The organism is Saccharopolyspora sp. NPDC003752 (assembly GCF_053605825.1).
On the sequence record NZ_JBSGJZ010000050.1, the window covers coordinates 1 to 56,514 of the forward strand.

Genomic DNA, 56,514 nt, shown 5'->3' on the forward strand with positions numbered 1-56,514 from the left:
GCACATCCTCGACCGCGTCCGCGCCTGCCCCCACCGCGTCGGCACCCTCGCCAAAGCCATCCTCACCCTCGAACACGCAGGATGAAAAACGCTCAATGGAAATTGCGGACCACCGGTGTATCGCACCCCCGACACGCCGAAGGGTGTGGACAACCCCGGGCGCCTGTGGACAACTTCCGCAATTTCAATGGAAATTGGACCTTCGATTTCCATTGAAATTGCGGCAACATGCGGCGGGGGGCGGGGGGTCAGGTGCGGTCGGCTGCCGGGCGCAGGAGCGGCGCGCCGGGGCCGAATTCGGCGAGCTTGTCGTCGGCGTTGTGCAGCGCGCAGAGGCGCAGCGACAGGCAGCCGCAGCCGATACAGCCGGTGAGGCGGTCGCGCAGCCGTTGCAGGCCGTCGATGCGCGCGTCCAGCTCGTCGCGCCACCGGCGCGACAGCCGCGCCCAGTCCGCCTTTGTCGGAGCGTGGTCGTCCGGCAGCGTCGCCAGCGCCTCGGAGATCTGCTCCAGGCTCAGGCCGACGCGCTGCGCGGAGCGGACGAACGCTAGCCGGCGCAGCACGGAACGGTCGTAGCGGCGCTGGTTCCCGGAGGTCCGGGTGGTGGCGATCAGCCCTTTCTGCTCGTAGAAGCGCAATGCGGTCTGGGCGACACCGCTGCGGTGGGCCACCTCTCCGATGGTCAGTAGTTTCGGTAGCTTCGACACGTCCGCCAGGTTACCGAAAACCTAGACCAAAGTGCAGGTATTTCCGCTTGACTTCGAGTGCGCTCGAAGTCCCACCCTGGTCGCATGACGATCACCGCACCGAGGGCCGGGTTCGGATACGCCGATCTCCGCCCGCTGATGAGCGAAATGACCGGCGACGAGAAGCATTCCGCCGCCGCCACCTCGACGTTGGACGTGCTGTGGGTGCTCTACGACCAGATCCTGTCGGTCGACCCGCGACGTCCCGACGACCCGGACCGCGACCGCTTCCTGCTCTCCAAGGGCCACGGCCCGATGGCCTTCTACGCCGTGCTGACGGCCAAGGGCTTCCTCGACCCGGCGGAACTCGCCCGCTTCGGCGAGTTCGACTCCCGGCTCGGCTTCCACCCGGACCGCGTCCTGGCACCCGGCGTCGAGATCGGCAGCGGCTCGCTCGGTCACGGCCTGCCGCTCGGGCTCGGCGTAGCGCTCGGCCTGCGCGCCCAGGGTCGCACCGGGCCGCGCGTCGTGGTCCTCGTCGGCGACGCCGAACTCGACGAAGGCAGCAACCACGAGGCGATCCAGGTCGGCGGCCGCTGGGGGCTCGGGCAGCTGACCACCGTCGTGGTGGACAACAGCTCCTCCAGCACCGGCTGGCCGGGCGGCATCGCCGACCGCTTCGCCCGCGAGGGCTGGGCCGCGCACACCGTCAACGGCCGCGACCACGCCGAACTCCGCGCGGCGCTGGCCGACACCCACCCGGACCGCCCGCTCGCGGTGGTCGCCCAGGTCGAACCCAAGGAGCTGTGATGACCGCACCGACCACCGAAACGGCCGCCCCGACGATGCGGGAAGCGTTCGTCGACACCGTCACCGAAGCGCTCGACACCGACCCGCGGGTCGCCCTGGTGCTGGCCGAGATCTCCGCCGACCGCTTCGTGGACGCCGCCGCCCGCCACCCGCGGCGGGTGCTCAACGTCGGCATCCGGGAGCAGGCGCTGGTGAGCGTGGCCGGCGGGCTGGCGCTGACCGGGCTGCGGCCGGTGCTGCACTCGATCACGCCGTTCCTGGTGGAGCGGCCGTTCGAGCAGCTCAAGCTCGACCTCAACCACCAGGGCGTCGGCGCCGTCGTGGTCAGCACCGGCGCCTCCTACGACTACCCGACCGCGGGCCGCACGCACATGGCGCCCGGCGACGTCGCGCTGATCGACACGCTGCCCGGCTGGACCGTGCACGTGCCCGGCCACCCGGCCGAGGTCTCGGCGCTGCTGCGGTCGGCGATGCACACCGACGACCTCGTCTACCTGCGGCTCTCCGAGCAGGTCAACGCCGAGCCGCTGGTGACGGGGCCGGGCTGGCACACCGTCCGGCGCGGCAGCCGGGGCGTCGTGCTCGCCGTCGGCCCGACGCTCGGGCCGGTCCTCGCGGCGACGGCGACGCTCGACGTGACGGTGCTCTACACCGCCACCATCCGGCCGTTCGACGCCGGCGGACTGCGGGAGGCGGTGCGGGCGGCGACCGCCGACGTGGTGCTGGTGGAGCCCTACCTGCGCGGCACGTCGACGCACGAGGTCAACGACGCGCTGGCCGACACCCCGCACCGGGTGCTCGCGCTGGGCGTTCGCCGCGACCTGGAACTGCGGGCCTACGGCACCGCCGAGGAGCACGATGCGGCGCACGGCCTCGGCCCGACCGGTATCGGCGCGGCAGTGCGGTCGTTCCTGGCCGGATGACCTGCGCGGCTGCCGCCCGCGACGTGGGCCGATGCGTCCGGGCGGTAGCCTGGGCGCGTGGCACGAGTCGTCATCTTGGACTACGGATCAGGCAACCTCCGCTCCGCCGAACGCGCGCTCGAGCGCGCCGGCGCCGACGTCGAGGTCACCGCCGACCATCGTGCCGCGACCGAAGCCGACGGCCTGGTCGTGCCCGGCGTCGGGGCCTTCGCCGCGTGCATGGAGGGCCTGCTCCACGTCGGCGGCGACAAGATCATCGACCACCGGCTGGCCGGCGACCGCCCGGTCCTCGGGATCTGCGTGGGCATGCAGGTGCTCTTCGACGAGGGCGTCGAGCACGGCATGCAGGCCAACGGCTGCGGCCAGTGGCCGGGCACCGTCGAGCGGCTGCACGCCGACGTCCTCCCGCACATGGGCTGGAACGACGTGCGGTCGCCGGAGGGCAGCACCCTGTTCGCCGGTATCGAGCCGGGCACCCGGTTCTACTTCGTGCACTCCTACGGCGTCCGCAAGTGGCAGCTGCCGGCGTCGGAGACGATCGCGCCGCCGCTGGTGACCTGGGCCGAACACGGCGAACCGTTCGTCGCCGCGGTGGAGAACGGGCCGCTGACGGCCACGCAGTTCCACCCGGAGAAGTCCGGGGAGGCGGGCGCACGGCTGCTGCGGAACTGGCTGGGCAGCCTGTGACCCGCCGGGGCGGCCTGCTGGGGCCGACGGCGGTGCGGGTGATCGCGCTGGTGCTGGCGCTCGGGATGATCACCGGGATCGGCGCGCCCTACCTGCTGCAGGCCGGGGTGCCGCTGTGGGCGGTCCTGATGCTCGTGCTGATCGTCCTCGCGGTGCCCGTCGTCGCCGTCGTCCGCTCCGAGCGCAGCCGCCGGTGAAGGGGCCGAAGCGCTGGCAGTAGGGTTGGGGCGTGACTTTCACGCTGCTTCCCGCTGTTGATGTCGCCGACGGTCAGGCGGTCCGCCTGGTGCAGGGCGCCGCCGGTACCGAGACCTCCTACGGTGACCCGTTGGAGGCCGCGCTGGCCTGGCAGCGCGCGGGAGCCGAGTGGATCCACCTGGTCGACCTGGACGCCGCGTTCGGTCGCGGCTCGAACCGGGCGCTGCTTGCCGAGGTGACCGGCAAGCTCGACGTGCAGGTGGAGCTCTCCGGCGGCATCCGCGACGACGCTTCGCTGGAGGCCGCGCTGGCCACCGGCTGCACGCGGGTCAACCTGGGCACCGCCGCGCTGGAGAACCCGGAGTGGGCGGACCGGGTGGTCGCCGAGTACGGCGAGCGGGTCGCGGTCGGCCTGGACGTTCGGATCACCGAGCAGGGCCACCGGCTGGCCGCGCGAGGCTGGACCAAGGACGGTGGCGACCTGTGGGAGGTGCTGGCCCGGCTCGACGCCGCCGGCTGCCGCCGCTACGTGGTCACCGACGTCAGCAAGGACGGCACCCTGCAGGGGCCGAACATCGCGCTGCTGCGCGAGGTCTGCGCCCGCACCGAGGCGCCGGTGATCGCCTCCGGCGGAGTATCCAGTGTGGACGATCTGGTGGAGCTGTCGAAGCTCGCGCCGGTCGGCCTGGAGGGCTCGATCGTCGGGAAGGCCCTCTACGCCCAGAACTTCACCCTCGAAGAGGCCCTCGCCGCGGTGCGCTGACGCCCGCTGGAGTGCGGGTGCGCTCAGGATTGAACGCCCCATCCACCGCGCCGCGCGGCCGTGTCTCTACCCTGGGGACATGGCCGTTGCGGTGCGTGTGATCCCCTGCCTGGACGTCGATCAGGGGCGGGTCGTCAAGGGTGTCAACTTCACCAACCTCCGGGATGCCGGCGACCCCGTGGAGCTCGCCCGCGCCTACGACGCGGAGGGCGCCGACGAGCTGACCTTCCTCGACGTCACGGCGTCCTCGTCGGACCGCGAGACCACCTTCGACGTGGTGCGGCGCACCGCTGAGCAGGTCTTCATCCCGCTGACCGTCGGCGGCGGCGTGCGCAGCACCGACGACATCAACCGGCTCCTGCGCGCCGGGGCGGACAAGGTCAGCCTGAACACCGCCGCCATCGCCCGGCCCGAGCTGCTCAGCGAGGCGTCGCAGCGCTTCGGCGCGCAGTGCGTGGTGCTGTCCGTGGATGCTCGGCGCGTGCCGGAAGGCGGTCAGCCGACGGCGTCCGGCTTCGAGGTCACGACGCACGGCGGCCGGCGCGGCACCGGCATCTGCGCCGTGGAGTGGGCCGCGAAGGGCCAGCAGCTCGGCGTCGGCGAGATCCTGCTGAACTCGATGGACGCCGACGGCACCAAGTCCGGCTTCGACCTGGAGATGATCCGCGCGGTCCGCGAGGTCGTCGACGTGCCGCTGATCGCCAGCGGCGGCGCCGGCGCGGTCGAGCACTTCGCGCCCGCGGTGCGCGCCGGGGCCGACGCGGTGCTGGCGGCCAGCGTGTTCCACTTCGGACAGTTGAAGATCGGCGAGGTCAAGGACGCCATGCGGGCGGAAGGGATCACTGTTCGATGAGCGGTCTGGACCCGGCGATCGCGGCCCGGCTCAAGCGCAACGCGGAGGGCCTCGTCGCGGCGATCGCGCAGCAGCGCGGCACCGGCGAGGTGCTGATGATGGCGTGGATGGACGACGAGGCGCTGCACCGCACCCTCACCACCCGCCGCGGCACCTACTACTCCCGCAGCCGACGGCAGTACTGGGTCAAGGGCGAAACCTCCGGCCACACCCAGCAGGTGCACGAGGTCCGCCTGGACTGCGACGGCGACACGATCCTGCTGGTGGTCGACCAGGAAGGCGCGGCCTGCCACACCGGCGACCGCACCTGCTTCGACGCCGACGTCCTGCTCAAGTAACCGCAGTTTCAATTGAAACTGTTCACCGGGACCGCCTCGGTGGGTGCCAGTTTCAATTGAAACCGGCATCCGGTGGTCAGGGGCCGGTGGTTCCGGAGATGTCGCCGGTCAGGTAGCGCTGGAGGTTCGGCGCGATCGCGGCCACCACGGTGTCGTGGTCGGCCGACGCCAGCGGTTCCAGGTGGATCACGTAGCGGGCCATCCCCAGCCCGACGATCTGCGACCCGCACAGCGCCGTGCGCAGCTCGGCCCGGTCCATGCCCAGCGTCTTGACCAGCCGTTTGAACAGCACGTTCTGGATGAACTCCCGCAGCATCCCCACCGCGTTCTCGTTGGCCGCGACGCTGCGGACCAGGGCCGCGAACTGGCCGCCCTCCGCGTTGTCCCACGCCGTCAGGAACCGCCGCAGCAACCGCTCGGCGAGCTGCTCCCGATCGCCCACCAGCAGCTGCGGCACCACCTCGGCCGGGTTGATCGGGATGTGCACCGCCGCGGTGAACAGCCCCTCCTTGCCCCCGAACCAGTGGTTGACCATCGCCGGATCGACCCCGGCCCGGCCCGCGATGGCGCGCACCGTGGCCGCGTCGTAGCCCTGCTCGGTGAACACCTCGCGCGCCGCGGCCAGCAACGCCGCCTTGGTGTCGGCTCCGCTGCGCCGCCGCCCGCGGCGCTTCGGCTCTGTTCCGCTCTGGTCGATGCCACTGCTCACCCACCCATCCTCGCCGCCCCGGCGGCCCGAGGGCAAAGCGGTGCGGAGGTCCCGCGCAGCCGGGATCGGGTGGACGGCACAATGACGACATGGTCGGCGACGGTGATATCGGCACTATCAGCCCAGGACGCGAGGAGTTCCGCAGCCTGGCGGCGGACCGCCGGGTGATCCCGGTGGTGCGGCGGTTGCTCGCGGACGACGAAACCCCGCTCGGGGTGTACCGCAAGCTCGCCGGGGATCGCCCCGGAACGTTCCTCTTCGAGTCCGCCGAGAACGGTCGCTCCTGGTCGCGATGGTCCTTCGTGGGCGCCCGCAGCGCCGCCGCGCTGACCGTCCGCGACGGCCAGGCGCACTGGACGGGCAAGCCGCCGGTGGGGCTGCCGGACAGCGGGGACCCGTTGCAGGCGCTGCGCGAGACGGTCCGGCTGCTGCAGACCGACCCGCTCCCCGGGCTGCCGCCGCTGACCGGCGGCATGGTCGGCTACCTCGGCTACGACGCGGTCCGCAGGCTGGAGCGGCTGCCGAACCTGACCGAGGACGACCTGCAGATCCCCGAGATGGTGATGCTGCTGGCCACCGACCTCGCCGCGCTGGACCACCACGAGGGCACCATCACGCTCATCGCCAACGCGGTGAACTGGGACGACAGCCCCGAGCGCGTCGACGCGGCCTACGACGACGCGGTGCGCCGCCTGGACGAGATGACCGAGGCGCTGTGCACCCCGGCCGCGCCTACGGTCGCCGCGTTCTCCCGGCCCGCCCCGCAGTTCGTCCGGCGCCGCCAGCCCGACGAGCACTACGCGGCGGTCGAGAAGGCCAAGGAGGCGATCCGGGCCGGCGAGGCTTTCCAGGTCGTGGTGTCGCAGCGGTTCGAGATCGAGACCAGCGCGGACGCCCTGGACATCTACCGGGTCCTGCGCACCACCAACCCGAGCCCGTACATGTACCTGCTGCGGCTGGACGCGCCGGACGGCGGCACGCCCTTCGACATCGTCGGTTCCAGCCCCGAATCGCTGGTCACGGTGCGCGACGGGCAGGCGACCACGCACCCGATCGCCGGGACCCGCTGGCGGGGCGCCGACGAGGACGAGGACGCGCTGCTGGAGAAGGAGCTCATCAACGACGACAAGGAGCGCGCCGAGCACCTGATGCTCGTCGACCTCGGCCGCAACGACCTGGGGCGGGTCTGCAAGCCGGGTTCGGTGCACGTCGTCGACTTCTTCCGCATCGAGCGCTACAGCCACGTCATGCACATCGTGTCCACGGTGACCGGTCAGCTGGCGGAAGGCCGGACGGCGTTCGACGCGATCGCCGCCTGCTTCCCCGCCGGCACGCTCTCCGGAGCGCCGAAGCCGCGCGCGCTGGAGCTGATCGAGGAGCTGGAGCCGACCCGGCGCGCCCAGTACGGCGGCGTGGTGGGCTACCTGGACTTCGCCGGCGACGCGGACACGGCGATCGCGATCCGCACCGCGCTGGTGCGCGACGGCACCGCGTACGTGCAGGCCGGCGGCGGCATCGTGGCCGACTCCGACCCGGTCGCCGAGGACCAGGAATGCCTGAACAAGGCGCGCGCGGTGCTCAACGCGGTGGCGACGGCCGAGACGCTGTCGCGGCCGGCGACCGAACGGGCGACGGGAGAGCGGGTTGACCACCGAGCCGGGATCTGAGCCGAGCCCCCGGCCCGCGCGGTCGAAGGGCCTGCTGTGGTCGGTGGTGCTGCTGATGCTGGTCGCCGCCGGCGTGCTCTGGGGCGCGAGCGCGCTCGTCTGGTTGGAGCAGCGGTTCCGCACGCCCTTCGGCACCGAGGTCTCCGCCGGGATCACCGGCGGGGACATCCGCCCGGAGCTGGTGCCGATGGCGCTGGCGGCGCTGGCCGCCGTCGCCGCGGTGCTGGCCACCGGCGGGTGGTTGCGGCGCGTGGTCGGCGCCCTCATCGCGGTCGCGGGTGCCGTGCTGGGCTGGCGGGTGTTCCAGCAGTTCAGCTTCGGCTGGTTCGCGACCGGGACGGCCGGTGATGTGCCGCCGGGCAGCACGCCGATCGGCGAGATGGCCAGCCGGCCGTACGGGCTGCTGCTGATGACTGCGGGCGCTCTGCTGCTGTTCGTCGCCGGTGCTCTGGTGGCCTTCCGGGCCGGTCGGATGCCCGCGATGGGCGCGAAATATTCGGCCCCGGGTGCCGCGAAGCAGAAATCCCACGATCCGGACCGGCAGATGTGGAACGACTTGGACGCCGGACGCGATCCAACGGATGAGCAGGATCGCTGAAAATATTTCAAATTCACCGAAGGGTGGAAAACCCAGTTCGGCGCGGCCCCGAGCCGGTGACCGGGCGCGTCGCCAGGGCCGAAGGTCCTTGTTGCGCAGGGACGTTGGGCTACCCCTTGGTGGGACCGGTGGCCGGTGAGGTTTAGCATCGGCCATGCGACGGCACGGCGGGAAGGGGAGTGTCGTGATCGAGCGCAATGAGTTCATCTGCGCATCTGGTTACTTGCGGACCGACCTGAAGGCGAGTGTGCGGGACACGGCCGGCGAGGTGTTCGCGTGACCGTTCTGGAATCAATCATCGAAGGCGTTCGCGAAGATCTGGCGGTTCGCGAATCCGCGATTCCCTTCGACGAGATCAAACAACTGTCCGCCGCGGCGGCACCCCCGCGCGACGTGCTCGCCGCGCTGCGGGCGCCGGGCGTGGGCGTCATCGCGGAGGTCAAGCGGCGCAGCCCGTCCAAGGGCGAGCTGGCCGAGATCGGCGAGCCGGCCGACCTCGCCGCCGACTACGCCTCCGCCGGGGCGCGGGTCATCAGCGTGCTCACCGAGCAGCGCCGCTTCGGCGGCTCGCTGGCCGACTTCGACGCGGTCCGCGCCAGGGTCAACACGCCCCTGCTGCGCAAGGACTTCATCATCAGCCCGTATCAGGTGCACGAAGCCCGGGCGCACGGCGCGGACATGGTGCTGCTCATCGTCGCGGCCCTGGAGCAGAACGCGCTGGAAGCGCTCCTGGACCGGGTCGAATCGCTGGGCATGACCGCTCTCATCGAGGTGCACACCGCCGAAGAGGCCGACCGCGCGTTGGAGGCCGGAGCGAAAGTGATTGGCATCAACGCGCGCAACCTGCATACGCTCGAGGTGGACCGCGACGTGTTCGGGCGGATCGCGCCGGGGTTGCCGCAGGAGGTCCTCAAGATCGCCGAGTCGGGGGTCCGCGGTCCGAGTGACCTGATGGCCTACGCGGGATCCGGTGCGGACGCCGTGCTGGTCGGTGAGGGCCTGGTGACCAGCGACAATCCCAAGACCGCGGTCACCCAGCTGGTGACCGCCGGGTCGCACCCCGCGTGCCCGCGACCGAGCCGGTAGCCGGACCGGTTCCGCGAGTTCCAGGGTTCGGCGCAAGGCACAGGAGGTAAGGCAATGACCGCAGGTGCAGAGACCGCGCGCGCCCACCGACCGGGCAAGCCCGTGCCGGAGGGACATGACCCGGACGAGCGCGGGCACTTCGGGGTCTACGGCGGCCGGTTCATGCCGGAGGCGCTGATCGCCGCCCAGGACGAGCTCGCCGCCGAGTACGCCAAGGCGCAGAGCGACCCGCAGTACATCGCCGAGCTCGACGACCTGCTGCGCAACTACGCCGGGCGGCCGTCGCTGCTGACCGAGGCGAAGCGGTTCGCCGAGCACGCCGGCGGCGCCCGGATCCTGCTCAAGCGGGAGGACCTCAACCACACCGGCTCCCACAAGATCAACAACGTGCTGGGGCAGGCACTGCTGGTCAAGCGGATGGGCAAGCGCCGGGTCATCGCCGAGACCGGGGCCGGGCAGCACGGCGTCGCCACCGCGACGGCCTGCGCGCTGCTGGGCCTCGAATGCGTGATCTACATGGGCAAGGTGGACACCGAGCGGCAAGCGCTCAACGTCGCCCGGATGCGGCTGCTCGGTGCCGAGGTCATCCCGGTCAGCAGCGGCTCGGCGACCCTCAAGGACGCCATCAACGAGGCGCTGCGCGACTGGGTCGCCAACGTCGACCACACCCACTACCTGCTGGGCACCGCGGCCGGGTCGCACCCGTTCCCGATGATGGTGCGTAACTTCCACAAGGTCATCGGCGACGAGGCTCGTCGGCAGGTGCTCGAGATGACCGGCCGGCTGCCCGACGTGGTCGCGGCCTGCGTCGGCGGTGGCTCCAACGCCATCGGCATCTTCCACGGCTTCATCGATGACCCGGACGTGCGGCTGGTCGGCTTCGAACCGGGCGGGCACGGCATCGCCTCCGGCGAGCACGGCGCCACACTCTGCGAGGGCACGCCCGGCACGCTGCACGGGGCCCGCTCGTACCTGCTGCAGGACGACGACGGCCAGGTCATCGAGGCCTACTCGATCTCCGCCGGGCTCGACTACCCGGGCGTGGGGCCCGAGCACTCGTACCTGAAGGACATCGGGCGCGCCGAGTACCGCTCGGTCACCGACGACGAGGCTATGCACGCCTTCCGGCTGCTGTCCCGCACCGAGGGCATCATCCCGGCCATCGAGTCGGCGCACGCGCTGGCCGGCGCGATCAAGCTCGGCCAGGAGCTCGGCCCGGAGGCGATCATCCTGGTGAACCTCTCCGGCCGGGGTGACAAGGACATGGACACCGCGGCGAAGTACTTCGGGCTCGTCGACGAGAACAACGACGGAAACACGGAGGCGTCATGAGCGACACTTGCACGCTCTCCGCTCATGTAAGCCGACCGGGTGCGGGTGTCCCGCAAAACACTGAGGAGTCGCGGTGAACCTGCGCGAGGTCTTCCAGAACTGCCGGGAAGAGCAGCGGGCCGCCCTGATCGGCTACCTGCCCGCCGGGTTCCCGACCGTCGAGGAGTCCAAGGAGCTGTTCAGCGCGATGCTGACCGGCACCGACGGCTCGACCGGCTGCGACATCGTCGAGGTCGGCATCCCGTTCTCCGACCCGGTGATGGACGGCCCCACCATCCAGGCCGCCAGCGACAAGGCGCTGCGCGCCGGGTTCCGGCTGCGCGACGTCTTCGACGTGGTGTCCTCGATCGCCGACGCCGGTGGCCACGCCGTGGTGATGACCTACTGGAACCCGGTGCACCACTACGGCCCGGACGCGTTCGCCCGCGACCTCAAGGCGGCCGGCGGGCTCGGCGTGATCACCCCGGACCTGATCCCGGACGAGGGCGAGGACTGGATCGCCGCGACCGACGCGCACGGCCTGGACCGGATCTTCCTGGTCGCCCCGTCGTCGACGGAGGAGCGGCTGGCGCTGACCGCCAAGGCCACCAGCGGCTTCGTCTACGCAACCTCGGTGATGGGCGTGACCGGGGCGCGCGAGAGCGTCGGTTCGGCCGCGGCCGGGCTCGTGCAGCGCACCCGTGCGCACACCGACCTGCCGATCGGCGTCGGCCTGGGCGTGCGCAACGGCGAGCAGGCCGCCGAGGTGGCCGGCTTCGCCGACGGCGTCATCGTCGGCTCCGCCTTCGTCACCCGCGCCGAGCAGGACGGCCCCGCCGGCGTCCGCGAGCTCACCGCGGAGCTCGCCCGGGGCGTCCGGTCCCGCTGATCCGCTGCGAACGGCCCGTTCGCTCCTCCTAGCGAGGCGAACGGGCCGTTCCGTTCCGCCAGTGACCGGGTGGTGCTCACCATTCGTGGAGCGACCGATACGGTTAGCGGCGTGAGTGCCCCGGTTGCCGCCTTGGCGAGTCCGTTCCTGGCCACCATCCCCAGCCCGCCGCAAGGGGTTTGGTTCATCGGCCCGATCCCGCTGCGCGCCTACGCGCTGTGCATCATCGCCGGCATCATCGCGGCGGTCTGGATCGGCAGCCGCCGCTGGGTGGCGCGCGGCGGACGCGAGGGCACGGTCATCGACATCGCGGTGTTCGCGGTGCCGTTCGGGCTGGTCGGCGGTCGGCTCTACCACGTCGCCACCGACTGGTACAAGTACTTCGGGCCGGACCGCAACCCGCTGGACGCCCTCAAGGTGTGGGAAGGCGGCCTGGGCATCTGGGGCGCTGTGGCGCTCGGCGCGGTCGGCGCCTGGATCGGCTGCCGCCGCCGGGGCGTGCCGCTGGCCGCATTCGCCGACGCGGTCGCGCCCGGCATCATCCTCGCCCAGGCCATCGGCCGCCTCGGCAACTGGTTCAACCAGGAGCTCTACGGCGCGCCGACGGATCTGCCCTGGGGCCTGGAGATCTACCGGCGCATCGACCCGGCGACCGGGCTCGCCGACCCCATCACCGGCGTCGCGATGGACAGCGTGCCGGACAAGATCGTGCACCCGACGTTCCTGTACGAGCTGCTGTGGAATCTCGGTGTCTTCCTCCTGATCATCTGGGCGGACCGCAAGTTCCGGATGGGCCACGGCCGGGTGTTCGCGCTCTACGTCGCCGGCTACACGGCCGGGCGGGTGTGGATCGAGATGATGCGCACCGACGACGCCACGCACGTCCTCGGCATCCGCATCAACGTCTTCACCTCCCTGATCGTCTTCGCCGGCGCGGTCCTGTACCTGCTGTACGTGCGGGGCAAGCGCGAGGACCCCGAGCTGCTGCGCGGCAAGCCGATGCCCGGCGACGACGACACGGCCGCGACGCCGGAGCGGCCCGCCGAGGAGCCGAAGGCGACGACCGACGACCCGGACCCGGACGAGGGCAAGGACGAGCCGAAGGGCTCGGACACCCCAGGAGACGAACGTGCGGAGGCGCGCAGCGCCGACGGCAACGGCAAGGACGCGAAGGACTGACCTTCCGCGCCCGGTATGTGCCTACCGGGCGCCGAAGGCCACCGCGCCGCTCGGCGAGTCCTTGGAACCGGTGGGGTCGTGCTGCGATGCCACCAGCTCCAGCCGGACACCGACGGCCTGCCCGAGCCGGTCGAGCAGGTCGATGGTCGGCAGGCTGCCGCCGCTCTCCCAGCGCGCGACCGAGGACTGCGTGGTGCTCATCCGCTTCGCGAGCTCGGTCTGGGTCAGCCCCGCGTCCGTGCGCAGCCCGTACACCAGCCGCGCCAGCTCGAATGCCAGCGAGGCTTCCGCGTACGACTCGTCGTACTCCTCCTGGTCGATGATCGGGTTCTCGCGGCGGATCTGATCGAGCTTCTTCCAGGTCATCTCATGGCCTCCGGTCGTGCCGCATGGCTGTGCGGGCGCGAGAGACCTCGCACCGTTCGTTCGATCGTTGCTTCCGGAACGTGGTCAGGGTGATCGCGAGGCATGCCGGGTCGAGTACGTAGTTCACCCGGCGCTCGACTCCTTCGCAATGAAATCCGAGTTCGCGCAGACCACCGCCGAGATCCTTGCTGTGCGGCATGCCCAGGAGCGGTCCGGATTCCGAGAGCAGGTCGAACATCCGGTCCGCGATGGCGCGGTCCCGATTCTTGAGGCTGCAGTACCAGCACTCGACTTCGTGCGACACAACGATGTTCCATCGTCCACCTCCGGTTTCGCGGGACATGCTCCGAACATAGCGCGCACGCGATAACGCGTCGACGCTATATCCCGAACATGATCAGTTCGGGTGACGCGTGAGGCGGGCGAGGAGCGGCGGGTCAGCCCCGGATGGGGGCGATGACCGGGGTGCCGTCGGGGGTGTGCAGGACCGTGACGCGGGCCGTGTAGCGCTTCGCCAGCACCTCCGGGGTCAGGACCTCCGCCGGGGTTCCTTCGGCCGCGACGCGGCCTTCGTCGAGGAGGAGCAGGCGTTCGGCGTACTGGGCGGCGAGGGTCAGGTCGTGCAGCGTCATGACCACCGTGGTGCCCAGTTCCCGGCGCAGTTCGTCGACCAGGTCGAGCAGGGCTTGGGCGTGCCCGACGTCCAGGCCGGTGGTCGGCTCGTCGAGCAGCAACACGCCCGCTCGCTGGGCGAGGGCGCGGGCCAGCACGGCGCGTTGGCGTTCGCCGCCGGACAGCGTCGAAAGGGCCCGGTCCGCGAGTCGCGTCAGGTCCAGCCGCTCCAGCAGGGCGCGGACCACGTCCAGGTCGGTGGGGCCCTCCCGGCCCAGCACGCCGAGGTGCGGGGTGCGGCCGAGCAGCACGTAGTCGGTGACCGTGAGGCCGATCGGCAGCTGCGGGATCTGCGGCGCGTAGCCGATCGCCCGGGCCCGTTCGCGGCGGCGCAGCGCCGTCAGCGGCCGGCCGTCGACCAGCACCCGGCCGTCGTGCCGCACCAGTCCTGCGACGGCCTTCAGCAGCGTCGACTTGCCCGACCCGTTCGGTCCGATGACGCCCAGCCAGCCGCCGGTGTCCACAGTGGTCGAGACGTCGGAAATCACCGTGCTGCGCCGATATCCGGCCGACAGGCCGTGCACTTCGAGCGTGCTCATGCGCGCCTCCGGTGCAGCAGGACCGCGAAGAACGGCGCGCCGGTGAACGCGGTGATCACGCCGATCGGGATCTCGGCGGGCGCCAGCAGGGTGCGGGCGAGCATGTCGGCGAGCACCAGGAAGACCCCGCCGAACAGCAGGGAGAGCGGCACGATGATCCGGAAGCTGCCGCCGATCGCCAGCCGCACCAGGTGCGGCACCACGAGGCCGACGAAACCGATCAGCCCGGCCACCGACACCGCCGCGGCGGTGGCCAGCGAGGCCGCGATGAGCACCAGCAGCCGCACCCGTCCCGGGTGCACGCCGAGCGCCGCGGCCTCCTCGTCGCCGGTGCCCAGCAGGTCCAGCAGGCGGGCGCAGGTGCAGAGCACGACCGCGGCGATCGCCAGGTACGGCAGCACGATCAGCACTTCCCGCCAGCCGGTGGTGGTCAGCCGCCCCAGGATCCACATGTAGACCTGCTGCAACGACTCCACGCGGAGCTGCTGCACGAACGTCTGCCCGGCCGTGAGGAACGCGCCGACCGCGACGCCGGCCAGCACCAGCGTCGCCGTGTCCCGGCCTGCCGAGCGGCCGACCAGCCAGGTCAGGCCCACCCCGCCGAGCGCGCCGACGAACGCCGCGAGCTGCACCGGGACCGACGGCCCGCCCACCGGGGCCGCGGTGATCACCAGCGTGGCGGCCAGGCCGGCGCCGGCCGCCGCGCCCAGCAGGTAGGGGTCGGCCAGCGGGTTGCGGAACACGCCCTGGAACGCGGCGCCGGACACCGCCAGCGCCGCCCCGACCAGCACGCCGAGCACGACCCGGGGCACCCGCAGCTGCCAGAGGATCGCCGCCTCCCGCTCGGACAGCGGCGAGACGCCGCCGGTCAGCTGCGCGCCGATCTCGGCGAGCACCCGCTGCCAGCCGAGCTCGGCGGCCCCGAGCAGCACCGACAGCAGGACGCTCGCCAGCAGCACCGCCACCCCGACGAGCAGGTGGTGCGGGCGGAGCTTGGTCTGCTTCAGGGCCCCGCCGAGCGCCTTCGTCACCCGTTCTGGGCCTTGGCGATGCCGCCGCCGATCGCGCGCACCAGGTCGACCACCCGCGGGCCCCACCGGCTCGCGATGTCGTCGTCGAGTTCGACGACGCGGCCGTGCTGCACGGCGTCCAGGGTGTTCCAGCCCGGCCGGGCCGCGACCGCCGCCGCGTTGACCTGGCAGCACTTGACGTCGGACAGGAAGATCAGGTTCGGGTTGGCCTGCACGATGTGCTCCTCGGACAGCTGCGGGAAGTTCCCGCCCGCCGGGTCCGCGATGTTGTGCAGGCCGAACAGGTTGTAGACGTTGCCGACGAAGCTCTGCGAGGTCGCCGTGTAGTAGTCCGGGCTGACCTCGTGGAAGTAGTTCAGCGGCTGCGCCGGGCGCGGGGTGGTGCGGACGATCTCGTCGATCTCCGAGCGCATCCGGTCGACCAGCTCGGCGGCCTGCTTGGTGTGCCCGGTGGCCTGCCCGAGCACCTCGATCTGCTTGTAGGCGTCGTCCAGCGTGGCCGGCGACGGCGTGAGCAGCGTCGGCACGTTGACCACCTTCAGGCCGTCCGCCAGCTTCGCGCCGCTGTCCGGCGCGATGACCAGGTCCGGGGTGTGCGCGCCGACGGCGGCGGCGTCCGCGGTGAAGCCGGAGAGGTCGGTGCGCGGCGCCTCCGCCGGGAAGTTGGAGTACTGGTCCACCGCGATGACCTGGTCGCCGGCGCCGATCGCGTACAGCGTCTCGGTGGCGGTGGGGGACAGCGAGATGATCCGCTTCGGCTGCTGCGCGACCGTCACGGGCGGCTGACCGGGCAGCTCGACCTTGACCGGGAACGCCGAGGCCGGGTCGTCGGCCGGCGCGGGGGCCTCGGAATGGGGGCGGGTGGCGCACGCGGTGACCCCGACTAGCAGGGCGAGCATCGCGAGCAGCAGGGCGGCGAGTCGGCGGAACCCGATCATGTCTTCCCAACGGTTCGGCCGGTGCGTGGCGGGCGCGGCTCGGGGAAGCCGGGCTTCCGGGGGCGAGCCGCACCCCTGCACCGGGGGTGGCGGACATCGACGCCACGCGCAAGGCGACCTGGCTCGTGCCCGCCCGGGGCGGGCCATCGCAGTTGCGGCACAGCACCGGATTCGCACCGGTTTCGCTTGGCGCTGGCGTCCCGCGAGCACCCGCGTCGCGGGCACTCTGAGCTGGAAAGATATCAGGAGAAGATCGGCCGTCCGCGCCGTGCGGGAGTGTCCTGCGGCACGGGGGCTACCCGGGGCGCGACCCAGCGGTTAGATTTGACGACGGACCGTGTTCGGAGGTGTTCGATCACGAGCGCGGTAACCCAAACGAGTGCGTTACTACAAGATGGTCAGCATCACGCCCAGGGTGCTGCTTCCGGGTATCGTGGCTGTTAAAGTTCCCTAAACGCTCCGGTCACGAGCGGGCTTTCGAAAGCCCGAAAACTTCTGTCGTGCCACCGGGAGTCATCTGCGGGCCAGCGTCGTCCCGTGCCCAGAAGTCATGAAGTCAGGTCAGGAATTGACCGGGGGCTTCCAGCACGAGAAATGACGAGGGAGGTCTGCGCAGTGGTCTTCTCCGCCGTCCCAGCAGCCCAGGGGTTGTACGACCCGGCTGCGGAACAGGATTCCTGCGGTGTCGCCATGGTCGCCGACATCCGCGGCCGCCGTTCCCACGGCATCGTCGCCGATGCGCTGACCGCGCTCGCGAACCTGGAGCACCGCGGTGCCGCCGGCGCCGAGCCGACCAGCGGTGACGGTGCGGGCATCCTCCTCCAGCTGCCGGACGAGCTGCTGCGCGCCGAGGCCGGCGTCGAGCTGCCGGAGCCGGACGAGGCGGGGCGGCACCGCTACGCGGCCGGCATGGCATTCCTGCCCACCGACCCCGAGCAGCGCGCGCGTGTGGTGGAGCTGGTGGCGCGGGTCGCCGCCGAGGAGAACATGCGCGTCCTGGGCTGGCGCGACGTGCCGATCACCCCGGAGCGGGCAGGCGTGGGCAGCACCGCTCTGAAGTGCATGCCGCACTTCGCGATCCTGCTGGTCGCCGGGCACCACGGCGAGGCGGGCGTCGAGCTGGACCGGCTGGCGTTCTGCCTGCGCAAGCGCGCCGAGCGGGTGGCCGAGCAGGACGGGCTGGAGCTGTACTTCCCGTCGCTGTCCAGCCGCACCCTGGTCTACAAGGGCATGCTGACCACCGGGCAGCTGCCCGCCTTCTTCCCGGACCTCGGCGACGAGCGGCTGGTCAGCGCGATCGCGCTGGTGCACAGCCGGTTCTCCACGAACACCTTCCCGTCGTGGCCGCTGGCGCACCCCTTCCGCTACGTCGCGCACAACGGCGAGATCAACACGATCCGCGGCAACCGCAACCGGATGCGGGCCCGCGAGGCGCTGCTGGAATCCGACCTGATCCCCGGCGACCTCTCCCGGCTCTACCCGATCTGCGCCGGCGACGGCTCGGACTCCGCCTCCTTCGACGAGGTGCTGGAGCTGCTGCACCTGGGCGGCCGCAGCCTGCCGCACGCGGTGCTGATGATGGTGCCCGAGGCGTGGGAGAACCACGCCGAGATGGACCCCGAGCGCAAGGCGTTCTACCAGTTCCACGCCAGCCTGATGGAGCCGTGGGACGGCCCGGCGTGCGTCACGTTCACCGACGGCACGCTGGTCGGCGCGGTGCTGGACCGCAACGGGCTGCGCCCGGCCCGCTGGTGGCGGACCGCCGACGACAGGGTGGTGCTCGCCAGCGAGACCGGCGTGCTCAGCCTCAAGCCCGAAGAGGTGGTCGCCAAGGGCCGCCTGCAGCCGGGCCGGATGTTCCTGATCGACACCGAGCAGGGCCGCATCGTCGACGACGAGGAGATCAAGTCCGCCCTCGCCGGGGAGCACGCCTACGGCGAGTGGCTGCACTCCGGACTGCTCAACGTCGACGAGCTGCCGGACCGCGAGCACGTGGTGCACACCCACGAGTCGGTGGTGCGGCGCCAGCTGTCCTTCGGCTACACCGAGGAGGAGCTCAGCCTGCTGCTCGCGCCGATGGCCACCGGATCCGGCGAGCCGCTGGGCTCGATGGGCTCCGACACCCCGCCGGCGCCGCTGTCGCAGCGCTCCCGGATGCTCTACGACTACTTCGTGCAGCAGTTCGCGCAGGTCACGAACCCGCCGCTGGACGCGATCCGGGAGGAGATCGTCACCTCGGTGGCCCGCGTGATGGGGCCGGAGCAGAACCTGCTGTCCCCGTCGGCCGCGTCCTGCCGGCACATCGTGTTGCCCAACCCGGTGATCGACAACGACGAGCTGGCCAAGCTCATCCACGTCAACGACGACGGCGACCTGCCCGGCTTCGCCTCCGCCGTGCTCTCCGGTCTGTACGAAGTGGACGGTGGCGGCGAGGCGCTGGCCGAGGCCATCGAGCGGATCCGCGAGGAGGCGTCCGAGGCGATCGCTGCCGGGGCGCGCGTGCTGGTGCTCTCCGACCGCGACTCCGACCACCGGATGGCGCCGATCCCGTCGCTGCTGCTGGTCTCGGCGGTCCACCAGCACCTGGTGCGGACCAAGGAGCGGCTGCGCGTCGCGCTGGTGGTGGAGAGCGGCGACGCCCGCGAGGTGCACCACGTCGCGACGCTGCTCGGCTACGGCGCCGCGGCGGTCAACCCGTACCTGGCGTTCGAGACCATCGAGGACATGATCGCCACCGGTCAGATCACCGGCACGCGGGCGAAGGTGGCGATCCGCAACTACGTTCAGGCGCTGGTCAAGGGCGTGCTGAAGGTGATGTCGAAGATGGGCATCTCCACCGTCGGCGCCTACACCGCGGCGCAGGTCTTCGAGGCGGTCGGCCTGTCCGGGCAGGTCGTCGGCGAGTACTTCGAGGGCACCACCTCGAAGCTCGGCGGCGTGGGGCTGGACGTGCTGGCCGAGGAGGTCGCGCAGCGGCACCGCCGCGCCTACCCGGACAACCCGACCGAGCGGGTGCACCGCAAGCTGGAGGTCGGCGGCGACTACTCCTACCGCCGCGAGGGCGAGCTGCACCTGTTCACGCCGGAGACGGTGTTCCTGCTGCAGCACTCCACCAAGACCGGCGAGTACGACGTGTTCCGCAAGTACACGGCGGAATGCGACCGGCTGTCGGCCGAGGGCGGCACGCTGCGCGGGCTGTTCGAGCTGAACAGCGGCCGGGCGCCGATCGACATCGACGAGGTCGAGCCGATCTCGGAGATCATGAAGCGGTTCTCCACCGGTGCCATGAGCTACGGCGCGATCTCCGCGGAAGCGCACGAGACGCTGGCGATCGCGATGAACCGGATCGGCGGCAAGTCCAACTCCGGTGAGGGCGGCGAGGACGTCGACCGGCTCTACGACCCGGAGCGCCGTTCCGCGGTCAAGCAGGTCGCCAGCGGCCGGTTTGGCGTCACCAGCGAATACCTGGTCAACGCCACGGACATCCAGATCAAGATGGCGCAGGGCGCGAAGCCCGGCGAGGGCGGACAGCTGCCCGGCCACAAGGTGTACCCGTGGATCGCCAAGACCCGGCACTCCACGCCCGGCGTCGGGCTGATCTCGCCGCCGCCGCACCACGACATCTACTCGATCGAGGACCTGGCCCAGCTGATCCACGATCTGAAGAACGCCAACGAGCACGCCCGGGTCCACGTCAAGCTGGTCTCCGAGATCGGCGTCGGCACGGTCGCCGCGGGCGTGTCCAAGGCGCACGCCGACGTGGTGCTGATCTCCGGCCACGACGGCGGCACCGGGGCCGCGCCGCTGACGTCGCTGAAGCACGCCGGCACGCCGTGGGAGGTCGGGCTGGCCGAGACGCAGCAGACGCTGCTGCTCAACGGCCTGCGGGACCGGATCACGGTGCAGGTCGACGGCGGCTTCAAGACCGGCCGCGACGTGATCGTCGCCGCGCTGCTGGGCGCCGAGGAGTACGGCTTCGCCACCGCGCCGCTGGTGGTCGAGGGCTGCGTGATGATGCGCGTGTGCCACCTCGACACCTGCCCGGTCGGGGTCGCCACCCAGAACCCGGTGCTGCGCAAGCGCTACACCGGCCAGGTCGACCACGTGGTGAACTTCTTCGAGTTCATCGCCCAGGAGGTCCGTGAGTACCTGGCGGCGCTCGGGTTCCGCACCCTGGACGAGGCCATCGGCCAGGTCTCGGCGCTGGGCAAGGACGAGGCGATGGCGCACTGGAAGGCGCGCGGCCTGGACCTGACCCCGGTGTTCGCCGAGCCCGAGACGCCGTACTCGCCGGTGCGGCGCCGGGTCCGCGAGCAGGACCACGGCCTGGACCACGCGCTGGACCGCACGCTCATCCAGCTCGCCGAGGCCGCGTTGGAGGACGCGCGCCCGGTGCGGCTGGAGCTGCCGGTGCGCAACGTCAACCGCACGGTCGGCACGCTGCTGGGCGCCGAGGTCAGCCGCCGCTACGGCGGCGACGGCCTGCCCGCGGACACCATCCACGTGGAGCTGGAGGGGTCGGCCGGGCAGTCGCTGGGCGCGTTCCTGCCTCCGGGCATCACGCTGGAGATGGTCGGCGACGCCAACGACTACGTCGGCAAGGGCCTCTCCGGCGGGCGGATCGTCGTCCGGCCGCACCCGGATTCGGCGTTCGCCGCCGAGGACCAGGTGATCGCGGGCAACGTGATCGGCTACGGCGCGACCAGCGGCGAGATCTTCTTGCGCGGCAAGGTCGGCGAGCGGTTCTGCGTGCGCAACTCCGGTGCGATCGCGGTCGCGGAGGGCGCCGGTGACCACGCCTTCGAGTACATGACCGGCGGTCGCGCGGTGGTGCTCGGCGGCACCGGCCGCAACGTCGGCGCCGGGATGTCCGGCGGCATCGCCTACGTGCTCGACCTGGACCCGGTCCGGGTGAACACCGCGATGGTGGACCTGCAGCGGCCCAGCGCCAAGGAACTGAAGTGGCTGCACGAGATCGTGCAGCGGCACCACGAACTGACGGGTTCGGCGGTGGCGGCCTCGCTGCTCGGCGACTGGCCGCGGCGTTCGGCGGCGTTCACCAAGGTGATGCCGCGCGACTACCAGCGTGTCCTGGATGCCATGCGGATGGCCAAGATCGAGGGCCGGGACGTGGACGAGGCGATCATGGAGGCTTCCCGTGGCTGACCCGAGGGGATTTCTGAAGCACGCGCGGGCCGACGCCCCCAAGCGCCCCGTCGACGAGCGGCTGGGCGACTGGCAGGAGGTCTACGCCGCTCTGTCCACAGAGGACCGGAAGGCGGAGACCGCCACGCAGGCCGCGCGGTGCATGGACTGCGGCATCCCGTTCTGCCACTCGGGTTCGGCCGGTTGCCCGCTGGGCAACCTGATCCCGGAGTGGAACAACATGGTGCGCCGCGGCCAGTGGCAGGACGCCGCCGAGCGGTTGCACGCCACCAACAACTTCCCGGAGTTCACCGGCAAGCTGTGCCCCGCGCCGTGCGAGGCGGGCTGCGTGCTGGCGATCTCGCCGGAGGCCGGCGGCGCGGTGGCCATCAAGCGGGTCGAGGAGACCATCGCCGAGGTCGGCTGGGCCAACGACTACGTCTCCGCCCAGGTGACGGAGGTGCACACCGGCAAGCGGGTGGCCGTGGTCGGCTCCGGGCCGGGCGGGCTGGCGGCCGCGCAGCAGCTGACCCGCGCGGGGCACGAGGTGACCGTGTACGAGCGCGACGACCGCATCGGCGGCCTGCTGCGCTACGGGATCCCCGAGTTCAAGATGGAGAAGTCCGTCCTGGACCGGCGGCTGGCGCAGATGCGCACCGAGGGCACCCGGTTCATCACCGGCTGCGAGGTCGGCGTCGACCTGACCATCGAGGAACTGCGCGCCGGTTACGACGCCGTCGTGCTCGCGGTGGGCGCCTTGCGCGGCCGCGACGACACCACGATCCCGGGGCGGGACCTCAAGGGCGTGCACCTGGCGATGGAGCACCTGGTGCCGGCGAACAAGGAGTGCGAGGGCGACGGCCCGACGCCGATCTCGGCGCAGGGCAAGCACGTCATCATCCTCGGCGGCGGCGACACCGGCGCGGACTGCTACGGCACCGCGACCCGGCAGGGCGCGCTTTCGGTGACGCAGCTGGACAACTACCCGCAGCCGCCGACGACCCGCGACGACGATCGGTCGCCGTGGCCGACCTGGCCGTACATCCTGCGCACCTACCCGGCGCACGAGGAGGCCGGCGAGCGGAAGTTCGCGGTGGCGATCGAGGAGTTCGTCGGCGACGGCGAGGGCAACGTGCGGGCGGTGCGGCTGCGCGAGGTGAAGGTGCAGCGCGACGAGAACGGCCGCCGGCAGGTCGTGCCGGTGTCCGACGAGGTCCAGGAGATCCCCTGCGACCTGGCGCTGCTGGCCATCGGCTTCGACGGCGTCGAGCACATGCCGCTGCTGGACGGCCTGGGCATCTCGCTGACCAAGCGCGGCACCATCGGCTGCGGCTCGAACTGGGAGACCACCGCGCCGGGCGTGTTCGTCTGCGGCGACGCGCACCGCGGCGCGTCCCTGGTGGTGTGGGCGATCGCGGAGGGCCGCTCGGTGGCCAACGCGGTCGACGCCCACCTCACCGGAGCCTCCCAGCTCCCGTCGCCGGTGCACCCCACCGCACTCCCGCTGGCGGTGTGATCTTCCAGGGCTGAAAAGGAAGCGCCCACCCGGTATCAATCCGACCGGGTGGGCGCTTCGTCATGTCGTCGGGAAGTCTGGCGGCATGATCCGGAAGTCGATCCAGGGACCGACCGGGAGCGCGGCTGCGGACGGAGTCTCGTCCGGTTGGGCCAGCAGGTGCTCGGCGAGCTCGCGGAGGCCGGCTTCCGCCAGCGGTTCCGGCGCAGCCGGGTAGAAGGGCTGTGCCACGGGCATCGGCGGGTGGTCGTCGACGGTGCGCTCGACCGCGACAGTGCCGTCGGTCTTCTGCTGCACCGGGGCATATCCCGCTTTCCGCAGCGCAGCCAGGGTCTCCTTCGCAGGTTTGCTCGATGCGAGCACGGTCGGCGCCAAGGCGTGCAACGACAGCTCACGCAGCGAACGGCTTCCGCTGATTTCCTGTAGGAGAGCCTCCTCGCCGAGCACGCAGCAGCGCACGTTTCGGACCTGCAACTGGCCGAATTGCCGCCCGACATCCATGATCAGGTATTCCAGTGGTTGCGGCAGGTTCGTGTGGGCGATTGCGGTGAGCTTGTCGACCAGGTCATCGGCGGTGTAGCCCTGGTCCATCGCTCGCCGGACGGATTCGGGGCTGAACCGCCAGGTCGATGCGGTGTCCCGGCCTTCGGGGTCGGCCATCAGGTTCAGGGTGGCGGCAAGCCGGCCGCTGGGCGTACCGCCCACCACCGCGGTCAGGTCCGCTTGCAGCAGCGCGGATTCCCGCGCACTGGGCAGTAGTCGCGTGGCGGCCGACAGCAGCGCTTCCTCGTCGGCCACGCAACGGCCCAATGTGGACAGTGCCCCGCAGGCGATCGCGCCGATGGCTTCGGCCTCGGCCCAGTTGACCTGGATGGGATCGACCAGGCAGTCCGCGCAGCAGTAGAGCACCGGTCGCTTCCAGGCCAGCTTCTCGCCGATCAGGTTCGGCTCGCCCAATGCGGCGCTCGCTTCCCAACGGGAAAGCTCTGCCAGCAGGTCCATGCGGAACTTGCGGTCGAACGAGCTGGGGCGCGGTAGCAGCGCCGGATCGGGCTTGTCCATGACCTTGCTGAACATGGCCGCTGCCGGCTGCTTCCACCAGGCTCGCGCCAGGTGGGCATAGCGTTGTGCGGGTGTTGCCTGCTGCCAATCGTCGGCGAGGTTCGACGCAGTGACGCAGCCGGCTCCAGCAATGCTGAGCAACTCGGCTGCGGCGGCAGTTTCCAACCAGAGCCGGACCTGGTGCTGGTCGGTCCGCAGGGCCTTGGCGGCCTGCTTGAGCCCCCGGAGACCGACTCCGCCGTTCTGCAGCTGCGCCAGCGGGTTGGCGGCGCAGTGTTCGAGCAGCCGAGCCACTCCGTCGACGAATGCGGTTGCGGCCAACGTCGCCGCCTTGTCGATCTCGGCGGAGTCGACCCGAGTGGTCGGCGGCATCGCGGGTTCGGGCCGGAGCACCGGTTTGTCCGCGGACTCGCGCAGCGCCAGCCCGATCTCGCGGGGCATTTCGAACGGGCCGCCGTAGCTGGCGTACTGGCTCTGACTGACCAGAAAACCCCGGTCGACCAGCCAGCGTACCTCCGGGCTCCGCGGCGACGGGTCGCCGAGCGAGTAACCGAGGAGCGAGTCGGCGTGTGCCAACTTCACGGCGAGCTCAACGGTCGGGCCGGGTGCTTTCGCGAGCTCGGCGGACACCTTCGCCCGATCCCGCATGAAATCTTCGATCCGCTGCACCGTGTCGGCCTTCCGCTTGGCGGGCGCCAATCCGAGGGCTTCGGCGATACCGCGGACGGCATTGCTCACGTGCGGGTGGAGGAGCTGCGCGACCGGGCTGCCCAGCCCCGCAATGCGGGCGGCGCGCAGCGGTGCGGCAAGCCGGAACGCTCCCGGTGGGTTCGGCCGGATGAGGGCCTGTTCCTGCAGAGCCTGCAGTGCGCGATCGACTTCCGGGTCGTCGCCGAGCAACTCCTCGATCGCGCCGCGGGTGCACCCGTCCCCGAGGGAGCAGAGCGCTCCGAGCACCGCACTGCACCCGGAATCGAGCTGTTCCAACGCGTGCTGCACAGCGCCGGGGGAGTCGAGGATGGCCGCCAGAGCGGGTAGCGAGCGGGCTTCCACTGACTCGGGCCGACTTTTCAGCAACGTGGCGAGGCCGTCGAGGCCAAGACTGCGAAGCCACCGGACGAGATCGGAGTCCACCCGGCCGAGTGTGTCATGCGTGTTCTGGCGCCTTACCACCGGTCAGACGGGACTAGCTAAGGCGTGTTCGGGGGAATCTGGTGGGAGCGGGTCCGGTAACGGCTCCGGAATTCGGCCAGCAGCTCGTCGGTCGCCTCGGCCCCGGCGCTCACGGCGGCGTGGACGTCGCGGAAGTAGTTCTCGTAGCCGGCGGGGGTGTAGAGGCACAGGGCGCGTGCGGGGACCGGGCCCGCGTTGCGGAAGCCGTGCGGGGTGCCGCGGGTGGCGGCGAGCAGATGTCCGGGGCCGGCCGTCACCTCGCCGTCTCCGGTGTGGAGCGTCAAATCGCCCTCAAGAACGTAGAAGTACTCGTCGTGGCCGTCGTGCACGTGCGGCCTGGCGCCGATGATGCCGGGAGCGAGGCTGAATTCCTCGAAGGCGAAGTGCCCGCCCGTGTGCTCGCCGGTGAGTCGGAAGAAGTGCGCGACACCGGCGACGTCGATGAGTTCACCGTCCTGGGGACGGCGCAGCAGCGGGCGGGCGGGAGCCTGATGATCGGTCATGGGGGCATTGTGACCCAGGTTGCTGACGTCTTTGATGATCTTGGCAGCGCGTCTTGCGTCGACTTGCGACCACGGTTTCACATGCCGCGCAGCACCGGCGGGAGTTCGCCGGGGTGGACCACGCCGAGGCGTTGCGTCGCCCGGGTCAGCGCCACGTAGAGGTCGTTCAGGCCGCGTTCGGAGTCCGCCACGATCGCCGCCGGGTCGACCACCAGGACCGAGTCGAACTCCAGGCCCTTGGCCTGGTCGACCGTCAGCAGGACGGCCGGTGCTTCCAGGTCGTCGGGCCGGGTGCCGATCACCGCCTCCGGCAGGGATTCCGCCATCCGCGGCCCGATCCCGGCCAGCAGTTCCGGCGGCAGCAGCACCGCGAGCCTGCCTTCGCCGATCTCGCGCAGCTCGTCGGTGATCACCGCCGGGAGCTCGGCGCCGAGGTCGGCGGCCGGGATCCGGCGGGCCCACGGCCGGTGGCCGCTGGTGCGCACCGAGCGCGGTGCCGCCAGGTCGGTGTCCATTTCGGACAGCACGTCGGCGGCGATGGCCATGATCTCGGCCGGGGTGCGGTAGTTGACGGTCAGCTCGACCAGCTTCCAGCGGTCCTGGACGTACGGGTGCAGCACCTCGTGCCAGGAGTCGGCCCCGGCCAGGGCGCCGGTCTGGGCGACGTCGCCGACCAGCGTCATCGACCGGCTCGGGCAGCGCCGCATCAGCACCCGCCACGCCATCGGCGACAGCTCCTGCGCCTCGTCGACGATGACGTGGCCGAAGGTCCAGGTGCGGTCGTCGGCCGCGCGTTCGGCGGCGGTCAGGTCGCTGCTGCTGCGGAACCGCTCGGCCAGCAGCTCGGCGTCGAGCACGTCGGAGACGCGCAGCCGCTCTTCGTCGGCCAGCTCCTCGTCCTGCTCCATGATGTGCAGAACGCCTTGCGCGTAGGCGAGTTCCTCGCGCTCCTGGCGTTCGCGCTCGGCCCGGGCCTGGGCGTCGTCCTCGCCGAGCAGCTCCGCGAGTTCGTCCAGCAGCGGCACGTCGCCGGGCGTCCACGGCGTGCCCGGCAGGCGCAGCAGCTCGTCGCGGTCGGCGTCGTCGAGGTGCTTGTGGGTGGCGGAGGCCAGCAGTTCCGGCGAGCACAGCAGGTCGTCCAGGAGTTCCTGCGGGGTGATCTCCGGCCACAGCTCGTCCAGCGCCTTGCCCACCACCGCGTCCGCGCGCAGTTCGCGGTTGATGTCGTCGAGGTCGCGGCGGTCCAGCAGGTCGCGGCCGAGCCGGTCGGCGACCTGCAGGGTCAGCGCGGAGAACATCTCGTTGCGGAAGATGCGCCGGGCCAGGTTGTGCGGCTTGCGGGAGCGGCGGGCGCGGGTGCGCGCCTGCGTGGCGGTGCGCCGGTCGATGCGCAGCGCCTCCCGGTCGAAGGTGATCTCGGTGTAGTCGGCGGGCACCTGCTGCCGGTCGCGGACCGCGGTGGCGAGCACCTCGACCATGATCGCGCGGCCCTTGATCTCCGCCGCCCGCGCGGATTCCGCGCCGGTGGCGGTGATCCCCGGGTAGAGACCGCCCACAGTGGACAGCAGCACGCCGGTTTCGCCCAGCGACGGCAGGACCTGCCCGATGTAGCGGAGGAACGTCTGGTTCGGGCCGACCACCAGCACGCCGCGCTTGGACAGCTGCTCGCGGAAGGTGTACAGCAGGAAGGCGGCGCGGTGCAGCGCGACGGCGGTCTTGCCGGTGCCTGGGCCGCCCTGCACCACCAGCACGCCGTTCATCCCCGCGCGGATGATCCGGTCCTGCTCGCCCTGGATGGTGGCGACGATGTCCTGCATCTGCCCGGTGCGGCGGGCGTCGAGCCGGGCCAGCAGCGTGGCCTCGCCGGCCAGGCCCAGGTCGCTGCCCTGCTCGGCGGTGTCGAGGTCGAGCACCTCGTCCTCGTAGTCGAGCACCTTCCGCCAGCTGGTGCGCAGGTGCCGCCGGCGGCGCACGCCGTCCCGCGCGGCGGCGGTGGCCAGGTAGAACGGCCGGGCGGCCGGGGCCCGCCAGTCCAGCAGCAGCGGCTCGTACTCGTTGTCCTCGTCGAACAGCCCGAGCCGGCCGACGTGGAACGTCTCGCCGCCGTCGAGGTCCAGCCGCCCGAAGCACATCCCGTGCTCCACAGCGCTCAGCTGGGTGAGCTTGTCGGTGTACATCCTGGTGGAGATGTCGCGCTCGGTGCGCGCCTGCGGCGGCCCTCCGCTGTCCCGCAGCGTGTCCTTCAGGCGCTGCGTGGTTTCCTGCCGCAGCGCGTCGAGCTTCGCGTACAGCATCGAGAGGTACTGCTGCTCGGTTGCGATCTCCTGCGTGCGGACGGCATCCCGATCGGCTCGGGCGTTGGACAATTCGCCACCTCGTGCTGGGAGGGTCGGGGGGAGAAGCCCGCGTGCGACGCGCAGGCCCGACCCGCCAATATACCTCTCCCGGCGCGCGCGGTCGTGAGCGCGAAAGCGGGGCCCGCGCGCTCACGACCGCGGGGTCACAGCACCGCGGACAGGCCGAGGATCACGGCGAAGGACGTCACCGACAGCAGCGTCTCCATCGCCGACCAGGTCTTCAGGGTCTGCCCGACGGTCATCCCGAAGTACTCCTTGACCAGCCAGAACCCGGCGTCGTTGACGTGCGACAGGAACAGCGACCCGGATCCGATGGCCAGCGCGACCAGCGCGCCCTGCGCGGGCGGGAGCCCCATCACCAGCGGCGCGACCATGCCCGCCGCCGAGATGGTGGCCACCGTCGCCGAGCCGGTCGCCACCCGGATGCCGACGGCGATCAGCCAGCCCAGCACCAGCGGCGAGAGGTGCGCCCCGCTGGCGAAGTCGGTGATCATGTTGTTCACGCCGGAGTCGACCAGGGTCTGCTTGAAGCCGCCGCCGGCGCCGACGATCAGGATGATCCCGGCGATCGCCGGCAGCGAGCTGCCGATCACGTCGGACAGCCGGTTGCGGTTGAACCGGGCGCCGGTGCCGAGCACCACGATCGCGATCAGCACGGTCAGCATCATCGCCACGATCGGCGTGCCGATGGTGTCCAGCACCTGGTAGGCGACGGTGTCCTCGGGCAGCAGCAGGTCGGCGACGGACTTGCCGAGCATCAGCACGACGGGCAGCAGCAGCATCGACACCGACGCGAAGAACCCGGGCCGCTTCTCGGGCGAGGCGTCGAGCTGGGACTTGCCCAGCAGGTGCGTCGCCGGGGGCAGCTCGACGCGCTTCGAGATGTAGGAGCCGAACAGCGGACCGGCGACGATGGCGGTCGGGATCGCGACGACGACGCCCAGCGCGAGCGTCAGCCCCATGTCCACGTGCAGCGCGTCGACGGCGGCCAGCGGGCCGGGGTGCGGCGGCACCAGGCCGTGCAGGATCGACAGCCCGGCCAGCGCGGGGATGCCGATGCGCAGCATCGGCTGGTTCGACCGGCTGGCGACCATGACCACGACCGGGACCAGCAGCACGACGCCGACCTCGAAGAACATCGGCAGGCCCAGCAGCGCGGCGATGAAGACCATCGCCCACGGCAGCGTCCGCCGGGTGGTGCGGCGCAGCACGGTCTCGACGACCTGTTCGGCGCCGCCGGTGTCGGTGAGCAGCTTGCCCAGCATCGCGCCGAGCGCGACGAGCAGGCCGACGTCGCCGACGGTCTTGCCGAGTCCCTTGGTGAAGGTCTCCACCAGGTCGTCGAAGGGCATCCCGGCGACGACGCCGAGGGTGGCGGCGCCCAGGGCCAGCGACAGGAACGGATGCAGCTTGGCCCAGCTGATCAGCACGACGATCACCGCGATGCCCGCGATGGCGGCGGCCAGCAGCCGGGTGTCTTGGGCGGTCCACGCGCCGGGTGCCTGGGCTAGGACGGCGAGGGTGCCGGAGAGGCTTGGCATAGAGGGGCTCCTCGTTGAGCAGCTGGTGCGCGGCACAGCCTAAGCAATAAGTATGACTTTATTGCCATGTGGACCGATTAAGTATGTCTGTTAGGCGGGTCACCCGGCCCGGAGCGCCTATGTTTGATGGCGATTTCAAGGGCGAAAAGGGGCGTGCCGGATGGCCGGAGGGCTGCACGACAAGGTGCTGGACGAGCTCGGTCAAGAGATCGCGGCAGGCGTCCACCGGCCGGGCAGCGTGCTGCGCATCGACGAGATGGAGCAGCGCTTCGGCATCTCACGCAGCGTTGCCCGCGAGGTGGTCCGCAGCCTCGCGTCGATCCGGTTGGTCATCGGTCGCAAGCGGGTCGGCATCGTGGTCCGGCCGCGCGCGGACTGGAACGCCTTCGACCCGCTGCTCATCCGGTGGCTGCTGGTCGCCGACCGCGCGGCGCAGCTTAAGACGCTGGCGGAACTGCGCACCGCGGTGGAGCCGATGGCCGCGGCGGCCGCCGCGCAGCGCTGCGACGACGAGGACGCCGCACGCCTGGTCGGCCTCGCCGAGCGGATGGTCGCCACGGCGCGCGCCGGCGACCTGGAGACGTTCATGGACGCCGACGTCGCGTTCCACCGGCTGGTGCTGACCGCGTCGGGCAACGAGATGTTCGCCCAGCTGCACGAGGTCGTCGAGGAACTGCTGCGCTGGCGCGCAGGGCACGGGCTGATGCCCGAACACCCGCGCCCGGTCGCCGTGCGGCTGCACTGCGAAATCGCCGAGTGCATCCGCAGCGGTGACCGGGCGCGGGCCGAGTGGGCCATGCGCGAACTGGTCGCCGAAGCCCTGGAAGGAACCCTGCTGGGGCTGACCGACGCCTAGTAGCGGCTATTAGTAGCCGGAGTAGCTGCCGCCGGAACGGAGGCCGGCGACGCCGGGGACGTCGGCGACGGAACCGTAGGTGGTCATCGCGTAGCGGGTGGCCGCGATGATGTTGTCGACCGGGTTGTAGATGTCGCCGTGGCCGGGCAGCGCGTAGGACTGGAAGGTCGGCTCGATGGTCTGCATCAGACCGATCGACGGGGTGCCGGCCGCCGCGTTGGAGTCCCAGCCGTTGGTGGCGCTCGGGTCGCCGTTGGACTCGTGCATGATGATCGTGCGGATCGCGTCCGCGTCGATCTGGTCGCGCGGGATGCCGTGCTGGTCCAGGACGCCGATCGCCTCGTCGATCCAGGCGCCGATCTGGTCCTTGGGCTTCTCCGCCACCTGCTCGGCGGGCTGTTCCTGCTTGGCCGGCTCCGGCGCGGCCTCGGGGGCGGGCTGCGCGGCGGGTGCCGGGGCGGCTTCGGGGGCCGGTGGGACGGCGGCCGGGGCGGGGAGCTGCTCGGCCAGCGGGGCGAAGTGCGCGGCGGCTTCGACCGCGGGGGCTTCGGTCTTGGCACCGGCGGTGCCGGCGAAGACGCCGATCACGCCGAACGCGGCGACGGCGGCACCGACCTGCAACGACCGCATCTTCGGGGGGACGCGGTGCTGCCGGTCCGCGGAGTCGCCGAGGAACGCCGCGCGGATCCAGTTCACCGTCTGCGGCACCGCCCTCTCCCAGCGGTGCCACCCGGCCTGTCGGGGACTTCGATCGGGGGTGTTCGGTTCGTCGGGGGTCACGAGAACCGAGAATCCGGTACGGAGAGTGTTCGCGCACCGAGGTTTGTACGTACACGAATACCTAGATTCGCCCAGATGGGCGACATGTCGAAGGGATTCGACTACCTAAAGTGAGATTACCTGGGGGCGATGTCGCTCGCGTCACTCGCCTTCTGCGCGGCCACCCAACCGCCGATCTGCGCGCGGGACGAGAAGTCGAGCTTGGTCAGGATGTTCTGCACGTGGCCCTCGACGGTGCGCTGCGCGATCACCAGGCTCTCGGCGATCTCCTTGTTGGTGTTGCCCTGCGCGACCAGCTCCGCGATCTGCTGCTCCCGCCGGGTCAGCGGCATCGGGTGCACGTTGTCCTCGGCGCGCGGCCGCGCGTGCCGCTTGACCTCCAGCGCGAGGTCGACGGTGTGCGCCACCGACAGCTGGTGGCCGCGGTCGAACGCCTCCTGGAAGGCCGACTCGCCGAGCGCGGTCCGGGCCTGCGCCTCGTGCTCGTCGTGGTCGGTGGCGAACCTCGCCCAGAAGCCGGGCGCCGCGCGCACCGCGTCCCACACCGCCGAAGCCGCGCCGAAGAGCCGGGCGGCGCGGTCGTGCCTGCCCTGCTGCTGCGCGATCCAGGCGAGCGTGTCGATGCTGAAGGCGATGCCCAGCCGGTTGTCCAGCTTGCGCTGCAGGCGCAACGCCTCCTTCGCCGCGGTCTCCGCCCGCTCCAGGTCGCCCCGCCGCGCCTCCACCTGCGCCGACGCCCACAGCAGGTACGAGTGCCAGTAGAGCTCGCCGAGGCCGCGCGACAGCCGGATGCCTTCGGCGAGCACGCCCAGCCCTGTCTCGGGATCCTCGCCCAGGCCCTTGATCAGGCCGAGGCCGAACAGGGCGAACAGCTCGCCGACGGAGACCTCGTGCTTGCGGAACTGGCCCAGCGCGTCCTCCAGCAGCACGGCGGCCCGCGGCGAGTCGTTCTGGGCGAACGCCGCCATCCCGCGCACCAGCGTCAGATGCGCCTTCTCGATCTCATCGCCGCGCTGCGTGGCCAGCACCGTCGCCTGTTCCAGCGTCGGCTGCACGGTCTCCACGTCGCCGTGCAGCAGCGCGAACCAGGCGCTGACCCGCAGCGCGCGCACCCGTTCGGGCGTCTCGCGGGGCGTGGTGGCCAGCACCTGGTCGAGCCAGTGCCGGGCTTCACCGTTGAGACCGCGGATGCCCCAGTACTGCCACAGGTCGGTGCACATCCGCAGCGCCGCCCCGGCGGTCCCGGGATTGGCCGCGGCCGTGCGCAGTGCCGCGCGCAGGTTGCCGTGGTCGCTGCGCAGCCGGTTGACCCAGGCGACCTGGTCCGGGCCGATCCACTCCGCGGCGAAGCGCCCGGCCAGGTCGGCGTACCAGGAGCAGTGCCGCTGCTGCATGGTCTCCAGCTCGCCGAACTCCGCGAGCTTGTCCTGGCCGTACTCGCGCAGGGTGTGCGGCAGCCGGAAGCGGACCTCGCCGCCTTCCTCCTCGCGCATCAGCACGGACTTGTCGACCAGCGAGTGGATCGCGCTGAGCACGTCGGCGTCGGACAGCCCGTTGCCGGCCACGTGCTCGGCGGCGGCCAGGTCGAAGGAGCCGGAGAACACCGACACGCGCGCCCAGGTCAGCCGGTCCTGGTCGGAGGCGAGCTCGTAGCTCCAGTCGATCAGCGCGCGCAGCGTCTGCTGCCGGGCCGGTGCGCCGCGGCGGCCCTCGGTGAGCAGGTCGTAGCGCTCGGCCAGGCGCTCTTCGAGCTGTTGCAGCGACAGCGACCGCAGCCGGACGGCCGCCAGCTCGATCGCCAGCGGGTTGCCGTCGAGGTGGTGGCAGAGCCGCATCAGCGCCGTGGCGTTGTCGGCGGTGACCTCGAACTCGGGGACCGCGGCCCTGGCCCGGTCGACGAACAGCCGGACCGAGGCGAACTGCTCGTAGGCCTCCGGCGGCGGCAGGTGCTCGATGTCGGGGACCTGCAGCGGCGGGACGACCAGGGTCGCCTCGCCGGAGACGCCGAGGGACTGCCTGCTGGTGGCCAGCACCCGCACCCCGGGGCACCAGCGCACCACCGCGTCGACCAGCAGCGCGACGTCTTCGATCACGTGCTCGCAGTTGTCCAGCACGAGCAGCATCTCGCGGGACTTGAGCTGCTCGATGATGGTGTCGATGTCCTCCCCGCCGGTGGGGCCGCCGATGCCGAGCTGCTCGATGACCGCGTCGACCACCAGCGAGCCGTCCCGGACGCCCTCGAGCTCGACGCACCAGGACTTGTCCCGGAACGTGCGGCGCATGTTGCCCGCGACCCGCATCGCCAGCCGGGTCTTGCCGACGCCGCCGGGGCCGGTGAGGGTGACCACCCGGGACTCGGCGAGCAGGCGCTTGGTGAGGGTGATCTCGCGACGCCGGCCGACGAAGCTCGTGACGTCGGCCGGGAGGTTGCCCGCTGGCTCCCGCACACGGGCTCGAGCAGTGGAGACCACGTCCCGAGCTTAACCCGCTGCGCGACCCCTGACCTGGGATCTTGTTCCGGTGCTAGGCCGTGGCCCGGAGCCCGGCGAGCACGATGCGCAGGTTCCGCCGCCACTGGTCGTCGGCGGCGGGCAGCCCGATGGTGCGGTTCCCGGTCATCACCGAGGTGAGGGCGAACGGCACGTCCTGCCACGGCACGTCCCCGCGCACGGCGCCGGCCTGCTGGCAGCGCTCGACGAGCAGCCGGATCTCTTCGCGCAGGTCGGCCAGCGGTTGGTCGAGGGTCAGCGCGCAGTCCGTGCCCAGCGCCTCGTTGATCCCGCAGCTCATCGCGCGCAGCTGCACGAACTCGGCGGCGAAGCCGCAGAACCCGTGCCACGGGTCCGGGTCCTGCAGCGCCTGGCGGGCCAGCCCGACGATCTCGTAGATGGTGTCCTCGACCACCGCCTGCAGCAGGGCCTCGCGGGAGGGCACCCGGCGGTAGAAGGTGCCGATCCCGACACCGGCGCGGCGGGCGATCTCGTGCGCGGTCACGCCGACGCCGACCTCGGCGACCGCCTCGCGAGCGGCCACCACGAGCCGCCGCACGTTGCGCTGCGCGTCCGCCCGCGGCGCATCCTCGCTCAGAAGTCGTTCCACCGCGCTCACCGGGCCACCCTAGCAACCGGACTTGATGAGTCCGGTTAGACTCCGGATTGAACCGGACTTGTCGAGTCCGGTTCGTCGGAACAAAACGGACCTCCGAGGTCCGGTTGGAGGATGTCGTGGGCAGGATCAAGGTCGGGATCATCGGGGCCAACCCGGACCAGGGCTGGGCGGGGCGGGCGCACGTCCCGGCGCTGCGCGCGCTCGACCAGTACGAGTTGACCGCCGTCGCGACCAGTCGGGAGGAAAGCGCCCGGCGCGCGGCTGCGGCGTTCGGCGCCGAGCACGCCTTCGCCGACGCGCGTTCGCTGGCCGGGCATCCGGACGTCGATCTGGTCGTCGTCACGGTCCGCGTGCCCAAGCACCTGGAACTCGTCCAAGCGGCGCTGGACGCGGGCAAGCACGTCTACTGCGAGTGGCCGCTGGCGCGCACCACCGAGGAGGCAGAGGTCCTGGTGGCGGGCGCCCGTGCGGCCGGCGTGCACAACGTGATCGGCCTGCAGGCGCTGTACTCGCCGGCGATCCAGCGCGCCCGGGAACTGCTCGTGAAGGGCGCGCTGGGGCGGATCACCTCTGCCGCCGTGCACAGCGCTCGCGGCAAGGGGGCGACGGGGAAGGTGCCGGCCTGGGCCGTCTACACGCTGCAGTCGGCCAATGCCGCCGGACTGCTGGAAGTTCACGGTGGACACGTCCTGTCGGTGCTGGACCACCTGCTCGGCGACATCGCCCGCCTGTCCGCCGACCTGTCCTTGCAGCTCCCGGACCAGGTGGTGGCCGAGACCGGTGAGCCGGTGGCGGTCGACAGCCCGGACCACCTGGTGCTGCACGCCGGGCTGGCCTCCGGTGCGATGCTGTCGGCGAACATCCGCGACGGCGAGGTCGCGGACCCGCGAGTGCTGCTGGAAATCGTTGGCACCGAAGGAAGTCTGGCCATCGCCTCGACCGGCGCGGAAGATCCGCGTGGCACCCAGATCCAGATGAGCGACCTCGAACTCCGCGTGTCCGCCGAGGCGGGCCGGCCGTGGGAGGCGGTCCAGCTGCCGCCGGTCCGCCCGGTCGCGCAGGAGGCCCGCAACGTGGCGGCGGTGTACGCGGACATCGCAGAGGGGCTGCGCACCGGCGAGCAGGTCGCGCCGGACTTCGCCCGCGGCCTCCGCCTGCACCGAGTGCTCGACGCGATCCGGGCCTCGGCGGCCTCCGGCGCCCGCCAGGCGCTCGGCTGAACCGGTTCACGGCCCCGGCGGAAGACGAGTCCCCTGGTGGTGACGCAGCTTCCATGCGCCGTCCGTGCGGACCCAGATGGCCGTCCGGAGGGAGGCTGCGTCTTCCATCCGCGCGGTGTAGGTCAGCAGGATCGCGTCCGGGCCGAGCCGCACCGGCCGAAGGCCGTCCGCCTGGATCGGCGCCGAACTGCTCGCGCGGGTCGCGCGCACCACCGTCTCCCGGTCCCAGATCGTCCCGGATGCGCCGAACTCGCGGAAGTCCTCATGCAGCAGCGCCCGCACCGCATCGTCATCCGCGCGAACCCCGGGGGTGAGCAGTTCGAGCTCGCTGTTGATGACAGTCTCGAAGTCCTCGTCCATGGCTTCCGAGCCTAAGGCCGTGGTCACGTGAATTTCCGCTCTCGTGGTCTGCGAGTGGCCACAGTGGACTCGCGTGATCCGGGGGCGCGGCGGGCGTCTTTTCGCCCGAAGGGGTGGCATGTTCCGTGTTGAGTTGGTATATGCCAAATGGCGTGCTTACTGTTAGGGCACGCGAGTGACGTTCGCGTCTTTTGAATATCGGTCATCGGGGTCGCAGTCGATGACCGGTGCATGGCTGCGGCGTCTGACCGGCAACCCCCAGGTTCGGTCAGGCGCCGCAGTTCTTCCTCCACCCCCCCCGGTGCGCGAACGGCGGGCGATCGCGGATCATCATCGGGGCGAAGGGGGAGGAGCAGTGGGCGGCGACATCGCAGGGCAGAGGTTCGAGGGCTTCGGCAGGGGAGTGGTCGAGTTCTTCGAAGGGCTCGAACGGGTCCAGGCCGGTCTGGTGGATTCGCAGCGAGAGGTGCACGACGCCAAGGCCTACTGGAACGACAACCTCGCGTTCTACCGGGAGCAGGTCCGCGCGCCGATGGAGGCGCTGCTCGCCGAGCTGGAGCCCGAGTTCGGGCCGGGATTCGGGCAGGGCAAGGTCTTCCGGCCGCACCGGGACGTCCGGTTCAGCGCCGACAAGTCGCCCTACAAGACGCACTGCGGCGCCGTGATCGAGCTGGGGCGCGGCGGTGGCGCCTACTACGTCGAGGTCAGCGCCGACGGGATGCTCGTCGCCGGGGGCTGCTACCACACCGAGTCCGACCAGCTGGCCCGGTTCCGCGCCGCGGTCGACACCGACATCCACGGCGAGCGGCTGCGGTCGCTGCTGGCCGCGCTCGTCGAGCAGGGCTGGGAGATCGAAGGGGAGACGCTCAAGAGCCGGCCGCGCGGGTTCTCCGCCGGGCATCCCCGGCTGGACCTGCTGCGGCACCGCACGCTCTACGCGTCCCGCGACTGGGAAGCCGACGACGTCCTGCACGAGCGCGCCTGCATCGACCGGGTCCGGCAGTCCTGGAGCGCGGTGCGCGAGCTCAACCAGTGGTGCGCCGACCACATCGGAGTCACCGAGAAGAAGCGTCGCTGACCCGGCGCGCCCGTCGCGCCGCCGTGATGAGCGCCCAGCCCGCCGCCGCGCCCGCCACGTCGACAAGGCCGTCGGCTACCTCGCAGCTGCGCCCGATCGGCAGCAGGCCCTGCACGATCTCCGACGCGATCGCGTAGCCGACCAGCGCCGGCAGCAGCCGCGACGTCGGGAACCCGGCGATCCGGCCGGTCGCGGCCAGCGCCGCGAACATCGCGAAGTGCACCACCTTGTCGGTGCCCGGCGGCGCGGTCGGCACCCCGGACGCCGGCATGAACAGGATGAGCAGGCTGGCCAGCACCGCGACCCCGAACGGAATCCGGGTGAGCCGGGTTCTGTAATGATCCAGCAACGATCTCCCCGATCCACGTCTACAGGCATGGCTGCGTGCTGCGCGCGTCGGTCAACAGACTACGCTGGCATAACGTGAGTCGACGAGCCAAGATCGTTTGTACCATGGGCCCAGCCACCGCCACCCCGGAGAAGATGGCTGAGCTCGTCAGCAGCGGAATGGACGTCGCCCGGCTGAACTTCAGCCACGGCAGCCACGCCGATCACCAGCAGGTCTACGAGATGGTCCGAGCCGCGGCCAAGGAGTCCGGTCGCGCCGTCGGCATCCTGGGCGACCTGCAGGGACCGAAGATCCGACTCGGCAAGTTCGCTGCCGGGCCGGTGGAGTGGCGGACCGGCGACATCGTGCGCATCACGGTCGACGACGTCCAGGGCACCCACGACAGGGTGTCCACCACGTACAAGGGCCTCGCCAACGACGCCAAGGTCGGCGACCGACTCCTGGTCGACGACGGCAAGGTGGGGCTGACCGTCACCGGCGTCGAGGACACCGACGTCATCTGCGAGGTGACGGAAGGTGGTCCGGTTTCGGACAACAAGGGAATTTCCCTGCCGGGCATGGATGTTTCGGTGCCCGCGCTGTCCGAGAAGGACATCGAGGACCTGGAGTTCGCGCTCGAGCTGGGCGTGGACTTCATCGCGCTGTCCTTCGTCCGCAGCCCGGCCGACATCGACCTGGTGCACCAGGTGATGGACCGGGTCGGCCGCCGCGTCCCGGTGATCGCGAAGCTGGAGAAGCCGGAAGCGGTGGACAACCTGGAGGCCATCGTGCTGGCCTTCGACGGCGTCATGGTCGCCCGCGGTGACCTCGGCGTCGAGTTGCCGCTGGAACACGTGCCGCTGGTCCAGAAGAAGGCGATCCGGATCGCGCGGGAGAACGCGAAGCCGGTCATCGTCGCGACCCAGATGCTCGATTCCATGATCAACAACTCGCGTCCGACGCGCGCGGAGACCTCCGACGTCGCCAACGCGGTGCTCGACGGCACCGACGCGGTGATGCTCTCCGGCGAGACCAGCGTCGGCCGCTACCCGATCGAGACCGTCCAGACGATGGCGCGCATCGTCGAAGCGGTCGAGGCGGGATCGACGGCACCGCCGCCGCTGAGCCACGTCCCGCGCACCAAGCGCGGCGTCATCTCGTACGCGGCGCGCGACATCGGCGAACGCCTCAACGCCAAGGCGCTGGTGGCCTTCACGCAGTCCGGCGACACCGTGCGCCGGCTCGCCCGGCTGCACACCAGGCTGCCGCTGCTGGCGTTCACCCCCGAGGAATCAGTGCGGAGTCAGCTCGCTCTCACTTGGGGGACGGAGACGTTCTTGGTGCCTAAGGTGGACACCACGGACCAGATGGTGCGGCAGGTGGACCAGTCGATGCTGTCGATCGGCCGATCGCAGCGCGGCGACATGGTCGTCGTCGTCGCGGGCTCGCCGCCCGGCACGGTCGGTTCCACCAACCTCATCCGCGTGCACCGGTTGGGCGAGGAAGACCACGTCTGATCCGCATTCTCGGACGGGAGCCACCCGGCGCTCCCGTCCGGAGATCCGGCGTACAACCCCGAGGAGCGCGCAGTGACCGAAGCTGCCCGAGCCGCCGCGGCCGATCCGGCCGGAACCCACCTGCAGGACGAGGTTCCGCTCGACGTCAACGGCATGCCGCACGGTCAACCGGTGCTGGACAGCCTGGTCGCGCTGCTCGACCTCGAACGCATCGAGGAGAACATCTTCCGCGGCGTCAGCCCGGCCTCGTCGCCGGTCCGCGTGTTCGGCGGTCAGGTCGCCGGCCAGGCGCTGGTCGCCGCAGGCCGCACGGTGCCTCCGGAGCGGCGGGTGCACTCGCTGCACGCCTACTTCATCCGGCCCGGCGACCCGAGCATCCCGATCGTCTACGAGGTGGACCGCACCCGGGACGGCCGGTCGTTCACCACGCGACGAGTGGTCGCCGTGCAGCGCGGCAAGGCGATCTTCTCGCTGTCCGCGTCCTTCCAGGTCGACGAGGACGGCATCGACCACGCCGAGCCCATGCCCGAGGTCCCGGACCCGGAGACGCTGCCGACCTACGGCGAGCAGATCGGCTCGATGATCGAGAAGCTCGGGCGCGCCCAGCCGCGGCCGATCGACGTGCGCTACGTGACCGAGCCGCCGTGGGTGAGCCGCGAGAACGGCCCGCGCGAGGCCCGCAGCCAGGTGTGGATGCGCGCCGACGGCGTGCTGCCCGACGACGACCTGCTGCACGTGTGCATCGCGGCCTTCGCCTCCGACATGACGCTGCTCGACGCGGTGCTGGCGCGGCACGGCGTGTACTGGGGCCTGGACAAGGTCAACGGCGCCAGCCTGGACCACGCGATGTGGTTCCACCGGCGCTTCCGCGCCGACGAGTGGCTGCTCTACGACTGCGCCTCGCCCAGCGCCTCCGGCGCCCGCGGCCTGGCCACCGGCCGGTTCTTCTCCCGCGACGGCCAGCTGGTCGCGACCGTCGTGCAAGAGGGCCTGCTCCGCGTCGGCGACTGATTTTCCGCAGTTTCAATTGAAACTGCGGAAATCATCCATCGCCGGACCGGCGGCGGCGCTTCGGACGCAGCTGCCGCGGCGGCGTCAGGGCTCGCGTGTGCAGCTGCTCCAGCACGATCGAGCTGGTGAAGTGCCGGACCTCGGTGCGAGACGCGAGCTTGTCCACCAGGAACTCCTGCAGGTGCTTGGTGTCCGCGACCGCCACGTGCAGCAGGAAGTCCGCCTGACCGCTGACGTGCAGCAGGGAGCGGGTTTCCGGCTGCCCCATCACGAACTCCCGGAACTGGTCGACGACCTGCCGGGTGTGCGGGCGGACGTTGATCGCCACCACCGCCTCCAGCGCCAGCCCCGTCGCCGCCGGGTTGACGTCGATGTGCGACCCGGTGATCACGCCCTGTTCCCGCAGGCGCCGAACCCGTTGCAGGCAGCTGGAAGCCGCCAGCCCGACCCGCTCGGCGAGCACCCGGTTCGGCAAGGTCGCGTCGTTCTGCAACTCCTCCAGGATCCGCCAGTCCACCGAATCCAGTTCTACAGATTCCTGCACAACCGAACATGCTACGGCGCAGCTGGCGAGACGGCGAACGAACGGCGGAAGATATGCGCAATCCACCGCTGATTCGATTCGAAGGAGCAGTCGTGCACATCGCCTGGGGGTCGTTCCTGCTGGCGCTGCTGGTGATCGTCCTGGTACCGGGGCCGGACTTCGTGCTGGTGACGCGCAACGCCGCGAACGGCGCGCGCTGGGGCTGGCTCGCGGCGGCGGGCGTCACCTGCGGGCTGCTGCTGCACGCGACGGCGGCGACCCTGGGGCTGTCCGCGCTGGTGATGACCGTGCCCGCGGCGCTGCTGGTGGTGAAGGTGATCGGCGTCGCCTACCTGGGCTGGATGGGCCTGCAGATCCTCCGCAAGTCCGGAACCGCGGCCGGGGCCCCGGAGGTGGACGTGCCCAGTTCCGGCCGCGCCGTCTTCCTGCGCGGGCTGCTGACCGACGTGCTCAACCCGAAGGTCATGCTGACCTTCCTGACGCTGCTGCCGCAGGCCATGGACCCGGCGGCGGAGCCGGTGAAGCAGGCCGCGCTGCTCAGCGGCGTCGCGGTGTCCGCGTTCGCGGCCTGGTGGCTCGTCGTGGTGCCCTCGGTGCAGTGGCTGTCCGCCTTCCTGTCCGACCCGCGCCGGCGGAAGGTCTTCGAGCGGTGCTGCGGCGGTGCGCTGCTGGCCATGGCGACCGCGATCGCCGTCGGCTGAGCAGTTCCGTTGACCGCCTGTGATGATCGTGCTTACTCTGCATGATCTGTTTCGGGCGAGCCGAGGGAGCTGCTCATGCGTCGACGGTGGGGACTGGCGGTCGGGCTCGCTGCGGCGCTGGGCGCGTCGGTCGCCTTCGTAGCACCGTCCGGAGCGGCACCTAGCGGGCCGGACGCGTTGCGCGTCGACCTCGACGACATCCTCGCCGACGAGCGGCTGAACGGGTCGCACGCCGGGGTCGTGGTGCGCGACCCGGCCACCGACGAGGTGCTCTACAGCAGGCAGGCGACCGACCGCGCGACCCCGGCGTCGAACGCGAAGCTGCTCACCTCGGCCGCGGCGCTGGAGGCGCTGGGGCCGGACTACCGGTTCCGCACCGACGTCGTGACCGCCGGGCGGCAGCACGGGCCGGTGCTGCTCGGCGACCTCTACCTGCGCGGCACCGGCGACCCGACGCTGCTCGCCGCCGACTACGACCGGCTCGCGGAACAGGTTGCGGCGTCCGGGGTTCGGGCCGTGCACGGTCAGTTGCTGGCCGATGGCACCTGGTTCGACGACGTGCCGCTGGGCACCGGCTGGGCGTGGGACGACGAGCCGTACTACTACGCCGCACCGGTTTCCGCGCTGACCGTGGCTCCGAACACCGACTTCGACGCCGGGACCGCGCTCGTGCGGGTCAGCCCGACGGTCGAGGGGAGCCGGGCCGAGGTGCGGCTGGAACCGGCCACCGGCGTCGTGCAGATCGACAACCGGACCACCACTTCGGCCGCGGACGGCGAACTCGACGTGACCGTGCAGCGCGACCACGGCGGTTCCCGGGTGGTGGTGACCGGGAGCGTGCCGGCCGGTTCGCAGCCGTTCGAAGACTTCACCTCGGTGCCGGATGCGTCCGCGTACGCCGCCGACGTCTTCGCCCGCGCGCTGGCCGCGCACGGCGTGACGATCAAGGGGACCGGGGAGGGGACCGCGCCGGCCGACGCGCGGGCGCTCGCCTCGCGGCAGTCGATGCCGCTGCGGGAACTCCTGGTCCCCTTCCTGAAGCTCAGCAACAACGGGCACGCGGAAGTCCTGGTCAAAGCGATGGGGCGGGAAGCCCGCGGCGAGGGCAGCTGGTCGGCCGGGCTGGAAGTGCTGACCGAGGAGCTGAGCGGTCTCGGCGTGAACCCGGACGTGCTGCGCGTGGTGGACGGTTCCGGTCTGTCCACGATGGACCAGGTGACGCCGGAACAGCTGGCCCTGCTGCTGGACAACGCGCGCGAGCGGCCCTGGTTCCGGTCCTGGTACGACGCGCTGCCGATCGCCGGGGTAGCGGACCGCATGGTCGGCGGCACGCTCCGCAACCGGATGGGCGGAACCGCGGCGCAGAACAACGTCCACGCCAAGACCGGATCGCTGACCGGGGTCACGTCGCTGTCCGGCTACGTCACCGCCGCCAACGGCCGCGAACTGGTCTTCTCGGTGGTGTTCAACGACTTCCTCGGCGGCTCCCCGCGAGACCTGGAGGACGCGATCGCGGTCCGGCTGGCCGAGTACGACGGCGCCGATGACCGGCCGAGCGGCCGCGTGCACGTGCCGAAGTCGCGCACGCACGTCGACGATCCGGGCACGCCGGTCGACGAAAGTGCCCTGGAATGCTCGTGGGTGAAGGCGTGCTGACCCGGAAGGGCCGGTGTGACCCCGGTCTCGGGGAAGGCTAAGGGGCATTCCGGAGACCGGGGCGCGGTTACGCCGGTAGCGTGAACGGGGTCAAGCCAGCACGCATGCCGAGGAGCCCGTCCCGTGACCTTCATCAGCGACATCCTGGCAGTCGTCGGAGGCTTGCCGAAGCCGCTATTGGTCCTGGTGACCGGCGCATTGGTGCTCGGCGAATGCACCATCGGCCTGGGCTTCCTGGTGCCCGGCGAGAGCGGCCTGCTGATCGCCTCGGCGGCGGTGACCGACGTCGGGTTCTTCATCCTGCTGGCCTCCGTCGTCGCGGTGTGCGCGGCGGTCGGCGACAACATCGGATTCTGGCTCGGGCGCCGCTACCGGCTGAAGATGCGCGAGACGAAGGTGGTGCGCAAGCTCGGCCAGAAGCACTGGGACCGGGCCGGGGAGCTGCTGTGCAAGTGGGGCGTGGGGGCCGTGCTGGTGGCGCGGTTCCTGCCGGTGGTGCGGACCCTGATGCCGGCCGCGGCCGGGGCGAGCGGGATGTCGTACGCGCGGTTCTTCGTGTCGTCGTTGATCGGGGCGATCGCCTGGTCCGCGACGCATGTGAGCATCGGGTGGGCCGCTGGGGCTTCGGCGAAGTACATCGAGGAGACGTTGGGGCGGGCCAGTTGGGTGCTGGTCGTTGTCGTGGTGCTTGTCGGGGTGGGGGTTTGGTACGCCAAGCGGCGGCGGTCGCAGCGGGCCGTTGCGACCGCCGAGGCTCCGTCAGGTGGTGAGTTGGAGGACGTTGAGTCCGCGGCTTGATTTTGGGGTTTGTTGGGCAGGCTTCTGGGTTCCCGGGGGCCTGTTCTTCTTTTGGTTTGGGGTGGGGCGGGACTTTTAGCAGGGCGCAGGCCAGGGCGGCAACCGGTTAGGTGCCGCGCCGGAAGCCGGTTGCTGCGACGATGGCTCCGAGACCGGCGAGGATACCGATAGCGGCGAATGCGGTGTGGAAGCCGTCGAGGCCGGTTCCGGCTACGAGGACTGTTGATACGGCGGCGACGCCTGCCGCGCCGCCGATCTCGCGCATTGTCTCGAGCAAGCCCGATGCGAGTCCTGATTCCGATTCGGTGACACCGGACAGCGCGCCGATCTGGAGCGAGGGCCCGCAGACCCCGAAGCCGAGCCCGGCGACCAGGAACGCCGGAAGCAGGTCGGTGAGGTAGCCGGCGTCGGCGGGGACCCGAGCAAGCCACACCACTCCGACGGTCACCAGCGTCAGGCCGGTTACCAGCAGGCGCCGGACGCCCACGGCGGCTGCGAGACGGCCGACGGTCCACGCGACTCCGAACCCGGTCGTTGTCGTGGCCAGCCACGCCAGACCTGTTCGCGCTGCCGAGTAGCCGAGTTTCTGCTGCATCAGCAGCGATCCGAGGAAGATGAACGAGAAGAACGCGCCGAATGCGAGCAGCGCGGTGAGGTTCGCCGCGACGAGCGTGCGGTTCCTCAGCGCCCTGGTCGGCACGAGCGGGGCTGGTGAACGCTTCTCCGACCACACGAACACGGCCATCAGCACGCCGGACGCGGTGAACCACGCCAGTGTGCCGGCGGAGGTCCATTCGCGGGTGGAGGCATGGTGGAGTGCGTAGACGAATGTCAGCAGTCCGCCGGTCACCGTGCTGGCCGCTGCGACGTCGAGCCGCCCGGAACGGCCACGGGGCTCATCGGCCGCAAGGCAGGTGATGGCGAGTGCGATGAGCGCGAGGCCGGCGGGAACGTTGACGAAGAACGCCCACCGCCAGCCCGGACCAGCGGCAATGAGACCGCTCGCGACAACGCCCACCGTTCCGGCTACTCCGCCGACGGCTCCGACGATGCCGAGAGCCCGATTGCGTTCCCGCCCTTCACGGAAGGTGACAGCCAGCAGCGACAAGACTGCCGGTGCGATGAGTGCACCGCCCAACCCCTGGAGCCCACGCGCCGCGATCAGCACGCCGCTGTGCTGCGCCGCACCCGCCACCAGCGACGCGGCGGTGAACAAGCCAAGGCCGGCGAGCAAGACGCGACGTCGTCCTAGCAGGTCGGTCATCCGGCCACCGACGAGGAGGAATCCGCCGAGCAGGAGACCGTAGGCGACGACAATCCACTGCAAACCGCCTTGGCTGATTCTGAGATCTCGCTGGATCGAGGGCAGGGCCACGTTCACGATGGCGATGTCGAGGCCCACCATCGCCATGGCGGCGCACGCCAGTACCAGCACGAGCCCTTGGCGAGGCCGTGCCTTCTCCTCGCGCGTGGTTTCCACGGTGCTTTCCATGGCAGACATGGGTTCGGTGTCCTTCAACTCGCGGCGGTTCACCGGCGGTAGCTCGCCATGGGCTGGCCGGCGCCGGTGGTGAGCAGCTGCGGCAGGCTCTTGGTGATGAAGAAGGTCCAGGCGCGCGAGCACGCTTCGAAGCAGGCGGACTCCGCCGCGGTGAGGCCTTCGTGCGTGAAATGCAGCGTCGTGCCCTGCGCGTCGGTGGTGATGTCGAAGATGACGTTGGTGTCGGTCCACTCGTCACGGTCGTCGATGAAGGTGCGGTCGGAGGGCCGCGAGCGCACGCAGTCCACGACGTGCCAGACCACCCGTCGGCCGGGCACGAACTCGGTGATCTGGAACCGGGCGAAACGGATGCCCCCCTTGGCTCGGGCGGTCTCACCGGCGAATTCGCTGTCGTCGGTGAAGACGAACTCGTCGTGCAAGGCGGCAGAGTGGCCGATGAGGTTCTCGCTCCACCAGCCGCGGACGTTGGTAATGGCCTCGAAGACCTGCTCCGGCGTCCGGTCGACGGTCACGGTGGCAGTCAGGTGCTCGGTGTCCGACATCGTCCTTGCCTCTCTCCTGGGTGGTTTCGCCCCACCGACGAAGGAGGCCGCCCGGGATCGACATCGACCGGGAAGAAACTTCGAAAAATTCGGCTGCGATGGCCTTTGTGCCGGTCAGAGCTCGGAAAGACGACCCGCCAGATAGCGACGTTCGGCGTCGGTCGGCGCCAGTTTCAGCGCCTCCTCGTAGGACGTCGCGGCCTCGGCGAGGCGGCCGTCCCGGCGGAGAAGATCGGCCCGTGTCGCGGGCAGCAGGTAGTAGCCATCGAGCTCGCCGGACTCGGTGAGATCGTCGACGAGGGCGAGTCCGGCGGGGATGCCGTCGGCCATCGCGATCGCCACGGCGCGGTTGAGGTCCACCACGGGAGATGGCGCCAACCGCATGAGCTCCGCGTAGAGGGCGGCGATCTGCGGCCAGTCGGTAGCCGCGGCGTCGGGCGCTGTGGCGTGACAGGCGGCAATCGCGGCCTGCACCTGATACGGCCCGGCGCGCCGCACGGCCAACGCTTGGTCAAGCGTCGTAAGGCCTTCGGCGATCAGCGCGCGATCCCACTGGGATCGGTCCTGGTTCTCCAACGTGACCAGCACGCCGTCGTCGGTGCGATTCGCGCGGCGGGCCTCGAGCAGCAGCATCAACGCCAACAAGCCGCGCGCCTCAGGCTCGGTCGGCATCAGGCGGACCAGCGTCCGGGCGAGGTGGATCCCCTCAGCGGCCAGCGCCCTGCGCCCGTCTTCTTCGTCGTAGCCCTCGTTGAAGATCAGGTACAGCACCGCGAGGACAGCTGTCAGCCGGTGCGGCAGGAGCTCTGCCGGTGGAACCCGGTACGGTATCCCGGCTTCGATGATCTTGCGCTTGGCGCGCACCAGGCGTTGCGCCATCGTCGGTTCGGCGGTCAGGAACGCCTTGGCGATCTCACCCGTGCTCAGCCCCGCCAGCGTCCGTAGCGTCAGGGCGACCCGGGCGGGGAACGGCAGCGCGGGATGGCAGCACGTGAAGATCAGCCGCAACCGCTCGTCCGGAATCTCCTCAGCCGACGGCTCGATCGGATCCCGCTCCAGCGCAGCGAGCTGCCGCAACTTCGCCGCCCCCGTTGCGTCCCGCCGCAGCCGATCGGTCGCCCGGTGACGTGCCGTCGTCGTCAGCCACGCACCCGGACGAGCCGGAACGCCATCGCGTGCCCACGTCGCCAACGCGGCGGCGAACGCGTCCTGCGCGCAGTCCTCCGCCAGATCCCAGTTCCCGGTCAGCCCGATCAGCGTGGCGACCACTTGGCCCCACTCGTCCCGGTACGCCGCATCGACCGCGGCACGAACCGCCTCCGGCGCGGTCATTCCCAGACGGGGCGGACCTCGACACAACCCCGGCTCGCGTAGGGGTGCCGGGCCGCGATCGCGATCGCCTCGTCCAGATCGACGCACTCGATGATGTCAATACCGCCGATGAAGTCCTTCGTCTCCGCGAACGGACCATCGGACACCAGCGTCTCCCCATCACGGACACGGACCGTCGTCGCATCCGCCACCGGACGCAACCGCGCACCACCGATAATGGCTCCCCGCCGGCCCACCTCCGCCCCATACGCCTGATGCGCCGGGTCCGCCGCAATCTCCTCCATGGTCGGCGACACCTTCTCGTCGTCACAGATCAGGAGCACATACTTCATGAGGCCACTATGCCCGACCTGCCCGATCCGCTCGAACGCCACACCTCTGCCGACGATCGGCCGCCGCCCCATCGGGATCATGGTGGGGCTTGGCTTCGGGGTGATCCGTTGCCGGGGTTGGGTCGTTGTGAGGATGAGGCGATTTGGCGGGCAGTTGCCCCATGGTCGCCGGACGCTTGCGCATGACCGATGGCGGCGCGGGTTTGGTGGCGGATGGGGTCGCCTTCGGCGTGTCGTGCACGGATTTCGTTGGCGCGGCCGTGTTTTTGGATCGCGGTCGGGTGTTTCACCTGATCAAGCGACCATAAAAACAGTGCGAATGCAAGTTCGAATCAGGAGAATGGAGGTATGACACCGCTGCTGAACATCCAGGACTCGACTGTGCAGGCCATGCCTCAACAGTCGGCGGTGTCATGCACCGATGCCGAACTCGCGGCCCGTATCCAGGAACTGGAAGCCGAGATGCGGGTGCTGATGTGGGAGCAGCTGCAGTACATCGCCGAAGCCGGCCACCGGGCAATTCACGCCGAGACCACCGCCCGATCACTGCAAGTCTGGTTGCAGGGGCTGCTCAACATCGACCCGCGCGACGCGAAAACCCGCGTCACGGTGGCCCGCAATGTCGAGGACCGGCAAGCCTTCCACGGTGAGCTCATGCCACCGGAACTGCCCGGCACCGCCGCCGCTTTGGCTGAAGGTGCGATCGGGCTGGAGCACGCGCGCGTCATCGTCAACGGCATTCGCCGCCTACCCGAGTACGCGCGCTGTCACCAGGTCGCCGAGGTTGAGGCGACTCTTGCGGGGTATGCGCGGACGATGTCGCCGAGGGAGCTGGAGAAACTCGCCGAACGCATCCGCTACCTCCTCGACCAGGACGGCGCGTACCGCGATGAGGAAACCCAGCACGAGGCACGGGAGTTGTACTACGGCACCACCCGGGATGGGATGACCGTCATCAAGGCGAAGCTGGACCGTGAGACTGGTGCGAAGTTCGCCGCGCTTATGCAACCGCTGGCCGCGCCTCGACCCGAGATCGACGGGGAGAAAGACCCCCGCACGGTCGGGCAGCGCAACGCCGACGGATTCGCCGCGCTGCTGGACCTGGCGCTGGACCACGACGGAATGCCCCGCACCGGCGGACAACGACCGCAGATGACGATTGCCATCGACTTCGACGACCTCAAGCGGGGCTTGGAGATCATCGGTGAGGACGGCATGCCCGGCACCCTCAACACCGAACGCGCCATCACCGCCCACAACGCCCGCCGCATCGCGTGTGACGCCGAAATCCTGCCGATGGTGCTTGGCGGTGACAGTCTGCCGTTGGATGTGGGTAGGGCGAAACGAACCGCGCCCACCCACATTCGCGCCGCGTTGCTTCGGCGCGATGGCGTGTGCGCCTTCCCGGGGTGTGACCGGCCGCCGGGGACACCGGAAGCGCACCACGTCCAACACTGGGCCGACGGCGGAGCCACCGACCTGAACAACATGGTGATGCTCTGCGCACACCACCACCGCACACTCCACAACCAACGCTGGGACATCACCATGCACGACGGGCGACCCGAGTTCATCCCACCGCCCACAATGGACCCCAGGCGAACACCCAGACCAGGCGGCACAGCACTACCCACCCAACACCGCGAACACCTCCGGGAGCTCATCCCCGCACCACGGGGCCCGGCGGGCGATTCGTGACGCCCAAGTGATGCTGACGGGGCGGAAGCCTTCTGGATTCCCGCCCCGGCATGAGTGAGTGCTGCGGACAAACCCTCGGAAGGGGCTAATGCTCGGCGAGGCGTACGCGTGATCTGTGTGGGTGCTTCATGCGGGCGAATCGACCTTCGCTGGTTCGCCAGGTGCAAGCGACTCCTGGGTGGGCGAGGCAGCTCGGGCACTGGATCGCGAGTGCGCTTCTACGTGTGTCGAGCTCAGATTCCGTTCCCCAGCCGAGCTTTTGGCCAAGGTCCACGAGGACTTTGCGGACGTGGACAGGATTTGCTCGGCCGGCGTCATCACCTGCTTCTCTGATGGATTCCGGTACCGGGTTGAGTGGCTCATTCGGCCTGGTGACCCGCTGGTCATCGTCCAATTCGTTGGTGCGGAAGCGGGGATGTCCGTTAAAGCGGTATCGAGTGATCAGCGACTTTCGTGAGAACCGGGTGAGTCCCTCGCGAACGAAGCTTCGGGCCTCGATCGGATCGTCGTCAAGCGCGAACAGCTCGGCGGCGATCTGCCGATAGTCGTCCGTCCCGACACCGTCCTCGTCCACGTAGGACCGCAAACCGACCCAGAGCAGTCGGAAGTCGCGTGGCAACTCGGCGAGGGCTGATGACCGCCAGAACCATGGTTCGATCGAGCGGGTGCGCATCGCTCAGGAGATCCTTTCGTGCGGTGAGAGTTATCGCGGGAGGTGCGGTCCTCTTGGCTTCTCGCTGGAATGGGCGAAGTCGAACAGCTCCGGCAGCGCTTCCTCGCCGAAGATCACCGCACAGGCGGCGATGAGCTCGGGGCCTGGCTGGCTGCCATTGAGCGCGCGATACACCGTTGAGCGACTCAGCTGCGCCGCTTCGGCGAAATCGTCGACATTCCACCCACGCGCGTTGCGGTAGTCCCGGAACTTGTCCGAGCGTAGGTGGACGAGGTACGGCATGAGAGTCCTCTCAAATCTGTCTCATGAATGAGACTCTCATTCATGAGATTGGATTGATGTTGGACTCTAATGGATTACTTTCTCCGGGTCCACTCTGTCGCAATCTTGATACAGCGATGAGGGGGAAGGGGTGTGCTGCTGGCGGGATCAAGGCTCGCGGGCCGCGAAGGCTATCCCGGGTTGCATGCGTGCGACTAGGCTCGCATGCATGGCAGTGAGTGGCTCTGACAACGTTGTCGATGACGACGGAGAAGGCGGTGATTTCGTCGAGTACCTTGAGCGACATCTGGCGGAGCGCGGCTGGACGGTCCACGACTTCTGTGAGCACAGCGGACTCAAACCCAGCGTTGTTTTCCGTTGGCGCAAGGGATATAGGCCGGACATCGGCAACGCGCGGATCATGGCGAAGGCGCTCAGCGTGCCCCTTCTTGAAGTGCTCGTGAAGGCTGGGCGACTGACGGCTGCTGAGGCGAACGCCGACGTCCGGATTGTGCCGGAGCTCAGTGAGGTGCCAGTTGCGGTTCTCATGCGAGAACTTGCTGTTCGGGTAGCCCGGCTCGAGAGTGACGAAGGGTCGAGAACGGAAGTGCGCAACCAATAGTGCTGGCTACGGTATGTGAACGAATGATCGCTAAACGGACTAATCTATCCTGATCGGCAGGACCATTCTGTGTGACCTTGATCTCAAATCGAACACAAAAGCGACCGCGGCGTGACAAGTGGCTCTCTGAGGAGTGGACTTTCACAAGCAACCGGATGAGAGGGGGCAACGCGTCCCCACGTTGGCGCTGGGGGAGCACGGGCCATGCACGCGAAGCCACGGTCGGTGGAGATTCCACTTCCGCGGACCGGTGACCGGCTGAATCTGGCCGTCGAGGACCAGGATGATGAGAGCTGTGTGATCGCTTGGATGGACAGTGATCGCGACGGCAAGTGCGAACCGTGTGAGTTCGACCCGGATGAGGCTCGGCACGTGGCGCAGACTCTGCTCGACCTCCTGCGTTCGATGGAGGGCGCCGCGACGATCGCTGTTCCACGGCCGAGTGATCGGCGGTTGATTCTGGTCGTGGAGCACGAGGGTGACGAGAGCTATCTGACCGCCTGTCTTGGCAACAAGAGCAGCGACGGAAGTTACGAGGCGTGCGAGTTCAACTCCGAGGACGTGCGCCTCGTGGCACAAGCCCTCCGCGAGCTCGCGGATTGTGCTGACGAGATGCGCAATCGGGCGTGAGGTCAGCCGACCGGTGTTGTGGGTTTTGCGGTGAGTTGTCTGCGGTGTTTGGTGAACAGCTTCGGGTTGTTCATCGCTAGGAATGCCGTGGTTTCGTTCGCTCGGTGGAACCGGGCTACGAAGCGGCGGTCGTCCGGTGATCCGTCGACGATCTCCACTTCGTCCTTCGGGCTCGCGTGGCCGGCGAACTGGATTCGTACTCCGTACTGCTCCGACCAGAAGTACGGCACCGTCGTGAAGTTCCGCGCCGTACGCCCCGCGAGGAGGTTGTGGATCGCTGTTGCCGGTTGTTCCAGCGCCGTGGTCCAGTGCTCGAACCGTTGCGCTCCGTTCGGCGTGCCGTAGTTGGCCACGTCGCCGACCGCCACCACGTTCGGCAGGTTCGTGACTCCGCCTGCGTCGCACTGCACGCCGTTCGACACCGTCAGGTCCGAGCCGTGCAGCCAGTCGGTGTTCGGGCGGGCTCCGATGCCGATCACCACCACATCGGCCGGGAGGACGGTGCCGTCCGTGAGCTCGACCGCCGTGACCCGGTGTTCCCCGTGCAGTCGCTCGACTCCTGCTCCGCAGAGCAGTCGCACATCGTGGTCCGCGTGCAGGGCAGCGCACACCGCGCCCAGTTCCGGGCCCACGACGTGCGCGAGCGGGACTTCGAGCGCCTCCACCACCGTCACTCCGAGACCGAGCATTCGGCAGGTCGATGCCACTTCGGCGCCCACGAATCCGGCGCCGACGATTACCGCTCGCGCTCCCGGGCGCAGGTCGTCGCGCAGGGCTATCGCGTCGTCGAGGGTGCGCAGCGTGTGCACTCCTGGTGGCGTTGCGGGCAGCGTCCTCGGGGTTGCGCCGGTTGCGATCACCACCCCGTCCGCTCGGCAATGCGTGCCGTCGTCCAGCTCGATCGCGCCGTCCGCCGTCGACAGGGCGACTGCGCGGCGACCCAGGCGCCAGGTCGCGTCCACTTCGGCGAGGTCCGGTTCCTCCGCCAGCGCGAGGTCGCTCGCTTCTTGCTTCCCGGCGAGGAAATCCTTCGACAGCGGCGGTCGGTCGTACGGCCGGTGCGGTTCGTCTCCGATCAGCTCTATTCGGCCCTCGAAGCCCTGCGCGCGCAGTTCCTGCGCCGCTCGCCAGCCTGCCAGGGACGCGCCGACGATCGCGACCGCCCTCATGCGACTTCCTGCGCTTCGGTCTCGACGTAGATCGTTCCGTCCGCGACCTGCACCGGGTACGTCCGCACCGGGCGCTTCGCCGGCAGACCGCACGGCAGGCCCGTGCGCAGGTCGAACGCCGCCGCGTGCAGCGGGCACTCGACCCGGCAGTCCTCCACCCAGCCCTCCGCCAGCGAGGCGTCCTGGTGGGTGCAGGTGTCGTCGATGGCGTAGAGGTCGCCTTCCACGTTGAACACCGCGATCGGGACGTGCGCCTCGATGCGGACGGACTCGCCGGGCGGCAGATCGGACACTCGGCAGGCTTCGAACATCTTGGACCTCCGTTGCGCTATCCAGAACACGGAGTGCGATGCGCAACAATGTGCGGCTTCGGTCCCGGGCTCGTCAAGGGGTTCGGTCGGCACATCGTGCGCGGCCTCCATTCGTGTTACACGGCCGAAAAAACCCGTTGTGCGCTCTTGACGGCCCCCGGCGCTACCGGCGACGGTGTTGCTCTCAACGAAACTCGGCGCGCATCGCGCAACAAAATCCCTGCTGCTTCTTGAGCCGGTGACCCCGTGCTGCCGGCGTCGACGCACCCACCCAGGAGGCCTCATGGGCAACCAACCCCGCGTGGTCGTCATCGGAGCCGGAATCGTCGGCTGCTCGCTGGCCGACGAGCTCACCGAACGCGGCTGGACCGACGTCACCGTCCTCGAACAGGGCCCGCTGTTCGCCACCGGCGGCTCCACCTCGCACGCCCCCGGCCTGGTGTTCCAGGCCAACCCGTGCCGGACCATGACCCGGTTCGCGGCCTACACCGCCGCCAAGTACCGCAGTCTCGACCTCGACGGTGAGTGGTGCTTCCGGCAGCTCGGCGGGCTCGAGGTGGCCGGTTCCGCGGCGCGCTGGGACGAGGTCGAGCGGCGGCACGGCTGGCTCACCTCGTGGGGCGTCGAGAGCCGCCTGATCGATCCCGACGAGTGCGCCGAGCTGCACCCGCTGGTCGATCCGGCGCGGATCCTCGGCGGGCTGCACATTCCCACCGACGGGCTGGCCAAGCCGGTGCGCGCCGCCGAAGCGCAGGCGCGGCGTGCGATCGCTCGGGGCGCGCGGTTCCTGCCCGGGCAGCGCGTCGTTTCCATCGAGCGCGGCGGCGGGCGGGTGACCGCCGTCGTGACCGAACAGGACCGGTTCCCCGCCGACGTCGTCATCTCCTGCGTCGGCATGTGGGGGCCTCACATGGGTGCGCTGGTGGACCTCGACGTCCCGCTCGTGCCGATGGCGCACCAGTACGCCAAGACCGGGCCGGTCGCCGCCATCGCCGGGCGCAACGACGAGCGGACCGAGGCCGGGCTGCCGATCCTGCGGCACCAGGACGGCGACCTCTACTTCCGGGAGCACGTCGGCCGCATCGGCATCGGCTACTACGGGCACCGCCCCCTGCCGATCGATGCCGGCGACATCCGCGCCCCCGGCCAGACCGCCGAGATGCCGTCGATCGAGCCGTTCACCGCCGCCGACTTCCGGCCCGGCTGGGAGGAGGCCGTTTCGCTGCTGCCCGCGCTGGCCGGCACCGAGGTCGCCGAAGGGATCAACGGCCTGTTCTCCTTCACCCCGGACGGGATGCCGCTGCTCGGCGAGCATCCCGACCTGCGCGGGTTCTGGCTGGCCGAGGCCGTGTGGATCACCCACTCCGCCGGGGTCGCCCGGGCGATGGCGCAGTGGCTCGTCGACGGGCAGCCCGCGGAATCCCTGCACTCGTGCGATCTCAACCGGTTCGAACCCGCGCAGCGCAGCCCCGAATACGTGCACGCGCGCAGTTGCCGCAGTTTCGTCGAGGTCTACGACATCCTGCACCCGCTCGAACCCGGGCAGGAGCCGCGGCCGATGCGGACGAGCCCGTTCTACGAGCGGCAGCAGGAGCTCGGCGCCGAGTTCCTCGAAGCCGCCGGGTGGGAACGCCCGCACTGGTACGCGGCCAACGCCGGGCTGCCGGAGGTCGAGGAGGTGCCCGGTCGCGGGGACTGGGCCTCGCGGTTCTGGTCGCCGATCGCCGGGGCCGAGGCCCTGGTCACCCGCAAGCGCGTCGCGCTGTTCGACATGACGCCGCTCAAGCGGCTGGAGGTGACCGGGCCCGGGGCGCTGGAATTCCTGCAGTGGCTGACCACCAACCAGCTCGCGAAGAAACCCGGTTCGGTCACCTACACCCTGTCCCTGGACGCCGCCGGCGGGGTGCGCAGCGACCTCACCGTGGCGCGGCTGTCCGAGCAGCGCTTCCAGGTTGGCGCCAACGGGAACCTCGACCTGGCCTGGATGCGGCGGCAGCTGCCCGACGACGGCCGGGTGCAGGTCCGGGACATCACCGGCGGGACCTGCTGCATCGGCGTGTGGGGTCCGCTCGCGCGCGCCCTCGTGCAGCCGCTGACCAGCACCGACTTCTCGCACGAGGGCTTCGGCTTCTTCAAGAACAAGCGCGCGTTCGTCGGCGGCGTCCCGGTGACCGCCATGCGCCTGTCCTACGTGGGCGAGCTCGGTTGGGAGCTGTACACCGACGCCGACCAGGGGCGCAGGCTCTGGGACGCGCTGTGGGACGCCGGGCAGCAGCACGGGATCATCGCCGCCGGTCGCAGCGCCTTCAACAGCCTGCGGCTGGAGAAGGGCTACCGGTCGTGGGGCGCGGACATGACAACCGAGCACGATCCGTTCGAGGCCGGTGTCGGGTTCGCCGTCCGGATGGACAAGGACTTCCTCGGCCGCGAGGCGCTGCAGCGGCGCGAGGCCCGCCGCCGGCTGAGCCCGCTGCTGATCAAGGACCGGGAGACCGTGGTCATGGGGTCCGAGCCCGTCCATGCCGACGGCGCTCCGGTCGGCTACGTCACCAGCGCGGCCTACGGCTACAGCATCGGCGAGAGCATCGCGTACGCCTGGCTGCCTGGCTCGCTCGCCGTGCCCGGCAACGCCGTGGAGATCGAGTACTTCGGCGAGAAGGTGCCCGCGGTGGTCGCCGAGGAGCCGCTGTTCGACCCCGAGATGAAGCGTCTGCGCAGCTGAAAGACATCCCAGGAGCTTGAATGTCAAGCCGCAGCCGAGTTGACGTGATGGGCCCAAGCGGTCGTTTCGTCGTAGAGGGTGCCGGTTTTGAGGCAGCCGTGGAGGATGCCGACGAGCCGGTTGGCGAGTTGACGCAGGGCGGCGTTGTGGCCGGCGCCGCGGGCGCGTTGCCGGTCGTAGTATGCGCGTGCTCCCGACGAGAGTCGCAAGGCGCTGAAGGCCTGGGTGGTGAGTGCGTCGATGAGCCGGTCGTTGTGGACGAAGCGGGCCAGGGCGACCTTCTTCTTGCCCGACGCGCGGGTGATCGGGGAGGTGCCGGCGTAGTTCTTGCGGGCTTTGGCGCTGGCGTAGCGGTGGGGGTCGTCGCCGAACTCTGCGAGCACCCGGGCGCCGAGGACCGGCCCCAGACCGGGCTGGGACAGGATGATCTCAGCGGCCGGGTGCTGCCCAAAATGGGCCTCGACCTGCCCTTGCAGGGTTTTGACCTGAGTGCCCAGGACGGTCAGGACCGCCAGCAGCGCCTGGATGGAGGCGGCGTAGGCGGCGACCACGACCTCCGGCTGGCCGAGGTGCTCAGCGCGCAGCGCGGCCTGGATCGCCTCCGCCTTCTCGGTGATGTCCTTGCGGCGTGCCCGTTTCAACGCGGCGCTGATCTGTGTGATCGTCAACCGGGCGGCCTGGGCCGGGGTAGGTGCCTTGGCCAGCAATTCCAGGGCGTCGGCGGCGTCGAGGTCGTCGAAGGCGACCAGCGCGGCGGGGAAGTAGTCCCGCAGTGCGTGCCGCAGCCGCTGGGTGTGGCGAGTCCGTTCCCAGATCAGCATCTTGTGCGTTCGGGCCACCACTTTGATCGCCTCGGCCTGGGCGCTGTCACCGGCCACCGGCCGCAACTCGTGGCCGTGGGTGCGGACCATGTCGGCCAGCACGTGAGCGTCACCGGCGTCACTCTTGGCTCCCGAGACACCCAGCCGGTCACGAAACCTGGCGGCTTGCAACGGGTTCACCGCCAGCACCGTGTACCCGGCCGCGACCAACGCCGCCACCCACGGTCCCCGGTCGGTCTCGATGCCGACCAGCACCTCGACCTCGTCGGCGTCGTCACCGGCCAACTCCCCGACGATCGCGTGCAACCGGGCCATTCCCGCAACCCCTTCGGGCAGCCGGGCTTTGGCCAGTCTGCGACCCGAGCCGTCCATCACCTCCACATCGTGATGGTCCTCGGCCCAG

The 56,514-nt window shown here is 70.3% G+C and carries 53 protein-coding genes; 27 read left to right on the plus strand and 26 right to left on the minus strand.

Annotation, left to right across the window (positions count from 1 at the left end):
- Positions 1–248: 248 nt before the first annotated feature.
- The gene (gene soxR / locus ACWEV3_RS37900) at positions 249–707 is read right to left on the minus strand and encodes a redox-sensitive transcriptional activator SoxR (RefSeq protein WP_452618525.1); all 459 of its coding nucleotides are present in this window, start codon (positions 705–707) and stop codon (positions 249–251) included.
- Positions 708–791: 84 nt separating this feature from the next.
- Here soxR and ACWEV3_RS37905 point away from each other — a divergent pair, with 84 nt between their 5' ends.
- The 7 genes from ACWEV3_RS37905 (at position 792) to hisI (ending at position 5,258) form a co-directional block, all read left to right on the plus strand.
- Positions 792–1,496 carry a transketolase gene (locus tag ACWEV3_RS37905; protein ID WP_452618526.1) on the plus strand — a complete coding sequence of 235 codons (705 nt, stop codon included), beginning with the start codon at positions 792–794 and terminating at the stop codon, positions 1,494–1,496.
- A complete protein-coding gene (locus tag ACWEV3_RS37910; RefSeq protein WP_452618527.1) occupies positions 1,496–2,419 on the plus strand; it encodes a transketolase family protein in 924 nt (307 codons plus the stop codon). The genes ACWEV3_RS37905 and ACWEV3_RS37910 overlap by 1 nt, the downstream gene beginning before the upstream one ends.
- 57 nt (positions 2,420–2,476) lie before the next feature.
- Positions 2,477–3,106, plus strand: coding sequence for an imidazole glycerol phosphate synthase subunit HisH (gene hisH / locus ACWEV3_RS37915; RefSeq protein ID WP_452618528.1), 630 nt, complete (start codon positions 2,477–2,479; stop codon positions 3,104–3,106).
- Positions 3,103–3,303 carry a hypothetical protein gene (locus ACWEV3_RS37920; RefSeq protein WP_452618529.1) on the plus strand — a complete coding sequence of 67 codons (201 nt, stop codon included), beginning with the start codon at positions 3,103–3,105 and terminating at the stop codon, positions 3,301–3,303. The genes hisH and ACWEV3_RS37920 overlap by 4 nt, the downstream gene beginning before the upstream one ends.
- 32 nt (positions 3,304–3,335) lie before the next feature.
- Positions 3,336–4,067 carry a bifunctional 1-(5-phosphoribosyl)-5-((5-phosphoribosylamino)methylideneamino)imidazole-4-carboxamide isomerase/phosphoribosylanthranilate isomerase PriA gene (gene priA / locus ACWEV3_RS37925; RefSeq protein ID WP_452618530.1) on the plus strand — a complete coding sequence of 244 codons (732 nt, stop codon included), beginning with the start codon at positions 3,336–3,338 and terminating at the stop codon, positions 4,065–4,067.
- Positions 4,068–4,146: 79 nt separating this feature from the next.
- Positions 4,147–4,920, plus strand: coding sequence for an imidazole glycerol phosphate synthase subunit HisF (gene hisF / locus ACWEV3_RS37930; RefSeq protein WP_452618531.1), 774 nt, complete (start codon positions 4,147–4,149; stop codon positions 4,918–4,920).
- Positions 4,917–5,258 carry a phosphoribosyl-AMP cyclohydrolase gene (hisI, locus tag ACWEV3_RS37935; RefSeq protein ID WP_452618532.1) on the plus strand — a complete coding sequence of 114 codons (342 nt, stop codon included), beginning with the start codon at positions 4,917–4,919 and terminating at the stop codon, positions 5,256–5,258. The genes hisF and hisI overlap by 4 nt, the downstream gene beginning before the upstream one ends.
- 76 nt (positions 5,259–5,334) lie before the next feature.
- On the opposite strand, the gene ACWEV3_RS37940 is transcribed toward hisI, so the two are convergent.
- Positions 5,335–5,967 (minus strand): TetR/AcrR family transcriptional regulator, encoded by a 633-nt coding sequence (locus ACWEV3_RS37940; RefSeq protein WP_452618533.1) that lies wholly within the window; start codon positions 5,965–5,967, stop codon positions 5,335–5,337.
- A gap of 89 nt (positions 5,968–6,056) precedes the next feature.
- Between ACWEV3_RS37940 and ACWEV3_RS37945 the strand changes: the two genes are divergently transcribed.
- The 6 genes from ACWEV3_RS37945 to lgt all read left to right on the plus strand — a co-directional run bounded on the left by ACWEV3_RS37945 (position 6,057) and on the right by lgt (position 12,697).
- Positions 6,057–7,634, plus strand: coding sequence for an anthranilate synthase component I (locus tag ACWEV3_RS37945; RefSeq protein WP_132485604.1), 1,578 nt, complete (start codon positions 6,057–6,059; stop codon positions 7,632–7,634).
- Entirely contained in the window at positions 7,612–8,232 is a 621-nt protein-coding gene (locus tag ACWEV3_RS37950; protein WP_452618534.1) for a Trp biosynthesis-associated membrane protein, read from the plus strand. The genes ACWEV3_RS37945 and ACWEV3_RS37950 overlap by 23 nt, the downstream gene beginning before the upstream one ends.
- Positions 8,233–8,508: 276 nt before the next feature.
- Positions 8,509–9,318, plus strand: a complete 810-nt coding sequence (gene trpC / locus ACWEV3_RS37955; protein ID WP_132485608.1) for an indole-3-glycerol phosphate synthase TrpC — start codon at positions 8,509–8,511, stop codon at positions 9,316–9,318.
- A 54-nt stretch (positions 9,319–9,372) separates the two neighbouring features.
- Positions 9,373–10,650, plus strand: coding sequence for a tryptophan synthase subunit beta (gene trpB / locus ACWEV3_RS37960; protein WP_452618535.1), 1,278 nt, complete (start codon positions 9,373–9,375; stop codon positions 10,648–10,650).
- Positions 10,651–10,723: 73 nt separating this feature from the next.
- Positions 10,724–11,518 carry a tryptophan synthase subunit alpha gene (trpA, locus tag ACWEV3_RS37965; RefSeq protein ID WP_132485612.1) on the plus strand — a complete coding sequence of 265 codons (795 nt, stop codon included), beginning with the start codon at positions 10,724–10,726 and terminating at the stop codon, positions 11,516–11,518.
- 111 nt (positions 11,519–11,629) lie between these two features.
- On the plus strand, positions 11,630–12,697 hold the full coding sequence (lgt, locus tag ACWEV3_RS37970; RefSeq protein ID WP_452618536.1) for a prolipoprotein diacylglyceryl transferase: 1,068 nt from the start codon (positions 11,630–11,632) through the stop codon (positions 12,695–12,697).
- 21 nt (positions 12,698–12,718) lie between these two features.
- On the opposite strand, the gene ACWEV3_RS37975 is transcribed toward lgt, so the two are convergent.
- From ACWEV3_RS37975 to ACWEV3_RS37995, 5 genes are all read right to left on the minus strand, one after another.
- Positions 12,719–13,063 (minus strand): helix-turn-helix domain-containing protein, encoded by a 345-nt coding sequence (locus tag ACWEV3_RS37975; protein ID WP_452618537.1) that lies wholly within the window; start codon positions 13,061–13,063, stop codon positions 12,719–12,721.
- 1 nt (position 13,064) lies between these two features.
- A complete protein-coding gene (locus tag ACWEV3_RS37980) occupies positions 13,065–13,406 on the minus strand; it encodes a type II toxin-antitoxin system RelE/ParE family toxin (RefSeq protein WP_452618538.1) in 342 nt (113 codons plus the stop codon).
- 94 nt (positions 13,407–13,500) lie between these two features.
- The gene (locus ACWEV3_RS37985; protein ID WP_452618539.1) at positions 13,501–14,274 is read right to left on the minus strand and encodes an ABC transporter ATP-binding protein; all 774 of its coding nucleotides are present in this window, start codon (positions 14,272–14,274) and stop codon (positions 13,501–13,503) included.
- Positions 14,271–15,305, minus strand: a complete 1,035-nt coding sequence (locus ACWEV3_RS37990) for a FecCD family ABC transporter permease (RefSeq protein ID WP_452618540.1) — start codon at positions 15,303–15,305, stop codon at positions 14,271–14,273. The genes ACWEV3_RS37985 and ACWEV3_RS37990 overlap by 4 nt, the downstream gene beginning before the upstream one ends.
- Positions 15,302–16,243, minus strand: coding sequence for an ABC transporter substrate-binding protein (locus ACWEV3_RS37995; protein WP_452618541.1), 942 nt, complete (start codon positions 16,241–16,243; stop codon positions 15,302–15,304). The genes ACWEV3_RS37990 and ACWEV3_RS37995 overlap by 4 nt, the downstream gene beginning before the upstream one ends.
- Positions 16,244–16,858: 615 nt before the next feature.
- Here ACWEV3_RS37995 and gltB point away from each other — a divergent pair.
- Both gltB and ACWEV3_RS38005 read left to right on the plus strand, forming a co-directional pair.
- Positions 16,859–21,409, plus strand: coding sequence for a glutamate synthase large subunit (gene gltB / locus ACWEV3_RS38000; RefSeq protein WP_452618572.1), 4,551 nt, complete (start codon positions 16,859–16,861; stop codon positions 21,407–21,409).
- Positions 21,402–22,904: a glutamate synthase subunit beta gene (locus tag ACWEV3_RS38005; protein ID WP_452618542.1), complete on the plus strand. Its 1,503-nt coding sequence runs from the start codon at positions 21,402–21,404 to the stop codon at positions 22,902–22,904. Before gltB ends, ACWEV3_RS38005 begins: the two co-directional genes overlap by 8 nt.
- Positions 22,905–22,964: 60 nt before the next feature.
- Here ACWEV3_RS38005 and ACWEV3_RS38010 read toward each other — a convergent pair whose 3' ends face one another.
- The 4 genes from ACWEV3_RS38010 to ACWEV3_RS38025 form a co-directional block, all read right to left on the minus strand.
- Complete coding sequence (locus tag ACWEV3_RS38010; protein ID WP_452618543.1) at positions 22,965–25,100, minus strand: helicase-associated domain-containing protein; 2,136 nt, start codon at positions 25,098–25,100, stop codon at positions 22,965–22,967.
- Between the two features lie 56 nt (positions 25,101–25,156).
- Positions 25,157–25,642 (minus strand): cupin domain-containing protein, encoded by a 486-nt coding sequence (locus tag ACWEV3_RS38015; RefSeq protein ID WP_452618544.1) that lies wholly within the window; start codon positions 25,640–25,642, stop codon positions 25,157–25,159.
- A 77-nt stretch (positions 25,643–25,719) separates the two neighbouring features.
- Positions 25,720–28,008, minus strand: coding sequence for a HelD family protein (locus ACWEV3_RS38020; protein WP_452618545.1), 2,289 nt, complete (start codon positions 28,006–28,008; stop codon positions 25,720–25,722).
- Positions 28,009–28,142: 134 nt separating this feature from the next.
- Positions 28,143–29,540: a GntT/GntP/DsdX family permease gene (locus tag ACWEV3_RS38025; RefSeq protein WP_452618546.1), complete on the minus strand. Its 1,398-nt coding sequence runs from the start codon at positions 29,538–29,540 to the stop codon at positions 28,143–28,145.
- Positions 29,541–29,700: 160 nt separating this feature from the next.
- Between ACWEV3_RS38025 and ACWEV3_RS38030 the strand changes: the two genes are divergently transcribed.
- The gene (locus ACWEV3_RS38030) at positions 29,701–30,396 is read left to right on the plus strand and encodes a FadR/GntR family transcriptional regulator (protein ID WP_452618547.1); all 696 of its coding nucleotides are present in this window, start codon (positions 29,701–29,703) and stop codon (positions 30,394–30,396) included.
- A 9-nt stretch (positions 30,397–30,405) separates the two neighbouring features.
- Here ACWEV3_RS38030 and ACWEV3_RS38035 read toward each other — a convergent pair whose 3' ends face one another.
- From ACWEV3_RS38035 to ACWEV3_RS38045, 3 genes are all read right to left on the minus strand, one after another.
- Positions 30,406–31,104, minus strand: coding sequence for a transglycosylase SLT domain-containing protein (locus ACWEV3_RS38035; RefSeq protein ID WP_452618549.1), 699 nt, complete (start codon positions 31,102–31,104; stop codon positions 30,406–30,408).
- A 188-nt stretch (positions 31,105–31,292) separates the two neighbouring features.
- Positions 31,293–33,647, minus strand: coding sequence for a LuxR C-terminal-related transcriptional regulator (locus ACWEV3_RS38040; RefSeq protein ID WP_452618550.1), 2,355 nt, complete (start codon positions 33,645–33,647; stop codon positions 31,293–31,295).
- Positions 33,648–33,699: 52 nt separating this feature from the next.
- Positions 33,700–34,284: a TetR/AcrR family transcriptional regulator gene (locus tag ACWEV3_RS38045; protein WP_452618551.1), complete on the minus strand. Its 585-nt coding sequence runs from the start codon at positions 34,282–34,284 to the stop codon at positions 33,700–33,702.
- Positions 34,285–34,400: 116 nt separating this feature from the next.
- On the opposite strand from ACWEV3_RS38045, the gene ACWEV3_RS38050 reads away from it, so the two are divergent.
- Positions 34,401–35,504: a Gfo/Idh/MocA family protein gene (locus ACWEV3_RS38050; RefSeq protein WP_452618552.1), complete on the plus strand. Its 1,104-nt coding sequence runs from the start codon at positions 34,401–34,403 to the stop codon at positions 35,502–35,504.
- A gap of 6 nt (positions 35,505–35,510) precedes the next feature.
- On the opposite strand, the gene ACWEV3_RS38055 is transcribed toward ACWEV3_RS38050, so the two are convergent.
- Positions 35,511–35,864, minus strand: a complete 354-nt coding sequence (locus ACWEV3_RS38055) for a nuclear transport factor 2 family protein (RefSeq protein ID WP_452618553.1) — start codon at positions 35,862–35,864, stop codon at positions 35,511–35,513.
- 355 nt (positions 35,865–36,219) lie between these two features.
- Here ACWEV3_RS38055 and ACWEV3_RS38060 point away from each other — a divergent pair, with 355 nt between their 5' ends.
- A complete protein-coding gene (locus ACWEV3_RS38060; RefSeq protein ID WP_452618554.1) occupies positions 36,220–36,942 on the plus strand; it encodes a DUF2461 domain-containing protein in 723 nt (240 codons plus the stop codon).
- Here the strand turns inward: ACWEV3_RS38060 and ACWEV3_RS38065 are convergent.
- Complete coding sequence (locus ACWEV3_RS38065) at positions 36,920–37,291, minus strand: VanZ family protein (protein ID WP_452618555.1); 372 nt, start codon at positions 37,289–37,291, stop codon at positions 36,920–36,922. The two genes, ACWEV3_RS38060 and ACWEV3_RS38065, sit on opposite strands and share 23 nt — an antisense overlap.
- 74 nt (positions 37,292–37,365) lie before the next feature.
- Here ACWEV3_RS38065 and pyk point away from each other — a divergent pair, with 74 nt between their 5' ends.
- Positions 37,366–38,787 (plus strand): pyruvate kinase, encoded by a 1,422-nt coding sequence (gene pyk / locus ACWEV3_RS38070; protein WP_358576475.1) that lies wholly within the window; start codon positions 37,366–37,368, stop codon positions 38,785–38,787.
- 72 nt (positions 38,788–38,859) lie between these two features.
- Positions 38,860–39,798 (plus strand): acyl-CoA thioesterase II, encoded by a 939-nt coding sequence (gene tesB, locus ACWEV3_RS38075; protein ID WP_452618556.1) that lies wholly within the window; start codon positions 38,860–38,862, stop codon positions 39,796–39,798.
- Positions 39,799–39,829: 31 nt separating this feature from the next.
- On the opposite strand, the gene ACWEV3_RS38080 is transcribed toward tesB, so the two are convergent.
- A complete protein-coding gene (locus tag ACWEV3_RS38080) occupies positions 39,830–40,342 on the minus strand; it encodes an Lrp/AsnC family transcriptional regulator (protein ID WP_397529297.1) in 513 nt (170 codons plus the stop codon).
- A gap of 92 nt (positions 40,343–40,434) precedes the next feature.
- Here ACWEV3_RS38080 and ACWEV3_RS38085 point away from each other — a divergent pair, with 92 nt between their 5' ends.
- The 3 genes from ACWEV3_RS38085 (at position 40,435) to ACWEV3_RS38095 (ending at position 43,497) form a co-directional block, all read left to right on the plus strand.
- The gene (locus ACWEV3_RS38085; protein WP_452618557.1) at positions 40,435–41,043 is read left to right on the plus strand and encodes a LysE family translocator; all 609 of its coding nucleotides are present in this window, start codon (positions 40,435–40,437) and stop codon (positions 41,041–41,043) included.
- 75 nt (positions 41,044–41,118) lie between these two features.
- Positions 41,119–42,699 carry a D-alanyl-D-alanine carboxypeptidase/D-alanyl-D-alanine endopeptidase gene (gene dacB / locus ACWEV3_RS38090; protein ID WP_452618558.1) on the plus strand — a complete coding sequence of 527 codons (1,581 nt, stop codon included), beginning with the start codon at positions 41,119–41,121 and terminating at the stop codon, positions 42,697–42,699.
- 123 nt (positions 42,700–42,822) lie between these two features.
- Positions 42,823–43,497 carry a DedA family protein gene (locus ACWEV3_RS38095; RefSeq protein WP_452618559.1) on the plus strand — a complete coding sequence of 225 codons (675 nt, stop codon included), beginning with the start codon at positions 42,823–42,825 and terminating at the stop codon, positions 43,495–43,497.
- A gap of 106 nt (positions 43,498–43,603) precedes the next feature.
- Here ACWEV3_RS38095 and ACWEV3_RS38100 read toward each other — a convergent pair whose 3' ends face one another.
- The 4 genes from ACWEV3_RS38100 to ACWEV3_RS38115 form a co-directional block, all read right to left on the minus strand.
- Positions 43,604–45,031 (minus strand): MFS transporter, encoded by a 1,428-nt coding sequence (locus ACWEV3_RS38100; RefSeq protein WP_452618560.1) that lies wholly within the window; start codon positions 45,029–45,031, stop codon positions 43,604–43,606.
- Complete coding sequence (locus ACWEV3_RS38105) at positions 45,028–45,540, minus strand: SRPBCC family protein (protein ID WP_452618561.1); 513 nt, start codon at positions 45,538–45,540, stop codon at positions 45,028–45,030. The genes ACWEV3_RS38100 and ACWEV3_RS38105 overlap by 4 nt, the downstream gene beginning before the upstream one ends.
- A 114-nt stretch (positions 45,541–45,654) precedes the next feature.
- Positions 45,655–46,872, minus strand: a complete 1,218-nt coding sequence (locus tag ACWEV3_RS38110; protein ID WP_452618562.1) for an RNA polymerase sigma factor — start codon at positions 46,870–46,872, stop codon at positions 45,655–45,657.
- A complete protein-coding gene (locus tag ACWEV3_RS38115) occupies positions 46,869–47,204 on the minus strand; it encodes a YciI family protein (protein ID WP_452618563.1) in 336 nt (111 codons plus the stop codon). The genes ACWEV3_RS38110 and ACWEV3_RS38115 overlap by 4 nt, the downstream gene beginning before the upstream one ends.
- 348 nt (positions 47,205–47,552) lie before the next feature.
- On the opposite strand from ACWEV3_RS38115, the gene ACWEV3_RS38120 reads away from it, so the two are divergent.
- Positions 47,553–48,902: a DUF222 domain-containing protein gene (locus tag ACWEV3_RS38120; RefSeq protein ID WP_452618564.1), complete on the plus strand. Its 1,350-nt coding sequence runs from the start codon at positions 47,553–47,555 to the stop codon at positions 48,900–48,902.
- Positions 48,903–48,987: 85 nt separating this feature from the next.
- Here ACWEV3_RS38120 and ACWEV3_RS38125 read toward each other — a convergent pair whose 3' ends face one another.
- Positions 48,988–49,575: a zinc finger domain-containing protein gene (locus tag ACWEV3_RS38125; RefSeq protein WP_452618565.1), complete on the minus strand. Its 588-nt coding sequence runs from the start codon at positions 49,573–49,575 to the stop codon at positions 48,988–48,990.
- A gap of 30 nt (positions 49,576–49,605) precedes the next feature.
- Positions 49,606–49,857 carry a helix-turn-helix transcriptional regulator gene (locus tag ACWEV3_RS38130; RefSeq protein ID WP_452618566.1) on the minus strand — a complete coding sequence of 84 codons (252 nt, stop codon included), beginning with the start codon at positions 49,855–49,857 and terminating at the stop codon, positions 49,606–49,608.
- Positions 49,858–50,065: 208 nt separating this feature from the next.
- Here ACWEV3_RS38130 and ACWEV3_RS38135 point away from each other — a divergent pair, with 208 nt between their 5' ends.
- A complete protein-coding gene (locus tag ACWEV3_RS38135; protein ID WP_452618567.1) occupies positions 50,066–50,458 on the plus strand; it encodes a helix-turn-helix domain-containing protein in 393 nt (130 codons plus the stop codon).
- A gap of 204 nt (positions 50,459–50,662) precedes the next feature.
- On the plus strand, positions 50,663–51,088 hold the full coding sequence (locus ACWEV3_RS38140; RefSeq protein ID WP_452618568.1) for a hypothetical protein: 426 nt from the start codon (positions 50,663–50,665) through the stop codon (positions 51,086–51,088).
- A gap of 2 nt (positions 51,089–51,090) precedes the next feature.
- Here ACWEV3_RS38140 and ACWEV3_RS38145 read toward each other — a convergent pair whose 3' ends face one another.
- Together ACWEV3_RS38145 and ACWEV3_RS38150 are read right to left on the minus strand one after the other, a co-directional pair.
- On the minus strand, positions 51,091–52,257 hold the full coding sequence (locus ACWEV3_RS38145) for an NAD(P)/FAD-dependent oxidoreductase (protein WP_452618569.1): 1,167 nt from the start codon (positions 52,255–52,257) through the stop codon (positions 51,091–51,093).
- Positions 52,254–52,568, minus strand: a complete 315-nt coding sequence (locus ACWEV3_RS38150) for a bifunctional 3-phenylpropionate/cinnamic acid dioxygenase ferredoxin subunit (RefSeq protein ID WP_093261410.1) — start codon at positions 52,566–52,568, stop codon at positions 52,254–52,256. Before ACWEV3_RS38150 ends, ACWEV3_RS38145 begins: the two co-directional genes overlap by 4 nt.
- 283 nt (positions 52,569–52,851) lie before the next feature.
- Here ACWEV3_RS38150 and ACWEV3_RS38155 point away from each other — a divergent pair, with 283 nt between their 5' ends.
- A complete protein-coding gene (locus tag ACWEV3_RS38155) occupies positions 52,852–55,290 on the plus strand; it encodes a GcvT family protein (RefSeq protein ID WP_452618570.1) in 2,439 nt (812 codons plus the stop codon).
- 23 nt (positions 55,291–55,313) lie between these two features.
- On the opposite strand, the gene ACWEV3_RS38160 is transcribed toward ACWEV3_RS38155, so the two are convergent.
- A partial coding sequence (locus ACWEV3_RS38160; protein WP_452618571.1) for an IS110 family transposase occupies positions 55,314–56,514 on the minus strand: 1,201 nt, incomplete at its 5' end.

Bases quoted from the DNA above. Each gene is read 5' to 3' on its own strand.
- ACWEV3_RS37905 (WP_452618526.1), top strand. From the start codon at position 792: ATGACGATCACCGCACCGAGGGCCGGGTTCGGATACGCCGATCTCCGC.
- ACWEV3_RS37910 (WP_452618527.1), top strand. From the start codon at position 1,496: ATGACCGCACCGACCACCGAAACGGCCGCCCCGACGATGCGGGAAGCG.
- hisF (WP_452618531.1), top strand. From the start codon at position 4,147: ATGGCCGTTGCGGTGCGTGTGATCCCCTGCCTGGACGTCGATCAGGGG.
- hisI (WP_452618532.1), top strand. From the start codon at position 4,917: ATGAGCGGTCTGGACCCGGCGATCGCGGCCCGGCTCAAGCGCAACGCG.
- ACWEV3_RS37945 (WP_132485604.1), top strand. From the start codon at position 6,057: ATGGTCGGCGACGGTGATATCGGCACTATCAGCCCAGGACGCGAGGAG.
- trpB (WP_452618535.1), top strand. From the start codon at position 9,373: ATGACCGCAGGTGCAGAGACCGCGCGCGCCCACCGACCGGGCAAGCCC.
- ACWEV3_RS37975 (WP_452618537.1), bottom strand. From the start codon at position 13,063: ATGACCTGGAAGAAGCTCGATCAGATCCGCCGCGAGAACCCGATCATC.
- ACWEV3_RS37980 (WP_452618538.1), bottom strand. From the start codon at position 13,406: ATGTCCCGCGAAACCGGAGGTGGACGATGGAACATCGTTGTGTCGCAC.
- ACWEV3_RS37985 (WP_452618539.1), bottom strand. From the start codon at position 14,274: ATGAGCACGCTCGAAGTGCACGGCCTGTCGGCCGGATATCGGCGCAGC.
- ACWEV3_RS37995 (WP_452618541.1), bottom strand. From the start codon at position 16,243: ATGATCGGGTTCCGCCGACTCGCCGCCCTGCTGCTCGCGATGCTCGCC.
- ACWEV3_RS38015 (WP_452618544.1), bottom strand. From the start codon at position 25,642: ATGACCGATCATCAGGCTCCCGCCCGCCCGCTGCTGCGCCGTCCCCAG.
- ACWEV3_RS38025 (WP_452618546.1), bottom strand. From the start codon at position 29,540: ATGCCAAGCCTCTCCGGCACCCTCGCCGTCCTAGCCCAGGCACCCGGC.
- ACWEV3_RS38030 (WP_452618547.1), top strand. From the start codon at position 29,701: ATGGCCGGAGGGCTGCACGACAAGGTGCTGGACGAGCTCGGTCAAGAG.
- ACWEV3_RS38055 (WP_452618553.1), bottom strand. From the start codon at position 35,864: ATGGACGAGGACTTCGAGACTGTCATCAACAGCGAGCTCGAACTGCTC.
- dacB (WP_452618558.1), top strand. From the start codon at position 41,119: ATGCGTCGACGGTGGGGACTGGCGGTCGGGCTCGCTGCGGCGCTGGGC.
- ACWEV3_RS38105 (WP_452618561.1), bottom strand. From the start codon at position 45,540: ATGTCGGACACCGAGCACCTGACTGCCACCGTGACCGTCGACCGGACG.
- ACWEV3_RS38110 (WP_452618562.1), bottom strand. From the start codon at position 46,872: ATGACCGCGCCGGAGGCGGTTCGTGCCGCGGTCGATGCGGCGTACCGG.
- ACWEV3_RS38115 (WP_452618563.1), bottom strand. From the start codon at position 47,204: ATGAAGTATGTGCTCCTGATCTGTGACGACGAGAAGGTGTCGCCGACC.
- ACWEV3_RS38120 (WP_452618564.1), top strand. From the start codon at position 47,553: ATGACACCGCTGCTGAACATCCAGGACTCGACTGTGCAGGCCATGCCT.
- ACWEV3_RS38125 (WP_452618565.1), bottom strand. From the start codon at position 49,575: ATGCGCACCCGCTCGATCGAACCATGGTTCTGGCGGTCATCAGCCCTC.
- ACWEV3_RS38130 (WP_452618566.1), bottom strand. From the start codon at position 49,857: ATGCCGTACCTCGTCCACCTACGCTCGGACAAGTTCCGGGACTACCGC.
- ACWEV3_RS38135 (WP_452618567.1), top strand. From the start codon at position 50,066: ATGGCAGTGAGTGGCTCTGACAACGTTGTCGATGACGACGGAGAAGGC.
- ACWEV3_RS38140 (WP_452618568.1), top strand. From the start codon at position 50,663: ATGCACGCGAAGCCACGGTCGGTGGAGATTCCACTTCCGCGGACCGGT.
- ACWEV3_RS38145 (WP_452618569.1), bottom strand. From the start codon at position 52,257: ATGAGGGCGGTCGCGATCGTCGGCGCGTCCCTGGCAGGCTGGCGAGCG.
- ACWEV3_RS38150 (WP_093261410.1), bottom strand. From the start codon at position 52,568: ATGTTCGAAGCCTGCCGAGTGTCCGATCTGCCGCCCGGCGAGTCCGTC.
- ACWEV3_RS38155 (WP_452618570.1), top strand. From the start codon at position 52,852: ATGGGCAACCAACCCCGCGTGGTCGTCATCGGAGCCGGAATCGTCGGC.